This is a genomic window from Ureibacillus sp. 179-F W5.1 NHS (genome assembly GCF_045369345.1).
Taxonomy (GTDB): Bacteria; Bacillota; Bacilli; order Bacillales_A; family Planococcaceae; genus Ureibacillus; species Ureibacillus halotolerans.
Genome location: NZ_JBIQFG010000021.1, coordinates 1 through 54836 on the forward strand (window position 1 = coordinate 1; position 54836 = coordinate 54836).

Here is a 54836-nt window from a genome sequence, read left to right on the forward strand (position 1 = left end):
ATGGCTAGAAAATAGTTCGGTTTAAGTGGATCAGTTTTTAATTAATAAATGGCTCAATTTTTACTTGCGAAATACACGGGGATTCGGAACTCCAGAGTTTGAAAGAGAAATGGAGATTGAAATAGATTCTTACTATAGATTTCTGTTTGGAATAAGTCCAAACCTTTTCAGATGGCCTATATTGACTCGAAATTAATAATGGACAATATGTAACTATCATAGGAAAATTTATACAATAATGGAACTTGTAAATATTTAACGTATTGCAGTAAAAGTTCAAAGGAGGGGATATATTGAAGAAATTTTTTCTCCCGATATTTTTTAAATTATGATATTATCGGCATATAATTCATCAATAGTGAGTATGAGTAAAGTTGAAAATGTACCTAATAATGTGCAGACTATAATTGATCCTAATTTAAAGCTTCAATTAATCAATGATGGAGAAAAAGGATCATATATAATTTTCCATTTAAATGGAGATGTAAAATTTGATTTTATAACTCAAGACAATAGGATAACTATTAATTTTAAAGAGAATCAGAATGTGTTGAAACGCAAAATACTTAGTATTTAACATCAGATTCAGAAAACTATACATTAGAAGTTTTAGTAAATGGGAAAACAAATCCTTTTGATAACGTGACAGGTCTATAAGTGATAAAGTTAAGTAATTCTCAACAATGGAGCGCTTTCCTTGAAAAAGAAAGTGCTTTTTTGTTTATCATTTTCCCCGATGCTTCATTGTTACCGACCAAGTTAGTAAACTATTCAGTGGCTTCAGTAAAATAACATTATAAATAAATAAAGGGGAAATGAAACTTTCTAATCGTTCAGTCGTTTATTATTAATGACTATTGTAGTATTTTGTAGAATTTAATCGAAATTTAGTGGTTTTCAAAGTATAATAACTTGGTCAAATTAGTTTATACAAAGGAGGTTTGAACAATGGAATGGACTTTAACTGGACTATTTATCGTGGCAATACTACTACTCATCTATTCTATGTACAAAAATAAGCAAGCTACAAAGATAGAACAACGCGAAATTGACACGGTGTATATGACGATAATGGAGGAGATTACTAAGCTTCAAAACGAAGTTCAAATTTTGAATTTAGAAAATGAAATTCTTTCACAAAAAGCTGGGCTTAGTAATGAGGAAAGAGAATTACAGCGAAAATTACTAGATTTATATAAGAGAAATTTTAAAGTGGAGGTTATGGCCGCTAAATTAAAGCTTGAACCATCAGAGGTGGAAAAGCTTCTAGCTCCATATGTGTCATTAAAAAAGGAAGGGAGAAAGGTAGCAAATGAAAGCTAATCTGATAAATAGCTTTGCTGCAGGTCTTCTCATCAGTGCAAGTGTTTGTGGAATTGTCTATTTTTCACAGTCTACACCGAAAGGACAAACGAATCAGGTGACAGCGAAGTCCCCAACGGAAGAGGAAATGAAAACGAGTCTCTCGAATGCTGGGTATGTTATTTTAACTAAAACAGAATGGGACGAACAACTAGCTGCAGCAGAAGAAGAGGCAAAAGGTCAACAAACTCAAAAAGAACAAACGGACCAATCGGAAAAGCAAGATAATGAGAAAGTCATTTATCGTACGGTTATCAATGTGGCATCAGGAATGACGAGTATCGAAGTTGGAGATGCATTAGTGCAGGGGGAAATCATTGATAATGCGATGACCTTTTTCAATGAAGTGGAAAAGAGAGGACTGGCAAATGATTTAAAGCCTGGTACCTACAAATTGGATAGTAATATGTCGTTAGATGAAGTCATCAATACGATTTTTCAGTAAGAATTACTCTTAATTAATTCTTTAGAAATATGCTGCGCTAGTACTTCTGAATTCTTCTAGTATTGTCTCCTCCTCCCAATGTTCACCAAAACAAACTCTTTTAAGAGATCAAGGTTATAAAGCATTGTAGTAGCTACCATTTATTCAATAACAACTTTTCATAAATTGGGAATGCTTCAAGTAAAAGACAAATCGGAGGAAACAATATCCTAGCGAAAAAAATTTTAATGAGTACAAGTAGTGCCTCCAATCAGCTTTACGCATTTAAAATTTCGATAAATTCAAATACATTAGAGAACAAAGACAAAGGTCGACAAACATTAATATCCCAGTGTTTGTCGACCTTTTAATTGAATGGTCTCGACTGGGTTCGAACCTGCGACCCCCACCTTGTCGAGGTGGTGCTCTCCCAGCTGAGCTACAAGACCTTGATTATTCTATTTACATATTACCATATGTAATAAAAAAATCTATTAAAATTTATAATGAAAACTAAAAAATGCTTTTCCCTCGTGAATAGATTTTAGTTTTTATGTTAAACGATAAATGACAAATCTTTCGTATGGATTTTTTTCATATAAAATAGGAAGCGTGATTTCCTTTATAAATTGAAAGGATAATTGGGTTTCTAAAAAATATTGATAATCATCTGAAGGGTAATAAAAAATTAAATCCATTTCTCGTTTAGTCTTCTCATAGGACAACATTATATTATCGAATACTTTCATAAAAACTTGTATGGAAAACGGATTAAAGAAATAAAATTTATTTTCATCAGGTTGAATTTCATATTTTTCTGCTAAACAACAGTGAAAAAGAATGGATCCTTTATTTTTTCCCACATTTCTAAAATAACTTTTTTCATTTTTCATTGCTTCATCTAAAAAATGTTGATTCATATCGATTCCTACACAATTGGCATGAAACATATAATGAATGAAGAAATTTAACCTTCCTTTACCACAACCAAAATCGACTATTGTATCCTGGTCATTGACTTCATAATGTTTAAACAACTCTTCTAAAGCTGTATAGGGGGTTGGTTCATAAGGGTGATAATGGATGGAGTTATTAACTTCCATTTGTTTTGAACGTGTATTTATATGGAGCATTTTATCGTATTGATATTCTTTCAACATGTTGCCTCATTTCATTTTTCAGTAACTACATAATCATAGCATTTCTTACACCAATTTTATAAAGTTTTTAATTTGTTTAAGTGACTAATGTTGGCGCCTTTCGTAAAAGATGTTACTACTAATGATTTGTAAGAAGGGTAGGAGCATTTTGATAAAAAGTAAATATAAAAGTTATAAAAGGGACTATCCGTCTTTACCATGGATAATGAAGCAAACATGGATTGATAATTTGTTTATCCATTATCCAGTTAAAAAGGAAGTTCTTCAAAAACTTGTACCGACTTCGTTAAAAGTGGATACATATGATGGATTTGGGTGGGTATCCGTTGTTCCTTATCTCATTACTGACATGCGCGGTAGAGGTCTTCCACCGTTACCAGGTATAAAAGAATATCCAGGATTTAATATCCGTACATATGTAATGGTGAATGATAAACCAGGTGTCTTTTTCTTTTATCTGGCAGCAGCCAACTGGTTTGCGGCTAAATGTGCGAAAACCTTTTTCGGACTGCCTTACTTTTTTGAGCCACTTAAGATGGAGCGGCACGATGAATCTGTATTTTTTGAAGGAAAAATGAGTAAAGGACAATTTAATTGTCAATATCACCCGATTTCTACTCCATATATGACATCAGCAGGTTCTTTAGATGAATGGTTATTGGAACGTTATTGTCTTTATACAATAAATAAGCAAGGTAAACCACTACAATGTAATATTTTACATCCATCTTGGATCGTATTTGATGGGGAGGCCAAGATACAGGAAAATATATTAAGACGGAATTTTAATATAGTTCCTGAAAGCGAAAAACCTATTTTACATGTTGCGAAAAGGGCAGATGTACGGATTTGGCCATTAGTAAAAGGGGAATAAAAATCAAGTCATATCTATTATTTCTTCCGAAAAAAAATAAAAATTTGAACAAATAGTGAAAAACATATGGCTATTTTGTGAACGATTGTTGTATACTATGTATATAGTAATACAACACAAGGGGGAGTGACGATAATGTTCAAATTATTTACAAATGTTTGTGCGCTACTTATCGTTTCTGGAATTATACTATTTGTCGCAAGCTTCTATACAAATATATCCATTTGGTACGGAATTGAAATAGCAAAATGTGGAGGATTTTTATTTATTATTGCCATATTTATGCAACTACTTTTTGAAAAAGAAACCGAAAAGAATCATTCAAAACAGCAGCTAGTTAAATAATGCAATAAAAATAAATGCGCATAATTGGAAAATCCCCAGTAAGTAGATTTAAAACGCTACTTACTGGGGATTTTATTTGTATTAAGATCTTCTATAAGTTGACATACTTTCGTTTGATGTTTAAGAAAGTACTTCTTGAGCAATCAATTTATATGAATTCGCCCGTTCTTCTGGAGAGTGGGTAATTGTTAGTATCATAAATTCGTCTACTTTATACTTAGCTTGTAATTGATGTAAAGCCTCTTGAACTTCTTTCGGGTTACCAATAATCATTTTCTTTTTTAAATGAGAAAGTTGCTCATTTTCTTTTTCACTTAATTTATATTTTTTAGCGACTTCGATGGATGGGATTGTTTGTGTTTTTCCTTTATCAATGAATAATTGCCAGATTAGCGTACTCAAAGCAATTTCTTCTGCTTTTTCTTTTGTTTCCGCACAAATGACAGGAACAGTTACTAATACTTGTGGCGGTTGATTTTGTATTTTCGGTTGAAAAGATTTACGATAAGACTCGATTATAGACGTACCATCTTGTTCACTCATAAATTGACCAAAAGCATAAGCTAATCCATTTTGTGCAGCAAGAATGGCACTTTTCTCACTAGTTCCTAACATCCATGGTTGAGGAGTCGTTTCAGGTATAGGAGAGGCGGATATTTTCGAGAATTGGTGATCCGACGGAAAATCTTGATGAAAAAAATGGAGTAATTCTTCTACTAATTCCGGCATTTGATAAACCTTTTGTAAAAAATTATCGTTCAAAGCATTCGTTGCTTCAGCAGATCCACCAGGAGAACGACCAATCCCGATATCAATTCGATTTGGAAATAATGTTTCGAGCATATTGTAAACCTCAGCTACTTTATATGGCTTATAATGTGGTAGCAAAACAGCTCCAGCACCAATTCGTATTCGATTCGTTTGTGCACCAATATATCCAAGCATTACTTCCGGCGCGGAACATGCAAGTCCAGGTAAATCATGATGTTCGGCAATCCAATAACGCGTATAGCCTAGTACATCTCCTAATTGAGCAAGTTTCATCGATTCAATTAAAGCATGTTGTGCTTTTTGATTGGATGAAATGGGGGATTGATCTAATATACTTAACTTCATCTTTTTCCTCTTTTCTAATTTCTTACTTCCACTAAAGTCAATTTATAAATACCCACTTCGCCTTCTTTGTATAAATTCGTAATGGATGTTGAATATTGTTTAATTGTCCCTCTAAAAGCTAAATTTTGTTCTGGAACTTTTACATCAAATGTTCCTTCATAAAGTAGTACGGCAATATCATGGTATTCTTCGCTCGTCACTTTGAACTCAATAAAAATTTTATGTAAACCTGAATTTGTTTCTTCCTTGTAATTGTCTATATGAATAACTCGTTCATTTAACATAATTTTGTTTACCAAAAAAAATCATCTCCAATCTAAGTTTGTATGCAAATGATAGCACTGACAGGTGGGGGGAGTAAAATAAATTGTTTTAAAGAGGAATTGGATAATTGAATTGAAAAACTCAAAGATAAAAAAGAGCCCGACTATTATAGTCGAGCTCCCATTTTTTACATATCCCATATTAAAATTAATAACGAACCAAATACGGTAATAACTGCAATAATGACACCATAAAGGATGTTCGTATAAATTGACTTACCATCTTCAGATTCACCAGCATGCATAAATACAACGAGTTGTAAAAAGGCTTGAATAAATGCTGTTACTAAAAGAATGGTCATACCTATATGAAATGACATATCTGTAAAGTAAACTAGCAAAGCCACAGCTGTTAGGATCAACGAAAAGACAAAGCCCATCACTTGTTTTACAGGAAATAATTCTTTCATATTACATCATTCCTTTCAAATAGATGAAGCTGAAAATGAAGATCCAAACAACATCTAAGAAATGCCAGTAAAGAGAGAAGATAAATGATTTATTAGCTGTTTCTGGAGTTAATCCACGTTTTTTCACTTGAATCATAATGAATAATCCCCAGAATAAACCTAACGTTACGTGTCCTCCATGGGTACCTAGTGTTGTTAATAACGCGGCTGTAAAGGCACTTGTTTGATAAGTAGCACCAACATGGTAGTAATGCGTAAACTCAAATATTTCTACTCCTAAGAAAACTAAACCAAGTAGTAGGGTAATGCCAAAGAATGTGAGCATCGCATTTTTACGACCGAGTCTCATTGCATGAACACCAAGTCCGATAGTAAAACTACTTGTTAATAAAACAATTGTTTCAATCAATACTGGAGTAATTTCAAAAATCTCACCAGGCGTTGGTCCAGAACCCGTACGACCTTGTAATGTGAAATAAGCTGTAAATAGGGTAGCAAAGAGCATAATTTCTGCTCCAAGGAAAATCCAAAACCCTAAAATGTTTAGCTTATTTTGATCAGTACTATATTCAAGAGGTTGCGAGTGATCAATTTTCATTATTTAGCACCTCCAATTTTAGCTTCAGTCTCTTTAATTTCTTCAACCGAAATATGACGTCCATGATCTTGTTCAAAGGAACGAAGAGCAAGACAAACAAAAATACCAATTAAAGCAATCACTGCTGGAACCCATAATGCAAAGACAAATGAGAATCCGGCGATGAAGAAAATAACACTCATAATGAATGGTACACCACTATTATTTGGCATATGGATTTCTTTCAATTCACCTTTAAATAATTGATGTCCATTTTTCTTTGAATCCCAGAAAGTTTCACTTGAACTAATTTGAGGAATTCTAGCAAAATTGTATTCTGGTACTGGTGTATGTGTAGCCCATTCTAATGAACGTGCATCCCATGGATCACTACCAATATTTCTTGGTGAATTTTTATAACTGTAGTATACATTGTATACGATTGTAATGAATCCAATCGCCATTAAAGCAGCACCGACAAATGACACCATATTTAATGGTCCGAAGCCAGTTGCTTCTGAATAAGTGTACATACGACGCGCTTGACCGTCTAAACCAGTGATATACATTGGGAAGAAGGCAAGAACGAAACCTACTGTTAATAACCAGAAAGTAGATTTACCGATTTTTTCATTTAACATGAAGCCAAAGAATTTTGGCCAGTAATAAGTTAACCCAGCTAGCATCGCGAAAACGACACCAGGAATAATCGTGTTATGGAAGTGGGCAACTAAGAACATTGTATTATGGTATTGGTAGTCTGCTGCAGACATTGCAAGCATAACCCCTGTAACACCACCGATAGTGAATAGTGGAATGAATGCTACTGAATAGAGCATTGGGACAGTAAAACGAATTTTCCCTTTCCACATTGTAAACAGCCAGTTAAAGATTTTAACCCCAGTAGGTACTGCAATTGCCATCGTCGTAATCGAGAAGATACTGTTTGTAAGTGCTCCTTGACCCATTGTAAAGAAGTGGTGAGTCCATACTAAGAATGATAGTAGGGAAATTAATACCATCGACGCTACCATGGATTTATAACCATATAAATTACGGCGAGAGAATGTTGAAATAATTTCACTGTAAATACCAAAGGCAGGTAAAATTAAGATATATACTTCAGGGTGTCCCCAAATCCAGAAGAAGTTCGCCCAAAGCATATCCATACCGCCATTAGTTGTAGCAAAGAAATGCGTACCAAATAATCGGTCAGTTGTTCCCATTAATAATGCAATTGTTAAAACAGGGAATGCGAAAACAATAATGATATTCGCAATGAAAGCAGACCATGTAAACATTGGCATTTTCATTAACGTCATGCCAGGTGCTCTCATTTTTAAAATTGTTGTACACATGTTAATCCCCGTCATTAAGGAACCGATACCTGAAATTTGAAGGGCTAACATATAATAGTTTGTTCCAACTGATTCACTGAAATCATTCCCAGCAAGAGGGAAGTAAGAAGTCCAACCAGCATCTGGTGAACCACCGATTACGAATGAAATATTAAATAACATTGCCCCTACAAAGAATAACCAGAAGCTAAGTGCATTCAAACGTGGGAACGCTACGTCACGCGCACCAATTTGTAAAGGCACAATTAAGTTCATAAACGCGAAGATAAATGGCATTGCCATAAACATGATCATGACAACCCCGTGTGTTGTGAAAATTTCATTATAGTGTTGTGCATCTAATAATTTTGCATCAGGTGTTGCAAGCTGAGCACGCATCATAATAGCGTCAGCGCCACCTCGGAATAACATTAGTAGGGCAGAAATTAAGTACATAATTCCGATTTTTTTATGGTCGACTGTAGTTAGCCATTCGCGCCATAAATAGCCCCATTTTTTGAAATATGTTAAGCCAACAACAATACCAATACTTACTACAGCAATGGCTACCATTGAGGCATAAATAGCTGGACTTGGATGAGGTATGGCAAATCGTTCAAAGAATTCCATCCTTTTTTCTCCTTTCAAGAGTAGAAACTAGTAAAAAACTAGTTTTTATTCATTTCAATATTAGTGACCACTATGGTCTGTGTGCTCCGATTCATCTGTATTCCCATGCATATGATGAGATGAATGATCTTCTGATTCTGTATCTGTATCAGATTCTGAATTTGTTCCATGGTTGTGTTCTGGAGCAGGACTAAATTCTAAATGAGTACCAGTAAAGGTCATTTGTCCTAGATGACCTGGTTCTAATAATTTTTGGAATTCACTTTCAGTTAGTGGCTCAGCAGTATCGTGTACTTCATCAACCCACTCATCAAATTCTTTTTGAGACATAGCTGTTACATTAAATGTATTTTCTGCGAAACCTTTACCACTGAAGTTTGCATTTCGTCCCATAAATTCTCCTGGACTATCTGCAGCTAAATGTAATGTTGTGACCATATCGGACATCGCATATTTTTGACCACCAAGTTGTGGAATCCAGAAACTTGTAATAGGTCCAAATGAATAAAGTTTAAATTCAATTGGACGATCCGTCGGAATATAAAGGTAGTTAACTGTTTCTACCCCTTGTTCAGGATAACTAAAATGCCATTTCCAGTTAGAAGAAGAAGCGTAAATTACTAAAGGTTCTTGTTCTTCGTAACCTTCTGGTGCAGATTCAACTATATAGTTACTTTGTACGGAAACAAATGATAAGTAAGCAACAATCAATACAGGTATACCTACACAAATTGCTTCTACCCATTTATTCCCTTCAAGATGAGGTGGTTCATAATCCTCACTTTGTTTTGAAGCTCGGTACTTAATTAATATATAGCCTAACATCACCATGACAACAATGACGATAACTGCCATAATGCCAATTGACAACATAATGTCACTTGCTTGTCTCTCAGCCTGTGGTCCTTTAGGGTCTAAAACTAAAAGAGGTTCACAACCTGTAAGAATGAGAAGAAGTGCCATTACGGACGTTAGAAATGTCCATTTTTTTATCATTTCAATATTCACCTTCCCTTTATTGTTGTTAGAACAACACTGGTGTTACTTCCATCAACTCTATTACTATTCTAATAAAATTGATTAAAAAAGGAATCACTAAAACCCGTATTTCACGTAACGTTCATATTCCATTCAAAAGTTATTCACGAAAAGTTCACCAGTAGTACACCAGTTAGACACGGAAAGTTCACTATTTATCAAGTTCCCATCAAAAAAGGGGATATATGGTTAATTAGGATAAATAAAGGTTGTAAAACAGGAGAAAAGAGGGGAATAATTAAAAAAGATCTCTTTTATAGAGATCTTTAACGGTAAAAAAACTTTTATTAGTATAATAATTTAGTCGTTTAAAATAACTTTTTAAACGACTAAAAACAAAATGTGCTACATTTTAATATGATTTAGCTGCTATAGTTTAATTTGTTATCATTTAATAAAAATAAGGATATTTTTCTATAATAAAGGTATTAAGAACTAGTCATTCGTTTTATTATTTTGAAATTCGATTTTCTTTAAAGCTCTTTCAAAATTTTGTTCTTGTGAAATTTCCTCGCGACTATTATGTTTCTTCGGTTTTTTTTCTTTTCGGAATGTTGTTTTTTCCTTCTTCGCCATCTATATCACCCCTTGTACTTATTTTGGTTCATTTCGAAATCGGAATACTAAGCAATAAATGGTTCTTATAAATCAAAATCATCTTTTTTAATTTATATGCCCTTGCAAGTCGTTCAGGTACGACATCTACTAGTATGGAAGGAGGGTGATAAAATGGGACCAGAGCGTAAAGCTAATTATGAAGGAAATGAAGAAGAACTATCTAATCGCATCGAAAGTGAAGTTATATTGGATCGGAATTCCCTTATTATAAGTCAAAATTTTTGTGTGGATGCAACTGTAGGAGCGGAAGAAAAGTTAATCATTGAGAAAGTTGTAATTACTGAAGAAGATGGTGAACCGATTGAATTAAACGAGTCCTCTTATTTCGAAGAAGAAGTGAAAGAAGAAATAAAAATTCGACAAGATTATACACTCATTTACGCAGCTCCTGCGACTCCCATGCGTTCACCATTATTAATGACCGTTATTGCTAAAAATTTATCTGACAACGATGTTTTAGTTTGTATGGAAGATGATGCAGACATTTTAGTAGAAGAAATTGTTCCAGCTAAATCTGAATTAGCTTTGACGGCACAAAGTGCGTTATTTTTAAGAGCTTTGGCCCTTAGTCCAAGTCGTGTACAATTTTTTATAAGCGTATTCCACCCAACAACATTGTTTTAGCATGATGAGAAGCTATAGGGAACTAAGCACTTTTTTAGGTGCTTCCTTTATCTTTTTCTTTTTATAAAAATCAATTCAAAATAAATAAAGATTAACTAATTTGCTCATAATTTAGTTTAATACATAAGTTAGTTTTCAATCTTGAATACACACTTTATACCTATTACCTTTTACCCTTTATTCTCAAAGATGGATATCTTTACAAGGGCTATAAAGTAACTTAACAATGGAAAGTTACGATTTAGTTGCAAGAAAACAAATAGGTATAAGGAGTGTATAGAAATGATTAACTATTTATCTACTAAAGCAAAAAGAAAGGTAATGGCTGTTCTAGCAGCATCTGCCATTTTACTTCCCGCTTCTCTATCAACGAATGAGACATCAGTAGAAGCGGCGAAAGTAAACAACAGTACTTATGAAGTGACGGACATTGCCTTTTCTGTTGGAGCAGATGAATCACAACGTACATTCAATTGGTATACAGATTCGACATCAAAACCAGGTGTTATACAATTAGCAAAAGCGAATAACGGGAATGGACAACAGTTTCCAAAAGGGAAAACGATGACGATAGAAGCAACTTTAGAGGAAGCAACGAGTGGTGAATCGAGTCATGAAGTGACGATTACAGGATTAAAAGAAAATACAACTTACAACTATCGATTTGGTGACGGAAAAGGAAATTGGAGTGAAACTTATGCGTTTACTGTCGGAGGAGACAAAGATTTTAACTTCCTATTCTTCGGAGATCCCCAAATCGGATCTAGTGGCAACATTGAAGCAGATGGACAAGCTTGGCAAAAAACTTTAGATATCGCTTTGGACCAATTCCCTGCAACCGATTTTTTAGTATCAGCTGGTGACCAAGTAAATAAATCAAATAGTGAAGAAGAATATGAAGCCTATTTTTCACCAGATGAAATAAAACAATATGCAATTCAAACAACTGTTGGTAATCATGATAACTCAGCAACATATGCTAGTCACTTTAATGTTCCAAATGAATCTACTTTAGGAGCAACGAGTGCAGGTGGAGACTATTCTTATGTATATAATGATGCATTATTTATCGTATTAAATAGCAACAACCGAAATAATGAAGAGCATGCCCAATTTATTGAAGAAACGGTTGCTGAAAATTCTGATGTGAATTGGAAATTTGTTGTAATGCACCATTCGATTTATAGCGAAAATAGTCATAAATATGATCGTGACGTATTAGAACGTCGTGAAGAATTAGTACCTGTTTTTGATGAAAATGACATTGATGTCGTATTAATGGGACATGATCACGGATATGTTCGTACTTATCAAATGGAAGGCAACCAACCATTATTTGAACAAAACTTTGTAGCTGAAAACACAGTAAAAGATCCAACTGGTGTCCTTTATTTAACAAGTAATTCCTCTTCCGGAAGTAAATATTATCACTGGAGAGATGACGCTGCATTTTACACAGCTTTAAGAAGCCAAAATTATAATCCATCCTATTCAAATGTAGAAGTTACGGACAACACATTTACTTTTACAACTTATGATGTTGTAACAGGACAAGTTATTGATGAATATAAAATCATAAAGTAGAAATTAAAAATGAATGACAGTAGGTAAAACCTTTAAAACAGAGGTTTTACCTATTTTTTTATAAACATGACATCAAAACGTTTTGTAAAATTCCAACGAAATTTCTTACCTGACATTTTGAAAACGCTTTAATTTTTTTGCATATGTAAGGTGCTATACACATACCGTTAGATAACTGAGTATTCTAAATAATTGTGAACAATGATTGACAATTTTTAGACCAATTACTCAATTAAACAATAAGGAGTTGTCATGGATGGATTTTACTTTAACAGATGAACAAAAAATGATTCAAAAAACAGTGAGAGATTTTGTAAACAAGGAATTAAAACCGTTAGAACAAGAAGTTTTAAAAAACGAAAGGGAAGGCAAACCAGGAATTTCACGGGAGAAAGTACAAGAATTACGTGAAAAAGCTAAAGAGATTGGTTTCTGGGGCATTAATACACCTGAAGAATATGGTGGGGCGAATTTAGGACCAATTATGTCTGTGTTAATTGCGATGGAACTAGGAAGAACTTTTGTACCATTTAATTTCGGGGGTTCAGCAGACAACATTTTATATTTATGTAATGAAGAACAGAAACAAAAATATTTAATACCAACCATTAATGGTGAGAGACGTTCATGTTTTGCATTAACTGAGCCAGGAGCAGGATCAGATGCGAGAAGTATTCAGATGCAAGCTGTAAAGGACGGCGACCACTGGGTTTTAAATGGTGAAAAAGTATTTATTACAAATGGGAACGAAGCAGACTTTGCAATGGTATTTGCTGTAACAGATAAGGAAAAAGGAGCCAATGGAGGCGTAACTTGTTTCCTTGTGGACAGAGAAATGGGTTGGGAGTCTGAGCCAATTCATACAATGGGTGAATGGGGTCCAGCAACCCTAATATTTGATAATGTTAGAGTTCCAGAAGAAAACATTTTAGGCGAATTAGGTCAAGGATTCAACCTTGGTATGCAATGGATTGGTCAAGGACGTTATATGATTCCTGCAGGAGCAATCGGTGCAGCTGAACGATTACTTCAAATGGCCATTGATTATTCAAAAACGCGTGTTACATTCGGTAAACCAATTGCTGAACGACAAGCAATTCAATGGATGATTGCAGATTCAGCTGTTGAAATTGAAGCGGCGAAATGGATTGTATTTAGAGCTGCTTGGATGGCTGAAAATGGAATGGATGCTCGTCATCAATCTTCCATGGCAAAATTAAATGGAGCGGTTATGGCGAACCAAGTTGTAGATCGAGTATTACAAATTCATGGTGGTATGGGTTATACGAAGGAATTACCTATTGAACGTTGGTACCGTGAGCTAAGACTTCATCGCATCTTCGAAGGTACAGATGAAATTCAACGCCGTACAATTGCACGCAACTTATTAAAAGGTCATGTAAAAGTTGGGGAATTACTATAATTGTAGCGTTTTTCAAATGATTATCAGTAAAACATACTATCCAGTCAGTTTTTTAAAAGCCCCATCATACTAATCAGTCAGTTCTTATTTCACCATAAAATACTGGCCGGTTAGTTAATAGACTTTTAAATTGCTAGAATATTAGGCTCATTACAACCCTATCGAAAGGGGGAAATGTCTTTGAAATCAGAAAGAGTTGCGGCAATCGTTGGGGTTGCTGAATCCGATCTTGGAAAGACGCCAGGTAAAAATGTATTGCAATTACAAGCACAAGCTGCCAAGTTAGCGTTAGAAGATGCTGGATTAACAAAGCATGATGTGGATGCAATTTTTACTGCGGGCAATTGGGCATGGGCTCCTAATTTAATGTTAGCAGAATATTTGGGTATTCAACCAAAGTATACCGATTCAACTAATATAGGTGGTTCTTCTTTTGAAGCCCATGTTGGGCATGCGGCAGCTGGGATTAAAGCAGGTTTATTCGATGTTGCCCTTATCACGTACGGTAGCACCAATCGAACAAAACCAACAAACTCAAGTTTTCAATCTCCATTGACTGCCCAATATGAAATTCCATTTGGTCTTCCTACTCCAGTAGGGGCATATGCATTAGCGGCCACAAGACATATGCATCAATATGGAACAACATCTGAACAGCTTGCAGAAATTGCTGTTGCAACTAGAAAATGGGCCACATTAAATGAAAAGGCTTACATGAGAGAGCCAATTGAAATAGCAGATGTTCTTAATTCCCGTTTTATTGCAGAACCCCTTCATTTATTGGATTGTTGTTTAGTTTCTGACGGTGGAGGTGCCGTCATCGTTGCTTCTAACAAAGTAGCTTCAAAGTTAAAGAAGAAGCCTGTTTGGATATTAGGTCATGGGGAGTCCCACTCCCATAATACCATTACAAACATGCCCGATTTAACGATGACTAGTGCTCGTGAATCTGGTAAAGCGGCTTTTGAAATGGCGGGCATTTCCCACCACGAAATTGATGTTGCTGAAATTTACGATTCGTTCACGATTACAGTTTTATTAACTTTAGAAGCTTTAGGATTTTGTCAACCAGGAGAAGGTGGTGCCTTCGTAAGTGGACAACGGACTGCTCCGGGGGGAGATTTTCCGATGAATACAAATGGTGGCGGTTTGTCCTATTGTCATCCGGGGATGTATGGAATCTTTTTATTAATTGAGGCTGTTAGACAACTCCGAGGAGAATGTGATGTTCGTCAAGTAAGTGATGCAAATCTTGCATTAGTTCATGGAACAGGAGGAGTGCTTTCATCTACTTCTACAGTCATTTTAGGGAGGGATTAAATTGATAAAAGATTTAATAAAATCCGGGATCGACGAAGAATCTAAACCTTATTGGGACGGATTAATAGATCACAAGCTATTGATACAACAATGTGAAGACTGTCAACAGTCTATTTTCTATCCACGTTCCATTTGCCCACATTGTTTTTCAGGTCAGCTATCTTGGTTTCAAGCAAATGGAACTGGAAGCATATACAGTTTTACTATTGTCCATCAAGGATACGGACCGTTCAAAGGCGAACCCCCTTATGTAGTAGGGATTGTTGAACTGGATGAAGGGGTTCGAATGATGACAAGAATCATAGGGGACAAAGACGAAATTTCAATAGGTAAAAGGGTGTCGGTCGTATATAAAGAAGTAGAAGAAGACTTCGTTCTACCTTATTTTCAACTAATTGCATAATGAATCCAGCCAAAACAATATAGGTTTAAATCAAATGTTATGAGAGTTTAAACGGAAGAATCCCTCCTTCCGTTTCCTTTTTATTAATTAGAAAGAAGATGAAAATTATGATGGATAGGAAGGCGTTCTTTTTACTAGGATTCATTATGTTTTTGACGATGACAGGTTATGGAATAGTACTTCCTACATTACCATTTTTAGCAGATGATCTACATCTCTCATCCGTTCAAATGTCATCCTTAATTATTATTTGGGCCATTTCCCAATTGATTACTGCTCCTTTATGGGGGCGTTTAGCGGATAAAATAGGGAGAAAACCTGTATTAATATTCGGTGTATTTGGATTTGGAATTGCTTTTTTACTATTAATCTTTGCTCAAAATTATTGGCAATTAGTATTCGTAAGATTGATTGGAGCCGCATTGTCATCGGGTGCCCAACCTGCAGCCTATTCCATGGTGGCTGATCAAACAGACAAAATGTATCGAAGTAAAGCAATCGCTAAAATGGGGGCCGTAAACGGTCTTGGATTTCTTTGTGGTCCTGCTATTGGAGGCGTATTTTCCCCTTTAGGAGTAATGGTACCATTTATCATTGCAGGCTCATTGGCACTTATTACTCTACCTTTTGCATGGTGGTTTATTAAAGAATCTGGTGTTGTAAACGAAGAAGAGGACAAATTGAAAGAGGAAAGAGAATCGCTGTCCCTGTGGAAATCAATAGGAATGATAACTAAAACAGGTTATTGGAATCATTATACGATTATTCTTGGATTATCCATTGCGGCATCGAGTTTTTTCGGACTGCTGGGCTATTTTATGATTGCGAAGTTTGATGCTACCTCACTATTTGTCAGTTTAGCTTTTAGTGCTCAAGCAGGTATGTCCGTAATCGTACAATTTTTTTTCCTAAATAAAATTTACGAGTACTTGGATGAAGAGAAAATTTGTAAAATTGGCCTCGTCATTGTTGTTGTTGGTTACAGTATTATCAGTTTTTCACCATACGTTTGGACTGTTATATTCGGTTGTACGTTAACCGGTTTAGGGCAGGCGTTAGTTCGCCCAACTACGACAGCTATGTTATCCAAACAAAATGAAATGGGGCAAGGGATCACCATGGGGTTACAGCATTCAATGGATAGTTTAGGAAGAATACTTGGTCCACTTTGGGGTGGATGGATATTTACTTTCTTTATATCGGGTCCTTTTGTTACTTCGGCGATTATTACTGCCTTACTTTTAGGGATAACATACATCAGTGCTCATCAACAATATCTTCAAACAAAAAAAGCATAACAATCAGGGAATTTATGGCCCCATTCATCAATTGTTATGTTGTTTCGTTAAATAAAAATGAAAACGTTTTCTAGTTATGTTTAACTATGAAAAAAGTAAATCATCATTAGGAGGATAACATGCTACTAACTGAATTGTTGAAAGAAAATATTAATAAGTTTGGTGAGTATGATCTTCTATACCATCATGACAAAATTTATACAAATATTGATACAGAAATGATTTCATCAAAAGTTTCTAGTTTAATTCGTTCTCTTGGTATTGAAAAAGGTGATCGTGTTCTCATCTGTATTCCAAATTGCCCAGAAGTCATTTTTTCTTATCAAGGTGTACTAGGAGCAGGTGCAATTATCGTACCAGTCATGTATTTATTACATGAAAATGAAATCAATTTTATTTTAAAAAATTCAGAAGCAAAGGCTGTTATTACTTCATCTACCCTTTTACCGAAAATTATCAATGCATCAACTGATTTAGCTAATAAACCAAAAATTATTTGTATTGATCAGCCAAACACTAGTGAATTAGAACAAGTTGATATTGAAATTATTGAATGGGAAAAAGCGCTGGCAAATATTACAGCAGCCATTGAAAAACACCCTTTAGATATGGAAGAAACGGACATTGCCGTCATTTTATATACTTCAGGTACTACAGGTGTGCCAAAAGGAGTTATGTTAACCCATAAAAATTTATATGCAAATTCAATGTCTGGCGTATCTCTTAGAGATGATGAGACAAGGGGCACGACAATTGGTGTACTTCCGTTAGCCCATATTTATGGATTTGGCATTATGAATAGTATGTTATTACTCGGCAGTTCAGTTGTCATTTTCTCGAAATTCGATGCGGAAGAAGTATTTAAAGTAATTGAAAAATATAAAGTAAAATCCTTTGCAGCAGTTCCAGCAATGGTGCACGCAATGGTATATCATCCAAATGCAGATCAATATGATTTATCAAGTTTGGAGACAGTTGGTTCAGGGTCCGCAGCTCTTGCCGTTAGCTTACGCCATAAATTTAAAGAGAAATTTGGAGCTGAAGTACGAGATGCCTACGGGTTATCAGAAGCTTCACCTGGTGTAGCATCACAACGAAATGATATGCCGATTAAAGAAGGGTCAGTTGGAATTCCGATGCCGGGTGTCAAAATAAAAATTGTCGATGAAGATGGAAAAGAATTACCTGCTGGGGAAGTTGGGGAATTGTTAGTACAGGGGGACAATGTAACACCGGGTTATTTCCGAAATGAAGAAGCTACTAAAAAAGCATTGCAAAATGGTTGGCTTCATACTGGAGATATGGCAAAAGTGGATGAAGAAGGCTATTTGTATATCGTCGACCGTAAAAAAGATTTAATTATTCGTGGAGGCTTCAATATTTACCCACGGGATTTAGAGGAACTACTTGTCAAACATGAAGCCGTTTTAGAAGCAGCCGTTATCGGTATCCCTTCTGAAAGAATGGGTGAAGAAATTCTTGCTTGTATCGTAAAAAAAGAAGGGGTATCGGTTGGAGAATCGGAGTTAATTGATTACTGTCAAAAAAATTTAGCAAAATATAAAACTCCTCGTCATGTAGTTTTTATTGATGAACTCCCACGTAATGGAGTCGGAAAAATATTAAAAACAAAGTTACGAGAACAATTTGCTGATTTTAATATAGAACAATAGTTATTTTTTAATATTAATGAAAGGAGGAAGAATGCCATTGGTCAATAACTCTCCATCTTTATTAAAAGTGGAAGAAATGAAAACGGTCTTTAAAACACGCGCAGGAAATTTGGAAGCCGTAGATGGAGTTTCCTTTAGTATTTCTAAAGGGGAAACCGTTGCTATCGTTGGAGAATCAGGTTCGGGAAAAAGCGTTTCCGCCTTATCCATTTTAAGATTGTTAGATAGTAACGGCGAAGTTACTTCTGGAAAGATATTATTTAACGATTTAAATTTAAAAGATTTAAGCAACGATGAAATCCGAAAGATTAGAGGAAATGAAATCGCCATGATTTTTCAAGATCCAATGACGTGCTTAGATCCGGTATATACGATTGGCGATCAAATAATCGAAACAATAAAAATTCATGAAGACTTAAGTAAAAAAGAATATAAAGATCGCGCCCTCGAACTATTAAAACTAGTTGGACTTCCTGATCCTGAAAGCCGAATTGATGCGTATCCCCATCAATTATCGGGGGGACAAAGACAGCGAGTCATGATTGCCATTGCCCTTGCTTGCCGTCCAAACTTAATCATCGCAGACGAACCGACAACAGCATTGGATGTTACGGTGCAAGCTCAAATCATGCAATTATTAAAAGATTTACAATCCCAATTTGGAACAGCAATTATTCTTGTAACCCATGATTTAGGTGTAGTAGCGGAAATGGCAGACAAAGTTGTCGTCGTTTATGCAGGTCAAGTAGTGGAACAATCGAAAGTGAAGGATTTATTTAATCATCCCGAACACCCTTATACTCAAGCTTTGTTACAAAGTATTCCGAAAATCGATACAGACCGAAACCGCCGATTACAAACGATAAAAGGAAATGTTCCGAGTTTAAGAGATATTCCATCTGGATGTCGATTCCATCCCCGTTGTCCTTTAGCAACGGATAAGTGTAAAAGTGAAGAACCACCTCTTTTTGAAATGAAGGAAGATCGGGTGAGTAAATGTTGGAAGGCAGATCCAACATCAGAAGGTAAGTGGGAGTTTCCAACAGTCGAAGAGAACGAAGCTATTTTTGAAGAAAATGAACATTTGAATAATAAACAAATTTTATTGCAAGTAAACAATTTAAAAAAACATTTTCCTATAACAAAAGGGATTTTATCTAGAACGGTCGGTCACGTGAAAGCGGTCGATGGTGTTTCAATCGAAATCTTCAAAGGAGAAGTTCTTGGACTTGTTGGAGAGTCAGGATGTGGAAAATCTACAGTTGGTCGTTTAATTACAGGGTTAATCGATTCAACAGAAGGTGAAGTAACATTTGATCAGAAAAAGTTAGCAACGGCTCATCGTAAGGAACGGAAAGGATTAAGAAAAAGAATCCAATTTGTCTTTCAAGACCCTTATAGTTCGTTAAATCCGAGGATGACAATATTAGATATTATAGGAGAGCCTTTGGAAGTTCATAACATAGCAAAAGGACATAAAAAACAGGAACGGGTAGCGGAGTTACTAGAAATTGTTGGGCTATCAAGGGAAGATATGCATAAATTTCCCCATCAATTTTCGGGAGGACAACGACAAAGAATTGGAATTGCTCGCGCTTTAGCGACAGAACCAGAGTTATTAATATGTGATGAAGCTGTTTCAGCACTAGATGTATCCGTTCAAGCTCAAATTTTAAATTTATTGAAAGATTTACAGCTGAAACTCGGATTATCCTACTTATTTATCTCCCACGATTTAAATGTGGTGAAATATATATCGGATCGGATAGCTGTTATGTATTTAGGTGAAATCGTTGAAGTAACGGATTCGGGTACACTATTTAAAGAACCATTGCATCCGTATGCAAAAGCACTTATTTCAGCAGTACCAATTCCAAATCCAAACATCGAACCTGAACGAATGATATTAAGTGGTGAAGTACCGAGCCCATCCAATCCACCAACTGGTTGTAAATTCCATACGAGATGTCCCGCTGCAATGGAAATTTGCAAACAGAAGAAGCCAGAATTGAAAACAATAGTAAAAGGACATACCGTTTCATGTCATCTTTACGGAAAGGAGCTAGAAAATGGTTGAGTATATCATTAGGAGGCTCGTTTTCGGAATATTCGTTCTATTTATTATGACGGCGTTCATCTTTATCGTAATGAGAGCTGTTCCAGGTGATGTCGTTACACTTCAGTTAGCGAATTCTGGTGCAACCCCTGAACAAATGGAAGCGATGAAAGCGGAGATGGGGTTAGATAAAAGTATACTAGGGCAGCTTACCGATTGGGTTACAAATGCTGTGCAAGGAGATTTAGGAAATTCCTTATGGTCCGGTCAGGAAGTTTCTCAAATTATAGTAGATCGTTTACCAGTTACGATTCAATTGGCGATTATGTCCATTATCCTTGCCATCTTAATTGGGATTCCAATTGGTGTCATTTCAGCGGTAAAACAAAATACATGGATGGATCATTTTTTAAAAATCTTTTCAGTAAGTGGTTTATCTATTCCAAACTTTTGGTTAGGACTCGTTCTACTTACTGTCCTTTCTTTAGCTTTAAATTGGATACCACCTTTAGGGTTTCAATCATTTGCAGAAAATCCATTAGTTAACTTTCAGCAAATGATTTTGCCGGCTATATGTTTAGCCATTACTTTAAGCGCTAGTATCGTTCGAATGACAAGGTCTGCCGTTTTAGAAGTGCTACATTCTGAGTTCATACGTACAGTTCGAGCAAAAGGTGCTAAAGAAAGAATCGTTATTTTTAAACATGCCCTTAGAAATTCTTTAGTTTCTGTCATTACATTAATTGGTTTACAAGTCGGTTACTTACTTGGAGGGACGGTTGTACTTGAATCAATTTTTGCACTTCCTGGATTAGGTAGTTTGATTTTTGAATCCGTGCTAGCAAGGGATTATCCGATTGTACAGTCAGCCGTATTGGTCTTTGGTGCGATGTTTTTACTAGTCAACTTAATTGTGGATGTTATGTATGGTTGGGTAGATCCACGTATTAGAACGAAATAACAATGGAAATTATTATTGTCTTTAGGAAAAGGAAGTGATTCGCATGTCCCAAGTTCAATTAGACTCTGAGTTGCTTAAAGGCAAGTTAAAAGCGGGTAGAAGTTTGAGTATTAAAAAATTTAAAGAGGACTGCAAACGCTTTATTTTTACACAAAAAATTGGATTTATCTCCCTTTTATTCATACTACTCGTCATCATAATTGCTCTTATTGCTCCAATAATTGCTCCCTTTGATCCAATTGCCCAAGATCGGGCCGCTTTTTTAGCCGCCCCCGATTCAGAGCATGTGATGGGAACAGATGATTTAGGTCGTGATGTTTTAAGTAGACTCGTATATGGCTCACGGATCTCGTTAATCGTTGGATTTTCAACCGTTATTATATCCATTATTTTAGGCACATTAATTGGAATGATATCGGGTTATTTTGGTGGAATTGTCGATATGATTATTCAACGGATAATGGATGCCATTATGTCCATTCCTGCTTTAATTTTAGCTTTGTTTATCGCTGCATTATTAGGACCTGCTATTCAAAATGTCATAATATCCCTTGTCATTATTGAAGTGCCTCGTTTTGCCCGAATTGTTCGAGGAGAGATGATGAGAATTCGTGAATCAAATTATGTGGAAGCATCTCGCTCAGTAGGAGCTAGCTCATTTCGAATTATACTGAAGCACGGATTACCTAATATGATGGCTCCGATAATTGTAATGGCAAGTTTGGCATTCGGTCAGACAATTATCGCTGAAGCTTCCTTAAGCTTTTTAGGAATTGGAACGCCTCCTCCTAATCCATCTTGGGGATTAATGTTAAGTGATGCAAGCAGATATATGGAAAGCGCACCATGGCTTGTTCTTTTCCCAGGTTTAGCTTTAAGTATTTTAGTTTTATCATTTAACTTATTTGGGGATGCTCTCCGTGATTTCCTCGATCCAAAAATGTCTTAACTATTGGAAGAATATATTTTCATAGGAGGAAACGGTTATGGATAAAAAGTGGAAATCAATATGTCACATATTGATTTTAGGAATAGTAGTACTAGTTATTGGTGCGTGTTCTTCGGAAACAAAAAATAATGAGTCGGGACAAAAAAATACAACGGAAGGCTCTTCGGAACCAAAAAGTGGAGGAACTTATACGATCCTTTCACCCGCGGATCCTGACATGCTAGATCCCCATCGTCAGTCATCGATTTATACCCATCAATTGGCTGGATTAGTTTACAACAAATTAGTTTCCTATGAAACAGGTCCTAACGTTGACTATACCGATTATAATGTTGTACCGGATTTAGCCGAGCGATGGGAAGTTTCCGAAGATGGAAAAGTTTATACCTTTTATTTAAGAGAAGCCTATTGGCATGATAAAGAACCGGTCAACGGTAGACAGGTCACAGCTGATGATGTCATCGCCACTATGGAAACAATTATCAACTTACCAGGACATCAAGCTTCCCTTTTATCGGAAGTTGAAAGTATTACGGCAAAAGATCCTCAAACCGTTGTATTTACATTAAAACAACCTTTTGCCCCTTTTCTCAATTTCATGGCTAACCACTTCATGTGGATATTACCGAAAGAAGGGGTGGAGGGCAAATATGACTTAGCAACAGATGCAATTGGTACGGGGCCTTTTGTATTGGAAAAATGGGAAGATAATGTGCAAGCGACTTTCAAAAAAAATCCAACTTATTATGAAGAAGGAAAACCATATTTAGATGAAGTGATTTTTAAAGTAGTACCTGATCAAGGTTCTCGTATTGCTGCATTTAGAACTGGCCAGGCAGATACAATCGGAAGTTTATCACCCGAAGAGCTGGATCAACTGATTAAAACAAATCCAGATATAACGGTCTTTGAAGCCTTATTCGCTACACAGGAACAACTGTATTTAAATATGGAAAAGGAACCATTTAATGATTTAAAAGTCCGTAAAGCAATTAGTATGGCCATTGACCGTCAATCGATGGTAAAGGCAATTTATGGTGGGGGAGAAACGAGCGGACCTGTTAATCCTTCTTTAGGTGATTGGTCTTTACCATTAGAAGAAAGGGAAAAACTACAACCTTACAATCCGGAAGAAGCAAAAAAACTATTAGAAGAAGCAGGTTATCCTGATGGCTTTGATACGACGTTAATGGTAACTAATGGTTACGGTGAACAATTAGTCCGTGTTGCCCAATGGATTTCAGAAGATTTAAGAAATATTGGCATTAATGCAGAAATTGAAGTGGTTGAATATGCTACTTACTTCTCTGAAAGATGGCCGAATGTTGATTATGATATGGGGGTTGGATATCAAACTTACTTCCAAGAACCAGATGAATGGTTAAGAACACAGTTACACACTAATGGAGCGCGAAATTGGTATAACATTAGTGACCCGGAACTAGATAAAATGCTCGATGAACAAAGACTTATTCTTGATGTAGATCAAAGAAGGGAATATGTACACGACATTCAACGATATGTTTTAGAAAATTTAGTGAACCCTATCGCTATTTCGACTTATTACACGAAAACACCGCGACAACCGTATATAAGAGATTCTTATCCACATGCTTCCTATGGATATGGATATTTAAAAGACGTTTGGTTAGATAAATAATTTGATGCTACAAGAAAGGAAAATTATTAGTATATAAATTCTATTAATTTTCCTTTTACGAATAAAGCGTTTCATGAAAGGTATGTGAGAACAGATTCTAATAAAAGGATTGAGTACTTTGCAAAAAATCGAAAAGATAGAACTATCAACGAACTTTCCTATAGGTCCAGTGAATGTTTATGTTCTATTTGGTGAAAAATTGACCCTTATAGATACAGGACTAAATCGTGAACTGGCATGGAAAGAGTTGAATAACGGTTTGCTGAAGCTAGGATTGAATTTAAATGATATTGAGCAAATCGTTTTAACGCATCATCATAATGATCATACAGCTATGATTGATTGGATTCTTGAGGAAAACCCATCGATACAAGTTTTTGCTCATCAAGATACGGAAATGATTTTAAAGGACGAAGACTATTTAGAATGGAGTTCCCAGTTTTTTGAGAAGTTATTTCTTGAGTTCGGATTGACAAAAGAAATGGCTTATAAATGGGCATATCGAAAAGGAGATCGTGATCGATATGATTATTTAAATGTCAATAGGACGTTATCAGATGGAGATTTTGTCCCAGGCTTACCTAATTGGCAAGTAATTGAAACGTTAGGTCATTCCCAAGATCACATTTCCCTTTATAACGAAAAGGAACAATTGTTTATATGTGGAGATAATATCATTCAAGGTATTCATGCAGGCATTTTTTTAGATGCGCCGAAAAGGGGAAAAGAACGGTCGAAGCCATTACTACAATACTTAGATAACTTAGAGAAATGTCGAAAGTTAAACGTTCAATTGACCTTCTCAGGTCATGGTCCTAATATTGAAAATTTAAACGAAGCAATTGATAGTCAATTAGGAAATATAGAAAATCGAGCACAACGGGTAATTCGTACATTAGAGAAAGCAAATGGTGTTGCTAGCGGGTTTGAAATTATTCAAGAGATGTATCGTGGTCGCTATGAGAATGCGGTTATTACCTTTGTGTTTGAAATTGTCGCGGTACTCGATCTATTACAAAAACGAAATGTTGTAGTCGCAGAGAAAGCAAATGGTGTTTATCAATATCGATTAGTTAATTATAAAACTACTTCAAATAAGATTGTTTAAAAAGTGAAAACGAATGACATCTATCATTGAATATTTCTATAAATCAATTAATAGAAATATTATATTAAGTTATTTTTAACTACTAATTTATTTGGAGGGATTTCATTTGACTGGAAGATTCGATAATAGAGTTGCATTTATTACTGGTGGAAGCCGAGGCATTGGAAAAGGAATTGCTGAAACATTTGCGGAGGAAGGGGCAAAAATTGCAATTATTGATATTAATGAAGAAGCATTGAACGAAGTAGAAGCTGAATTCAAAGAAAAGGGCTATACAATTTTAACTATGCAAGCAAATGTCGTCAATGCGGAAGAAGTTGAAGCGGCAATGGAACAAGTCGTTTCTCAATTTGGTTCCTTAGATATTTTAGTGAATAATGCGGGAATAATTCGCGACAATTTGCTATTTAAAATGACGGATAGTGATTGGAATCAAGTTATTGATGTTCATTTAAAAGGAACATTTAATGCATCCCGTGCAGCCCAAAAATATATGGTGAAACAAAACTATGGAAGAATTATAAACATTTCTTCTACTTCAGCCCTTGGAAATCCTGGTCAGGCTAATTACGCAACTGTAAAGGCGGGAATTCAAGGATTTACAAAAACCCTAGCCAAAGAAATTGGTAAATTTGGCATTACAACAAATGCAGTAGCACCTGGTTTTATTGAAACGGATATGACGAAGGCAACAGCAGAAAGGGTTGGTATTCCGTTCGATGAATTCGTCAAAGGTGCAGCTAGTCGTATTCCGGTACGAAGATCTGGTCAACCTTCTGATATTGCCAATGCCGTTGCTTTTTTTGCAGATGAAAAATCTTCTTTCGTAAACGGTCAAGTTTTATATGTTGCAGGTGGACCTACTAACTAATAAAGGAGGGAGATAATAGAGATGATTACAGAATTCATAGGTGTTACGTCGGAAAAAGTGAAAAATGTGGTTGAAAAAGAACTAGTAAGGCGTTTTGCAGATTCAATTGGAGATTTGCATCCAATTTATATAGATGAAGAAACCGGAAAAAATTCTAGATATGGGAAAAATATTGCACCGGTTACGTTTCCTCGTGTTTTTCGATCAGGGGAAGTCGATGGATTAAATTTACCTAATAAAGGATTGATTCACGGTGAACAAATTTACCATTATAATCGACCACTCTTCGTAGGAGAAGAAGTGTATTGCTATTCCAAAATAGAAGATTACTTTGAAAAAGAAGGAAGTACTGGGAAAATGGGCTTCTTAAAAATGAAACGATATGGTGAAGACACTGAAGGCAATATCATTTTTACAGAAGAATCGATCATTATTATTACTGAGACAGTAAGGAGGTCGATGAACGTATGACGCATCTCAAAGAATTAGTTCAAGGGGAAACAATTAAAATGACCCTTGAACCTGTAACTAGAATGGATTTAATTAAATATTCCGGAGCATCTGGTGATTTTAATCCTATTCATACGATAGATGAGGAAGCAAAAAAGGCGGGTCTACCAGGCATTATTGCTCACGGAATGTGGACGATGGGGAATCTATCAAAATTATTTACCCCTTATTATGAAGAAGGCTACATTCAAGATTATTCAATCCGATTTGCAGGTATGGTATTTTTAAACGATGTATTAACATTAAATGCCCAATTAGTCGAACAAACAGATGAAGCATTACATTTTAAAGTGAATGTCACGAATCAACACGATAAAGAGGTTGTCAAGGGAAAAGTAAAATTTGCCCTATATTAAAGTGAAAGGATTTGTCTCGAATTTTAATAAAGAATGAGAGGCAAATCCTTCTTACTTAAAAAGATTGGAAAATGGGAGGGATATCGGAATGCACGTGAAAGAGCTATTTGATATTTCCGGAAAAACGGCCATTGTAACCGGAGGAGGACGAGGGCTGGGAGAGCAAATTGCCCAAGGGTTTGCCGAAGCTGGAGCCAATGTTGTCATTTGTTCGAGAAAGTTGAACAATTGTGAGGAAGTAGCTGAAAGATTAAAGGAATATGGAGTAAAAACTCTTGCCTTAAAATGTGATTTAACGAACAAAGACGAAATTGAAAATTTAGTTGAACGAACGTTAGAAGAATTTCCTTCGATTGATATTCTTGTTAATAATAGTGGTGCAACTTGGGGAGCTCCAATGGAAGAGATGCCTCTAGAAGCATTTTATAAAGTGATGAATGTAAATGTTACCGGAACTTTTTTAATGTCTCAAGCTGTTGGAAAAGTAATGTTGAAACAAGGTTATGGAAAAATTATTAATATTTCATCTGTTGCAGGTCTTAAAGGTTCCAACCCTGAAATAATGGATGCTATAGGGTATAACACGAGTAAAGGGGCAGTCATTACTTTTACAAAGGATTTAGCTGTGAAATGGGGACCGAGGGGAATTTATGTGAACGCTATTGCACCTGGTTTCTTCCCAACGAAAATGACGAAAGCATTGTTGGATCGTGGCGGTGATTCGGTGCAAAGCAAAAATCCATTACGCAAATTTGGTTCGGATACGGATTTAAAGGGAGTTGCTTTATTTTTAGCATCGAAAGCTTCAGATTTTATAACAGGCGAAACGATTGTAGTTGATGGTGGTACAAATGCAATGTAAAAAATCACGCATGGGGGCATGTTTAAATGAAAAGAGATGCAGTTATTGTATCTGCAGTTAGAACAGCAATTGGTAAACAAGGTGGAGCATTAGCAAGTATTCCAGCCCATCTTTATGGCGCTGAAGTAATAAAAGAAGCGATAAACCGAGTAAATATTTCAGCTGAACTGATCGATGATGTAATTATCGGTAATGTTTTAAGTGGTGGGGGAAATATAGCCAGATTATCTGCATTACAAACAGGGCTTTCAATACAAATACCTGGGTTAACCGTCGATCGCCAATGTGGTTCTGGCATAAACGCCGTTGCATTAGCAGCACAAGCAATTCAGTCAGGTGCCGGTGATATATATGTGGCTGGCGGTATCGAAAGTATGAGTCGGGCACCTTATCAATATGAACGACCTGAAAAAGCGTATAGTTCCATCCCACCGAAATATCGCACTACTTTACTTGCACCTGAAGAAATCGGCAATCCACCTATGGGGATTACTGCTGAGAATTTAGCAAAAAAATATAATATCTCGAGGGAAGAACAAGATGAGTTTTCCTATAAAAGTCAACAAAAGATGGCCATTGCAATGGAAGAAGGACGATTCGATGAGCAAATTGTTCCGATAAAAATTCCTGTTCGAAAAGGAGAACCAATTGTTTTTGATAAAGACGAACATCCACGTCCTAGTACAACTCTTTCAGCACTGGCTAAATTATATCCTGCCTTCGTAAAAGATGGTACTGTAACCGCTGGAAGTAGTTCAGGTTTAAATGATGCAGCATCAGCACTAGTCGTTATGTCTAGAGAAAAGGCTGAAGAATTAGGCCTCCAACCGTTAGCAACGATAAAAGGTTCCGTAGTGGCTGGAGTTGATCCTAATATTATGGGAATTGGCCCTGTACCTGCAACGAAAAAGTTAATGGAGAAATTAGGACTTTCTTTAAACGATATGGATCTTGTTGAATTAAACGAAGCGTTTGCTGCCCAAGTAATTGCGTGTAACAGAGAATTAGACATCGATCCAGAAAAATTAAATGTTAATGGTGGTGCCATTGCCCACGGACATCCACTAGGAGCTACAGGAGCCATTTTAATTACAAAAGCAGTATATGAATTAAAAAGAACAAACAAAAACAAAGCCCTTATTACAGCATGTATCGGTGGTGGTCAAGGCATTTCCATGGTCATTGAAAGAGAAGTATATTAATTGTTATGATGTTTTGAAACTATCACTGATTGAAGGGAAATAACTTTGAGAAGAACAATCATAAAAGAAAGTATCGATTTGTTTGATAAAAAAGGATATAGTAAAACTTCAATTCAGGATATCGTCAATAGCATAGGTGCTACTAAGGGAACATTTTATTACTATTTTAATAGCAAACAAGAGCTGTTAAGGGATATTCATTTAAGCTATATCCAAGAACTTTTACAAGAACAAGAAGTCATTTTACACGATCAAAATTTAACTTCAAAAGATAAAATTAGAAAATTAATTTTATTAATTATTCGTAAGATTCGAACCCATGGTAAAAGTGCAAGAGTATTTACGAGGGAGATACGTCATCTTGAAGAGGAACATATCCAAAATGTCAATTCCATTAAGCGTGAATTTCGGTTAAACTTTCAAAAGGTTTTGGAAGATGGAATCGATAAAGGGGAATTTCGAAAAGATTTAAGGAGTGATATTGTCATTTTTGGAATTCTTGGCATGGTGAATCGCTCGTATAATTGGTATAACCCTGATGGAGAGGTTTCAGAGGAAGAGCTTGTTGATATATATATGGATATTATTATTAACGGTTTGAAAAATAAATCAGAAATATAAAAGATAGATGATAAAAAGAATGTTGGCGTGCATATTTTTATGTATACGCTTACAAGAAGAAAATGATAAATCTAACGATATAAAATAGTACTTGTAGGTAAGACATTTACATATAGAGTGTTTTTCCTACAGGTATTTCTAGAATATCCCTAGACATAGGAAATCGATATTGACAACAAATTAAATTATTGTATAATTCCGAATAGGAGAAATATGGAAGGTGGAATTAGATTTGCCAACATACATGTAATGGTTAAGTAATTAAATAGTTCACTTCTTTTTGAACATGATTGTTCAACGACGGGAGGAGTGTGCCTATTTTTAGCCATTACAGGGAACGCAGGATAAACTGTTGAGCTCATTCCAAGCGGGATACCTATAAGGTATTCCGCTTTTTTGATGGGAAATCATTCTCCATTCAGCTATTATTTGGTGTTCCTCTGGATAAATTGGAGGAGAAGGTAATGAGTTTTAATAATATAATTACTTTTAAGGTTATTGCTCAGGAAAAACCTAACGTAATACGAAATTGTAGACACTGTAAAAGGAGTACCGAATACTTTTGTAGTGATAAATTTAGAGTAAATGCAAATCAGAAGATGATTGATATTTGGCTTATTTATAAATGTTTACATTGTGAAAGTACATGGAATTATCCTATATTATCGAGAGTACATGTGAATCGAATTGATCCAATACTCCATCAAAAATTTATGAATAATGATCAAGAGACAATATGGTATTATGCTTTTCAAATTAACAAATTAAGAAAACTATGTGATGCTGTGAAAAAAGACATTCAATATGAGTTAATAAAGGAGAAGTCAAATCTAATATCTAGTGAAATGACAGTAAGAATTTGCTGTAAATATGATTTTGGTCTCAGAATCGATAAACTACTAGCTGAAATATTGAATATTTCAAGGTCCAAAGTAAATACAATGGCAAAGGAAAAAATGTTTTTACTAAACCCAAATGTTCCGATAAGCGACAAAGTTATAGATAATTTACAAGTAACAGTGAAAGGGAATTGGCATGAGTATGTTTCCCCATCTTTATTTTAAGGGCATAATGGAAATACCTATTTGTAAAAAGAAGGTGGAATGATTTTAAAAAACTAATTTCCAATTGAATTGAATGCTTATATTAAAGTAAATATCAAAATGCTTACCCCCGTCCTAAATTTAGAACGGGGGTATTTTCAATAAATGGTGACAAGCTTATTAGATTTATTTTATTTCTACTTTCATCCAATTTCGAACACTATTAATGAACCAGATTTGCGAACATGCATTAAGATGATCCAGTGTGAGAACTTTTTCATGAATTTTTCCTTCATTTAATAATTTTTCCCGGAAAGTACCAGCTAATAAACCGCATTCAATAGGGGGAGTCCAAAGTACCCCGTCTATTTCTAGAACAACATTCCCATTTGTGAATTCGGTTAGTTCTTTCTTTTCATTCCAAAGAAGGACATCAAAAACATCTTGGTGTTGCTGTTGAAAATATTCATAATGGTCTCGATTGGTCGTTTTATAATAATAGAAAACATTCTTCTTATCGATTGGTGTTTTTGCTAATGAAACAACTTGTAGAGGTTTTACAGGTTGTAATGTTTGAGTGTTAATCGAAACTTTTCCATTTTGTTCAAGTAAGAGACGTAATTTGTATTGTCCCGTTTTGTTTTCCTTTGCAACTTTGAATACACTGTCTTTTACTTCTTCCATATTGAAAGAATAGCCAAAATATCCCGCTGCACGTTGAAGTCGAGTTAAGTGCTCATCAAGCAAAACAAGTTCTCCATTTTGTAACAAGATACTTTCCAATAGTTCAAATTTAGGTCTTTGAACTTCTAAAAAGCTTGCTTTTGCTAAAATTTCTTCATACTCTTCATCTGTTTTAGAGTCCCACGTAATACCACCACCAACTCCATAAGTGGCTTGCCCCGTTTTATTGTTAATAACGACTGTCCTTATTGGAACATTGAAGATAGCTTCTTTGTCCGGTGTAATGTAACCAATTGCCCCACAATACACGTCCCTCGGCGTTGATTCTAATGAAGCAATTATGTCCATCGTACTTATTTTCGGCGCTCCGGTTATGGAACCGCAAGGGAAGAGAGCTTTAAACAATTCAAAAAAGGTTGTATTCGGCTTTATCGTTGCTGTTACAGTAGAAGTCATTTGATGAACCGTTGGATATTGTTCAATTTGAAAAAGTTTTGGAACTTGTACTGTCATCGGTTCGGCTATCATACTTAAATCGTTCCGAAGTAAATCCACAATCATTACATTTTCTGCTCGATTTTTTTCTGAGTTATACAACCACTGCCGATTAGCGGCATCCTCTTCCACTGTTTTACCACGGGCGACCGTACCTTTCATCGGCCTTGTCGTAATTTGATTATCCTTTAAATGAAAAAATAGTTCTGGTGAGGCAGATAAAATACTGAAATCACCTGTATAAATATAACTACAATAATTGGACGATTGGGCGTTTTTAAGACGATTAAAATAGGCAATATCATCTCCTTGAAACTGGGATTGAAGACGAATTGTATAGTTTGTTTGATACGTATCACCATTTTTAATGGCATTTTGAATAGATGCAATAGACGACTGGTATTGATTCATCGTCTCTTTTGGCATCCATTTTGTATGTACATAAGTCCCATCGCTATCTAAAGATTCATGAAGAGGTTCTTTAAAAATACCAAACCATAGTAAAGGCATTGTCGGATTGTTATGGACTTTCATCGCTTGATCAAAAGCTGGTGCACTTTCATAAGATACGTAGCCAGCTGCATATAATCCTTTTTCAATGGCTTCTTGAATTAATTGAAAGCATGGTAAAACTTCCTCAATTGTATAAGCTACAATTACTTTTAATGGATTTTTAAACGTTAATGGAGTTACATCTCCATTGGAAGATGCAAAATCAAAAGTTAAAATTGGTTGTCTTTTGTGATTAGTTTCCATGATGATAAAGTCCTTTTCATTTTATAAAGAAGTTCTGAACCATTTTTAAGCCCATGTTCGTTAAAATGGCTTCAGGATGAAATTGAACACCTTCTACTTTGTAAGTTTTATGACGTATGGCCATTATTTCTCCTTCGGTTGTTTTGGCAGTAATGTCAAAACAGTCCGGCAATGTAGCGTCATCAACAATAAGAGAATGATAGCGTGCTACTTCCGTTGGACAAGGGAGATTGTAAAAAATAGATTGTCCGTCATGTTCAATCTTAGAAGTTTTTCCGTGCATAGGTACTTTCGCTTTTTTTACAGTTCCACCTAATGCTTGCGCAATAATTTGATGACCAAGGCATACTCCTAAAATGGGAATATCCCGATAAAACTTTTTAACAAGTTCTAAGCAAATACCCGCTGTATTAGGATTCCCGGGACCAGGTGATAGAACGATATAGTCAGGAGCGAACTGTTTTATTTGTTCTATTGAAAATTGATCGTTTCGCCGGACGACTATTTCGTGTCCAACCGTTTGAATATATTGCACTAAATTATATGTAAAAGAATCGTAGTTATCGATAACTAATATCAAATTAAACTTCTCCATTTCTCGTTAGTGATCTGACATTTATTATAGAAGAAGTGGAACATCAATGGGAAGAATTTTATAAATGAAGTTTAAGGAGTATGTATAGTATCTTTTTAAATGAAAATACCTCGAAGGCTCTTTCGAGGTATTGTTCGAATTATTGTTTGTTGTTATCGAATAATTGCTCAACTTTTTTCATAATCGGGTTATTTTTAATTTTTTTCAGTAATGGATTTTTTTCTGCTCCGAATTCTTCCCGTTGTTTATTTGCGCTATTTGCACTAGGTTGAGAACTTTTCGCAGTTGCACTACTTTCATTTAATAAACCACGATCATCATAGTTTGAATAATCATCAAATTCTTTTTTATTAGTCATTATCTCAACTCCTTTCAGTTTTATTATGGGAATTTTCTTTTCGTTTATGTAATGAAAGCAGTAATGGTTGCTCATTTTCAGAAAATAATAGATAATAATAAAATTATGAAAGGCTAGGAGTGTAAGCAATGCAAGGAGTGCAGGGGAACAGAAATGAAATAAGTCAAAATCTAGAGAATAAAGCGCGGTTATTAGTAAAGTGTCCAGATAAACCTGGAATCGTATCAGTGTTGTCTACTTTTTTATTTAAGTACGAAGCAAATATTATTGAATCAAGCCAATATTCAAGTGATCCAGAAGAAGGAACGTTTTTTATCCGCATTGAATTTCACTGTGAAAATTTACAACAAAAATCACCTATGATGGAACAGGAATTTACCCAAATCGCCAATGAGTACGAGATGAACTATCAGTTTTATTATTTAAATCGCCGACAACGTTCTGCCATTTTTGTTTCAAAGGAATTACATTGTTTATTGGAATTACTTTGGGAATGGCAAAATGGCGATTTGGAAACAGATATTGTTGCAGTTATTAGTAATCATGAAGATGCCCGGTCTATAGTCGAGTCTTATGGCATCCCATTCCATTACTTACCTGCAAACAAAGATATCCGTCAAGAAGTGGAAGCAAAACAAATCACATTAATGGAACAATATCATGTGGATTTATTAATTTTGGCCCGTTATATGCAAATATTAACACCTGATTTTGTCGATTATTTTGAAAACCGTATTATTAATATTCATCATTCATTTTTACCAGCATTTATCGGGGCAAATCCATATGACCGTGCTTATAAAAGAGGAGTTAAATTAATTGGAGCAACTTCCCATTATGTAACAAATGATTTAGATGAAGGACCGATTATTGAACAAGATGTAGAACGAGTAGATCATCGGGATGATGGTGCCACATTAAAAAAAATCGGACGAAAAATTGAACGTCGGGTTTTAACAAAAGCAGTGAAATGGCATTTGCAAAATCGAATTATTGTTGAGAATAACAAAACCATTGTATTCCACTAAATAGCTAAGAGATTAAATAAAGGATGTCCTATTTTGAAAAATGGGACATCCTTTTTAACTGATGGATATTATTCCATTGAACTACTTTCGATCTGATCAAGTTCATATAATCGTTCATTTATTCTTCTTTTTCGATAGAGCATCATGCCCGTCTCCGAAACATCCTCTATCATCCCTTTATTGACAAAAGCACCAAAAATCATTCCTGCAACGGGGACCATTTGTAGCAGCTTTTTCCATCCGAACTGATCGCGATAGGTGAAAAATACTTCTTGCCAACCTTTTAATTGGCTAATCATACTCTCTGGCCCTTGATTTTTAGAATGATGCATATTTGCCAATTCCTTTAAAATCGCTTCTTTTCCAACAATGTCCGCTGAGGCAAATTGTAAGCATTTTACGATAAAGACCCGCTCTTGTTTCTCATTCGGATCATACCCATGAATAATCGCGATTTCTTGTAGCGTTTTTAATGCCATTCCTAAAATTAATGGAATATCGATTACTAAAGTGAAAATTCCGCCAAATCCAGTAGATGCACCTTGTACAGTCGCTAATTTGCTTCGTTCACTTTGTAATTGGTGACTAATTTGAGTCATGTCCTGAATTGGCATTTTGGCTATATCATCAATTGTTTCAATTGGATGAGTAGTAGATTTTTTTATCTTTTTAATCATTCCATTTTCACTAATTAAATATTTACCACCTGTTTGAATATAACTTCCTAGTTCATTTACTAAAATGCCGATTTTCTCTTGTAAAAATTTAGGTGTTAGCTTATCAATTAATTTAAAAGGTAAACGACCAAGTTTTTCCCAAAAGAATAATCCTTTTTGATCTTCTTCCCATTTTTCAATTTCTGTTAAATAGGTTTGCAATTGTTCCTTCGATTCCAATGTGATTTCCCCAATCTATTGTCTTTTATTGTTTTACGTAATTTTAACTAAAATGTTTCATTCAAAGTATGTACAATAAATGAATATTCATTTTTTATAAAAATCTGACAATTAAGTGGTGAATTTTGGTAAACTAAGGCTAGAGAGAAGTAAGGGGGAAGTGGATGGCTGAACAAACAGTAAGTGGTGTGTATCTTCAGGAACATTTTCGAGATTCTTTAATCATTGATCGCTATGATCCACAATTGGAACTTTTACGAAAAAGAAAACAGGAACAATTAAGAAGTCAACATATTGAAGATGCAGTAGTATGGAATGTATTTCGGACGTTTAATCAAATCGATCGAGCCCTTTGGATAAAACCATTATTTCAAACTTCTTTTCATTTGAACTTCCCTTATTCAATGGACTCGATAAAAATCCAACTATGGAAAAGAATTAGACCACCAAAAAGTTACCCATTACCAGAAGGGCTGTCGGAAATTGATATTATTATTGAATCCGATGAATTCGTTTGGTTTTTAGAAGCAAAATATAAATCTGACATTAGTTTCAGTACTACGCATCATTCAAAAAGAGACCAAATACTACGAAATATTGATGTCGGAACAAATTATGCAAGGAAGAAAGATTTTTATTTTTCTTTAATCATAATGGATAAATATTATAGTCCATATGGTTATCGTATGACAACAGAGTACCGTGATTCTATAGAAGGAATAGTAGGTTTACTACCACATAGAAAAACCCTCTCTAATTTAAAAGGAATTGAAGTTTTCACTTGGAAAGATGTTCAATCCCTCTTTAAAACGGTTTACTTATATAGTAAAAATAAATACGAAAAATATATAGCTGATCAAGCCAACTATTGGTTGTTGAAAAAATTGAATGACGAAAACTAATTACTTTTAGGATATTGTTTTTGAAAAAGGAAGAAATAAATGTCCATTAATTATTCGACTACTATAGTAAAAGAAGTAATAAGTTGACCATAATAATAGGTAACTGGAATAAAATTAGGAGGACTTCGATGAAAATTACAATCGAATGGACATATAAAACAAATAATGGAGTAGAAACCGTTTTTCGATCCGATGAATTGCCGGTAGCCCATGCTTTAACTATAGGTGAGGATTTAGAGAAAACAGGTAGAGCGAAATCCATCACGTATATCGACCAACATGATAGTACATGGATGGTTAAAGAATTAAAAAAATATATACAAGAAATGGATACAGAACCACACAACGTTCGTGTTTACTTTGATGGTGGATATGATATTCAAACAAGTCAAGCTGGTTTAGGTATCGTTATTTATTATGAACAAAATGGAAAGAACTATCGATTACGTCGTAATGCTCCAGCTGTGGGATTAAATTCGAATAATGAAGCTGAATATGCAGCATTGCACTTAGCAATTGTTGAACTTGATTTATTAGATGTTCATCATCAAACAGTACAATTTATTGGGGATTCACAAGTAGTCATTAATCAAATGAGTGGGGAATGGCCAGCCTATGAGAAAGAATTAGTTAGCTGGGCAGATCGAATTGACATTAAATTAAATGAGTTAGGTATTACGCCAGAATTTGAACTCGTTCCTCGAAAATTAAATACCGAAGCCGACCGACTTGCCACACAAGCTTTACAAGGTACAGATATTACCGGCCAGATTGAATTGCAATAAAGTGTAAAAAGACTTGTTAAATAAAACAAGTCTTTTTTAATACATAATATTATTATGTAAACTAATGATATTATTCTTTTTCTAGTATTTTTCTACAATTTTGTTCTATTTTATTTGTTCTTAGCATAAATAAAATAGGTGAGAAGTTCTATTATTTTTATACCAAATAGATTAGGAGGAAAGATATTTGGAACAAGTAGTTGAAAAACGAATTGGTATTAGTAGTTTATTAAACAAAGTAATTTCAGCAGAAGAGGCAGCATCGTTTATCCAAGATGGCAATATAGTCGGGATGAGTGGTTTTACCCGGGCGGGAGATGCAAAAGTAGTGCCTTTAGCTTTAGCTGAACGGGCAAAAAATGAAAACTTGAAACTAGATGTTTATACAGGGGCATCCCTTGGTCCAGAAGTAGATAAAATTTTAGCTGAAGCAGGTGGAATACGTAAACGTGGACCATATCAAGGCGACGCAGCTATTCGAAATTTAATTAATACAGGGGAAGTGTTATATGTAGATGCACATCTTTCCCATAATGCTGAACTCGTTCGTCAAGGAATTATTGGACCAATTGACTATGCCATCATCGAAGCAACCGCTATAACAAAGGACGGCTATCTCGTTCCAACAACATCCGTAGGGAACTCTCCAATTTTCGCCCAATATGCAAATAATATTATTGTTGAGTTAAACTTAGCCCATTCCAAATCATTAATTGGTGTTCATGATATTTATATTCCAGAAGTACAAGGTAAACGACAACCCATTCCACTTTTAAGTGCTACAGATCGTATAGGTGAAATTGGCATTAAAATTAATCCGGAAAAAATAAAAGCTATTGTCATTTCCAACGAACAAGACGCTCCATCTTTAATTGTTGATCCAGATGATGAAACACAGGAAATGGCTAATCATTTAATAAACTTCCTTCGCAGTGAAATTGAAGCAGGGCGTTTAACAAATAAATTAGCTCCTTTGCAATCGGGGGTTGGTTCTGTTGCCAATGCGGTTTTAGAAGGATTTAAAGTTTCGGAGTTCGAAGATTTGATTATTTTCTCCGAAGTGTTACAAGATGCCGTATTTAATTTAATCGATGCTGGAAAAGTTTCCTTCGCATCTTGCACTTCTATTACGATATCCGAAGAATTACAGAAAAAGGTTTATGGAAATATTGAGAAGTATGCTGACAAAATTATCATTCGACCACAGGAAATATCAAATCACCCTGAAGTCATTCGTCGCTTAGGATTAATCGCCATTAATGCAGCCCTTGAAGTCGATATTTATGGTAACGTTAACTCAACTCATGTTGGCGGCACGAAAATGATGAATGGAATAGGCGGTTCAGGTGATTTTACTCGCAATTCTCGTTTAAGTATTTTTGTAACAAAGTCTTATGCGAAAGGTGGTAAACTTTCTTCAATCGTTCCAATGGTAGCCCATCATGATCATACAGAACATGATGTTCATGTCATTGTAACGGAACAGGGTGTTGCAGACTTAAGAGGATTAGCACCAAAAGAAAGGGTACCATTAATTATTGAAAACTGTGTACATCCTGACTTTAAACAACAGTTGTGGGATTATTATAACGAAGCTGTTGAATTAACTGGAAATGCCCAAACACCACATAATTTGGAAAAAGCGCTTTCTTGGCATGTGAATGCTGCAAAAACTGGTTCAATGAAACTTTCATAATAAATAAGTGCGTGTTCCCACTTTGAACACGCATTTTTTCATTCAGACGACTTTTCTAATTGCCATTTTATCATGTGATTCTGCAAACCAACTTTTCCCATATTTAACTTTTCTAATACTCGAATGGAAGAATCATTATCCTCTATACACTCTGCGATAATCTTTGTCACATTTGAATTGGAAAATGCCCAATTTAGTAGTTCTCTCACTGCTTCTGTTGCATAACCTTTATTTTGAAATGAAGGCAATATTCCATAACCTACTTCGACCGTATTTTCTAAATTTGGTTTACCTTTAAACCCAATATCCCCAACTATTTGATTTGTTTCTTTCTCTATTACAAACCAAACACCCCATCCTAATAGTGAGGGGTCCTTATTCAGTTCGTCCAGATAGTTTTTTATATGTTGACCTAATGGATAATTTGTTGAAACAGACGAAAAAAATTGTTTTGTACAAGGTAGGATTTTTAAATTTTTTGTATGTAATTCCAATATAATTCCTCCTTTTTATTTCAATTAAACAGCGTATTTTAATTATACTACTATTTATTGGAAATAAATGAGAATAAAATTGAAGTTCTTCGTAAATTTATCCAACTTTCCCCTTAAAACAGAGGAATTTAATAAAAGGCTGACAATTTGCTACAATAAAATTAATGAAACAACGAGAAATGAGGATTTTTATGTATAAAACAATTGGAGTACTGGCCCATGTAGATGCTGGAAAGACAACCTTTTCAGAGCAGCTCCTTTACCATACGTTAAGTATTAAAGAAAGAGGTAGAGTGGATCATCAAGATGCTTTTTTAGATAATCATTCCATTGAACGTAAAAGAGGCATCACCATCTTTGCTGAACAAGGACGGATTCATTATAACAATGATACCTATACATTAATTGATACACCCGGACATGTCGATTTTTCCCCTGAAATGGAGAGAGCCATCCGGGTAATGGATTATGCCATCCTTATTATAAGTGCGGTGGATGGCATTGAAGGTCATACAGAAACCGTTTGGCAATTATTAAAAAAATATGAAATCCCAACCTTTCTTTTTATTAATAAAATGGATAGGGAAGGGGCAGATTTACAGGCGATCATGGCTTCGATTCAAAAAGAATTGACTGACGATGTCTTATTGATAACAGAAAAAGTAACATCAGATTACATTTCTCAAGATGTAATAGAATGGCTCGCAGAAAGAGACGAAACTCTTTTGGAACAATATATGGAAGGAGTAATAGAATTTGAAAATTGCTTCCGCATTTTTTGTTCTATGATTCAGCATAGACAAGCCTTTGTTTGTATGGCTGGTTCAGCCCTGAAAGATATTGGAATTAAAGAATTTTTTGAGCAATTTGCATTATTAACAAAAACTTCATATCATACGGATGATCCTTTTAAAGGATTAGTATATAAAATTCGTCACGATGAAAAAAATCAACGGTTAACATTCTTGAAAGCATTACAAGGAACTTTACAGGTTCGCGATGAATTTTCCTTTGACGATGTTACTGAAAAAATAACAGAAATCCGTCTCTACAACGGACATCGCTTTGAAACAGTTCAAAGGGTAGAAGCTGGTGAAATCTTTGCAATTAAAGGCATTTCAAGAGCTCAAATAGGACAAGTAATTGGCAATAGTGTAGTGAATCAGGACGAATATGAACTTATACCAACCCTTCAGGCCAAAGTTGTGTATGAAGGTAGTGAGCATATAAAAGAAATATTAAGTTACTTCCGAATTCTTGAAGCTGAAGAACCAACGTTGAAAGTTGTTTGGAATGAAAAATTTCAAGATATAAACGTCCATGTGATGGGTGTTATCCAACTGGAAGTATTATTAGAAGTAATAGAATCCCGATTTGGTATTCAAGTTCAATTTGAAGAACCAAAAATTTTATATATGGAAACGATTCAACAACCAGTCATTGGCTATGGACATTTTGAACCATTGAAACATTATGCAGAAGTCCACTTAAAAATGGAACCCGCTCCACGAGGTTCAGGTATTCAATTTAAAAATGAGTGTCACGCAGACGATTTGTCCGTTGGTCATCAACGATTAATCGAAAAACATTTATTTGAACGGGAACATCACGGTTTACTAACGGGATATCCCATTACAGATATTTGTTTTACACTTTTAACGGGAAAAGCTCATCAAAAACATACAGATGGTGGAGATTTTCGAGAAGCAACTTTCCGTGCCCTTCGCCAAGGATTGGAGAAAGCTGACAACCTTTTATTAGAGCCTTACTACCGTTTTAAAATGAAAGCCTCCATTGATTTAATGGGGCGAATGATGACAGATATTCAACAAGGAAGTGGTACATTCGATCCCCCAATAATTAATGAAGATCAAGTTACCATTATTGGAAAAGTACCTGTATCCACTTTCATGAATTACAGTACAACTTTTGCGACCTATACAAATGGGAAAGGTTCACTATCCTTGCAATTTGCTGGTTATGATCTTTGGCATAATACAGATGAGGTTATCGAGCAAATAGGTTACGATAAAAACGCGGATCCAGAGTATTCCTCATCCAGTATTTTTTGTGCTAAAGGAAAAGGTTATTCGGTCCCTTGGTATGAAGCGGAAAAAGCGATGCATTGCTTAAAAAAAGGATAACATCACCATTTGATTATTCGTTTCATCGATTTAATTTGAGTATAAATGAATGAAAGAATACCAAACTAAATTGAAAATGAAATAACAAATGGAGGTTTTTTGGATGAAACAAAATCCACAACAAGTTCCTGGTAGACCGAAAAAATTTGTAAGTAAAGAGGAAATGATTCGTAATACGGAAGAAAATATACGCGAAGCTGAAATTAGTATGGAATTTGCTGGTGAAGAAGAGCTTGAACACCTTCAAGAAAAAAATGAACGTCGTAAACACGCAATAGAACGAATGAAAGATGAACCATTAAGTTAAAATAAGGGCAATTGCATTATATGCAATTGCTCTTTGTTACTTTTTTCACGTCCGGACCATATCTACGATAGTTGTTGCAATAAAATATGTAATGATAGAAATTAATGCCCCTTTCCAACCAAACAATATAAGAGCAAAAAGAAAGATAAAAAAATTGATAATAAGAATAGATTCACCAACAGAATAGGATGTTTTACTGGAAATAAGTAAAGCAAGTACGTCTGTCCCATCTAATGCTCCGCCATTACGTAAAACAATCCCAATACCTAATCCAAGTAAAATACCTCCAATAAAAATTAATAAAATGGGATTACCATTAAGGAAAGGTGGAAATATTTCCAGTAAACCCGTAGAAACGGTTAATGAAATGATGCCTAATGAAGTAGAAAAGGCAAAGCGTTTCCCTAAATAGTTATAGCCTAATAAAACAAAGGGGATATTTAATAAAAACAGTAAAAAGCTTAATGAAAATCCCATCATTTCAGATAGCATCATGGATATACCGGTAATACCTCCATCAATTAATCCATTAGGAATAAGAATTACCTCCAGGCTAATGGCTGCCATGAGTGCCCCTATAATAATCCAAGGTATTTTAAAGAGGAGATCTAATACATAAAATTTAAACGAATTTGTAGATTTCAAGTAAGTTCTCCTTATGTATTAAGAATAATATTAATAAAAATTAGTGAGCAAATGTAAGTGATACCCCTATCAAACTATGAATTTTTATATAAGATGATACACAGTTTTAATTTTTTATTTTTATATTTACAAATCTCAAATGGAGGAGTAGAATAATCCCGTATTTCAAAGTTTCATATTATCGGCCTAATCTCATATAGAGAACGGAGGACCCATTATTTTGGGGTTAATTCTGCCATTGCAGAAGGGATGAGATCACTCTTTCGCCATCCTACCCGTCAGCTAACTTCGTCGGCTAAAGCGAAGGAGGTCATAGGAACAGACCGCCTTATTCAAGTATTTTTTGTTTTTATACAAAGGAGCTTGTTTAAATCGGTCTTTTTTTGATGTCAAAAACGAGAACATTTAGATTAAAAGGATTATTTCCCTCAGGCAAAAGAGATAATTATTTAAGGTAAGAAACATTCAAAGTGAGGAAACGAAAATGAAAAACTTTAAAGACAATCTAAACCCTTCAAAGGTTCTAGTACTAGGTTTCGTTATTTTAATTTTATTCGGTGCTTTATTATTAAATCTTCCAATCGCAACGGAAACAGGAGAGAGTTTACCTTTTTTAGATGCCCTTTTTACCGCTACGTCTGCTGCCTGTGTGACGGGACTTGTTGTAGTAGATACGGGAGATACATTTTCCGTTTTTGGTGAACTTGTCATTCTATTTCTTATACAAATTGGCGGTTTAGGATTTATGACTTTTGCCACATTTTTATTTACTTTACTTGGGAAAAAAATTTCTTTAAAAGAAAGATTGTTATTAAAAGAAGCATTTAATGCTACATCAACAGCAGGAATGGTGAAATTAGTCAAAAGAATATTGATTTTTACGTTGGTAACAGAATTTATTGGAGCAGTTATATTGGCCATTCGCTTCTCCCTTGATATGCCAATTTCAAAAGCGATTTATTTCGGCTTCTTTCATTCTATTTCCATTTTTAACAATGCAGGTTTCGATTTAATGGGGCAATTTAAAAGTTTAACTGACTATGTAGATGATCCCTTTGTCGTCATTACAATCTGTAGCCTTATCATAATAGGTGGACTAGGGTTTATTGTTATTAATGAATTATATGAATATCGCGAAACGAAAACATTATCTGTTCATACAAAGGTTGTTTTAACGACAACATTTACTTTAATCGTAGGGGCAGCGATTTTAATTTTCCTTTTCGAATTTAGTAATGAAAAAACATTAGGTCCTTTATCAACAACTGGAAAAACGTTAGGTGCTTTGTTCCATAGTGTGACTCCAAGAACGGCTGGTGCGAATACATTGTCTATGGGAGATTTAACTCATGCTACTTTGTTTTTAACGATTATTCTTATGTTCATCGGAGGAGGTTCTGGTTCTACGGCTGGAGGAATTAAAGTTTCAACTTTTACCGTTTTAATTGCAACTGCCATTTCACAATTAAAGGGTAAAGAAGATGTTACTTTATTTAAACGTCGCATTGTGATTGAAAACATATTAAAAGCTTTTACAGTTGCCATGTGTGGCATGATCATTGTTGTGCTCGTCACTTTTTTATTAAGCATTACAGACAAAGGTCATGTGTTTATTATGTATTTATTTGAAGCAACTTCCGCCTTTGGAACAGTAGGCCTTTCTATGGGGTTAACGCCGGAACTTTCATCAGTTGGCCGTATTTTAATTATTTTAACAATGTTTGCAGGAAGATTAGGACCATTAACGATCGGTTTTGCTTTAACAAAAAAACGTAAACAAGAGGCTTATCATCATCCAAAAGGAAATATTATGATTGGGTAACAAAGGAGAGTAAAAAAATGAGTAGAAAACAATATGCCGTAATTGGATTAGGCCGTTTTGGTACGAGTATTGCTAGAAAATTGCATGAAGCAGGTCAAGAAGTACTAGGTATTGATTTAGATGAAGTAAGAGTAGAAGATGCAGAACCTTATATTACCCACGGATTAATCGCCGATTCTACAGATGAAAAAGCACTAACATCTATTGGAATTACAAACTTTGACTGTGTTATTGTCGCAATTGGGGACGATATTCAAGCAAGCATTCTAACCGTCATGCTTTTGAAGAACCTTGGTATGAAAAAGATTATTGCAAAAGCGGTAGGTAAACGTCACGGTCAAGTTTTAGAGGCAATTGGTACGAGTTGGATTATTTATCCTGAAAGGGATATGGGAGAAAGAGTGGCAAATCAACTTCTTTCACCAAACATGTTAAACTATATTGAACTTTCTAAGGATTATAATATAGAAGAAATTATGATTCCTTCTAGAATGGCTGGGAAAAATTTAAGAGAATTGGATATTCGGGCAAAATATAATGTGAGTGTTATTGCTATTTTAAGAGACGGTGAGATTATTGTTTCACCTTCTCCTGATGAATTACTTCAAATAGAAGATATTTTAGTAACGATCGGAAATCGAAAGGATTTAGCGAAATTCTCCAACTTAGAATAAAAAAATTCCTAATTTTCTCCCCATACAAGTTAGAAAAAAATCTAAATTGTATGGGCTTTTTTATGTTATTTTTAAATATAATTTACATTAAAAGCCAAATTGTTAGAAGGAAAAGAATCTATTATTTGGATAAAAAAATGAAGTATATTTTGAAAAGAAAAGTTTGATACTAAATATAGTAATTCACTAAAACAAAAAACTTGATTAATAGATTATTTATATTATAATTGACTAGTCAATGATTGATTAATCAATTGATAAGGAGGAATGAAATGGATCAATCTTGCGAAGATGTAAAAAATATGATGTTTATGTTCAAAAATATTGATAGACAAGTTACACAAAACTTTGAAAAGTGTACAGGGATTAGTCTAACTCGATATGAAATATTGTATACCTTATTGAATAGTGGACAACTTTCACAAATCGAATTACAGAAGAAGTTGAAGATAGATCAAGCTGCAATTACAAGACATTTAAAAATTCTTGAAGAGAAAAATTTGGTCTATCGAAATCGAAACAAACAAAATAATCGAGAAGTGATAGTAGAAATAACAAATAATGGCATGGCTATTTTGGAAAACTGTGATTCAAATAAAACACAATTTTTCGATGAATTATTTCACGACTTTACAACGAAGGAAAAACAACAGCTACAAATGATGTTAAAAAAACTAATGGTTAATTCCGGAAAACAAACTGGTTAGATTTTTAATAGTCATGATAAATGATACAGCTAATCCCATTGAACAAACAATTCCTATTAAAAATGATATTGACATATTGAAAGGGGTATAAAAATGCCAAACACAATTCAACAAATCATGCATGAAAGAAAATCCGTTCGTAAATATAAAGAGGATGTCGTGATCCCACGCGAAAAATTACAAGCTTTATTAGAAAATGCCATTTCAGCTCCATCTTCAAGTAATATGCAACCATGGCGTTTCATTGTAATTGATGATCAACAAGTGAAAAAAGAGTTGCGCCCAATTGCAAATGACCAAGAACAAGTTGAAACATCTTCAGCGATTATTGCCGTTCTTGGTGATTTGGAAATGTACAAAAACTCAGAACAAATTTATAATACCAATTATGAAAAAGGTTATATGCCAAGAGAATTAGCGGATTTAATGATAAAAAATTCCCTTTCGATGTATGGTAGTTTACCAGAAGATATTATTAAAAATATTGTTCATTTCGATGCTGGTTTAGTTTCAATGCAAATTATGCTGTTAGCTAAAGAAATGGGGTATGATACGGTACCGATGGGTGGTTTTGATAAAGCGAAATTTGCGGAAAAATTCAACTTACCAAAAAATGAAGTACCTATTATCCTAATTGCTATTGGTGAAGCAGCTGCTCCTGCTTATGGTTCATCCCGTCTGCCACTTGAACAAATTACAAAATTTATTTAATAAAATATTGGATAGACTTAGTTTATAAAATACAACTAAAAGTTTGTTTAGCGTTGATCGAAAAGGTCAACGCTATTTTTATGTTGAAATAAGGAAATGAAAGAATTTGAAAAGCAAACATAATAAATATTAATTTGTAAAGGATCGAAGAGTAGTGAATGTATTTGATTGTGTAGTTGTAGGGGCAGGTCCAGCGGGATTAAGTGCGAGCTTGACTTTAGGTAGGGCTAGAAGAAAAATTGCTCTTTTTGATGATGGAACAAATCGGAATCGAGTAGCAAATCAATCCAACGGTTTTCTTACCCGTGATGGCATCAAACCAGCGGAATTTAAAGAAATCGGAATGAGGGAGATAACCCGCTATCCATCCGTTCATTATTTCAAAACGACTGTTCAAGAACTTTCGAAGAATCAAAATGGTCAATTTATTGCCAAAACAAAAGATGGGCAGGAGTTTATTTCCGACAAACTTTTACTTGCAACCGGAATCCAAGAACATTTTTCTATACCGAGTATTAGGGATTATTATGGTAAAAGTTTATTTAATTGTCCCTATTGTGATGGTTGGGAATTAAGGGATAAGCAGCTCATTATTATTGCAGAAATGGAAGAACATGCCCTCCATATGGCGAAATTACTCTATAATTGGTCCAAGGATTTCGTTGTATTATCCAACGGTGGAGAATTTTCAAAAAGAGGAATTCGTGAACTAGAAAAAAGAAACATACTAGTAAAAATGGAACCTATTAGAAATTTAATCGGAGATCGTGGCTATATTGAACAAGTCGAATTAGCATCTGGAGAAAAAGTCAACTGTTCAGGTGGTTTTGTTGTACCAACCTTTTATCGTCCGAATCCTTTTCTAGTACAATTCAATTGTGACATAAACGAACACGGCGAGGTTATAACGGATGGACTTGGTCGTACGTCTTGTCAAAATGTTTATATTGCAGGTGAATTAAAGAGAATAAGCCCATCTTCACTAATTAATTCTGCTGCAGACGGTTATAAAGTGGCACTGTCTATTAATCAAGATTTGTCCGAAGAAAGATTTTAATGAATGGGATTCAATTCTTAATATCATTTTAAACAAGGAAAATATTCCCTTTTTGTCGAATGTAGAAGATAGGGGTGATACCAATGAATAATATTCGTTTTAAGAAATTTGAAAACGAACTAGATGATTTAGTTTCTTTTATGACAAAAAATACATGGGAATTCCATTCAATTCCCAATCCATCAAAAGAACAAATCATTGAAAATTATCATAATGGCTGTTATTTTCATAATCGAGAAACATTTTGGATTTTAAAGGGAGATAAAAAAATTGGTCTCATTGTAATCGATGATATAAATGATACGATACCATTGTTTGATATTCGGTTAGATAAAACGGTAAGGGGAAAAGGGTATGGGACACAAGCTGTCGATTGGATTGTTCAATATCTTTTTTCTTTACCGGATAAAAAAATTCGAATTGAGGCTCATACACGATGGGATAATTTGGCGATGAGAAAAACTCTCTATAATTGTCGGTTTGTGAAAGAAGGTTATTTCAGAAATGCATGGGAAAATGATAATGGTACGATTTACGACTCGTTATGCTATGCTTTCATCCGTGAAGATTGGGAAAAGGATCAAATAACTCCTATAAAACTTAACGAAATACCTTTTTAATCTAAAATTTTTTATAGGACTTAGTTCATTATTTAATTCTTGTTCCTAATTTAACTTGTAGAAAACTAGTTTTATGTTAATATGAAATCAATCAAATACTCTTGCAGGGGGACGCAATTTGCGTTGAGAAGGTTAAAACCTGACCCTTTGAACCTGACAGTTAAGACTGACGTAGGGAGCAAAGATTTTTTCGAGAATACATAATGATATCTTGGAATTTAAACGCTCTTTTGTCTTTGAACAAAAGGGCGTTTTTATTTATAAAAATTAGCTATACAAAGGAATCGAAAAAAATACCGAGGTGAAAGTAATATGACGTTGTCGAGTATTCGAAAAAAAAATCCATTAGTTCATTGTATTACAAACTATGTTGTAGCTAATTTTACAGCAAACGGATTATTAGCTACAGGCGCATCACCAGTAATGGCAGATGAAATGGAAGAAGTAGAAGAAATGGTTTCTATAGCAAATGGCTTATTAATTAATTTAGGAACCGTAAATGTTCGAACGTTAGAATCTATGATGATTGCTGGAAAAAAAGCAAATGAGTTAAACATCCCAGTTGTACTAGATCCCGTCGGTGTTGGAGCTACAAAATATCGACAACGAGCGATTAAAGATATTCTAGAAAAAGTAAACGTTCAACTAATACGCTGTAATATGGGCGAATTAGCAACCATCGCAGAGGTAGAATGGCAAGGTAGAGGGGTGGATAGTGGTAACGGGGACATGGATCTACCAACTGTAGCAAAACAAGTTGCAATAAAATATAACTGTCTTGTTGCTGTTACAGGATCAAAGGATTTTCTAACAGATGGCTATCTAGAATATTGGACAGTTGGTGGACATGAATTAATGACCCAAGTTACTGGTACTGGATGTCTACTAAGTGCGTTAAGCGCTGCAGCTTTAACCCTTGAAGGGAACCCATTATCCAATTTATGTGAGTTATTCATGGATTATAAACGTGTAGCGGAGTTGGCGAGTGACCACCTTCTACTCGGTACATTTCAAGAAGAAATCATAAACAGTATTCATTTATTATCTAGAGGTGGTAAACAATGGACGTTGTCATGACAATTGCAGGTGCAGATAGTGGTGGTGGAGCAGGTATACAAGCAGATTTAAAAACCTTTCAAGAACTAAAAGTATTTGGTACAACCGTTATTACGGCCCTTACTGCTCAAAATACATTAGGTGTACAAGGGATTTTTCCTACTTCACCTGATTTCGTACTTCAACAATTAACTTCCGTTTTTTCTGACTTTCATGTAAAAGCGGTCAAAACAGGGATGCTTTTTTCAGCTGAAATTATTGAAGTCATCGCCAATTACTTACAACAGAAAGACGTTCAACTTGTAATTGATCCTGTGATGATTGCCAAAGGTGGAGAAAGTCTACTACAAAAAGAAGCGGTAGATGCATTAAAGAATACTTTGTTGCCCATCGCTACTGTGTTAACACCCAATATTCCTGAAGCAGAAGTAATAAGCGGCATTAAAATAGAAAACGAGGATCATATGACAAAGGCAGCCCATACAATGCTGCAATATGGAGTGCAGTGTGTTGTAATGAAAGGCGGTCATTCGAAGGAGCTAAATACAGCAACAGATAAAGTTTATTTAGCCGACGGAACATCTTTTTCCATGATAAGTAAAAGAATTCATACAAAACATACCCATGGAACAGGATGTACTTTTTCGGCAGCCATTACTTCCTTTTTAGGGAGAGGATTATCCCTTAAGGAAGCAATGATTGAAGCGAAAAAATTTGTTCAATTAGCGATTGAAAATCCGTTAAATATCGGACACGGGCATGGACCTACCAACCATTTTGCTTATCAACAAAGGAAAGGCCAATATGAGGTGATTGTAGATGAATCGTAGTGATTTAGCAGTTTATTTTATAATGGGAACGGAAAACTGTAAAGAGGAGCCTTTAAACGTATTAGAAGATGCTTTGCAGGCAGGAATTACAATGTTTCAATTTAGGGAAAAAGGTCCTCGTGCATTAAAAGGGGAGGAATATGTAGAGTTTGCTAGAGCATGTCAACGTTTATGCAACCATTATCATGTGCCATTTATAGTGAACGATGATGTGGAGCTAGCCTTGAAATTACAGGCAGACGGTATCCATGTGGGACAAAAAGATATGGCGTTAGTAAACATTCGTGAACAATTTAAAGGAAAAATAATTGGTGTTTCCGTCCATAATGAAGAGGAAATGTCAAAAGCCGTATTAAATGGAGCGGATTATGTTGGAATTGGACCTATTTTCAAGACAACTTCAAAACCAGATGCAGAACCTCCTACTGGTGTAAGTTTTATAAAGGAAATACGTAACAAGTATCCGAATTATCCAATAGTCGCGATAGGTGGCATCACAACGGAAAATTCTAACGAAGTTCTTCAAGCTGGTGCAGACGGAGTAGCAGTTATCTCCGCTATTTGTCAAAGTTCAAACCGAAGAGAGACTGTTAATAGATTTAAAACTAAAAATTACTAAAATCAATAGAAATCCTCCGTTGATTAGTAATGGAGGAGAAAGGATGTTGAGAAAATATAGCATATTAAGAGGTATAGACATATAAAGTCTATCAAATACCAATGACTACGATTTTCCGAGTATGGAAAAAATCTAGTAATGTTCTAGTATAATTAAAGAACATTTCACAAAATAGTAGTAGAATACAATATAATAGCATAAATAAAAAGTGTACCATCATTTTCCTATGATGCGTGCACTTCTTTTATTAGTAATAATGATAGATTTACTATAGGGGTGATACTTATTGATAGCATATCAATCAAACAATGTAACTGTTTTTCAAAGTTTAATTTACAAAACGACATCCCTTGTTATCCGAACCAATGATTGTATCATTATTGTGGATCCAAATTTGCTCCCTATCGAAGTAAATGAAATAAAAGAATATGTAGAAGAGATTAGAGGAAATCGCCCTATCTATTTAATTTTTACCCATTCCGATTGGGATCATATTGTTGGTTACGGTGCTTTTCAAGACGGAATTGTTATTGCAAGTGAGCGTTTCGAAAATCGACAGGATAAAGAAGCGATACTTCATCAAATTAGACAGTTTGATGATCAATATTATTTAGATCGAGATTATCCTATTCTTTATCCTCCTGTTAATATCCCAGTAACCTTTGATGGACAAGTATTAGAAGTAGGTGAAACGAAATTTACCTTTTATATGGCAGAAGGTCATACAAATGATGGGATTTTTATTGTAGTAGAACCTTTAGGTGTATGGATTGCTGGGGACTATTTGTCAAATGTTGAATTTCCCTTCATTTATTTTAATAGTGAAAAGTATGAAGAAACATTACGAAAAACCAATAAAATTTTAGACAATCATTCTTTTCACCTTCTAGTACCGGGACATGGTGATCCAACAAATATTAAAGAGGAAGTCATTTTCCGAAAAATAACTTCTTATCGTTATATCCAGGAATTACGAAATGCCATTAAAGAAAACAGAGATCATCGTTTTTTAATACAAGGTTATAAATATAAAGAAGAACAAATTAAAAGCCATGAAGAAAACTATCAATTAATTAAAAAAGAATTGCAAGTTGAAGCAACCTAGCATAGTAATGAAGTGAACAATCCATCATTGAACCCTCTAGACAATTGCCGCATAAACTAGGTGAGGCGAGCAAAAGGGGGTGTCCTCAAATGGGATTGTATATTAATAATAAAGAACACCCAAGAGTGTTTAGTCAGTCGAATCATTTAGTAGAGCCGAATCAAGTGGAATTTAAGCGAGATTACTTATCCGAGTTAATTGAACAACAAGTGAATGCAACTCGAAACTTACAATTTTCCTTAAATCAAATACACTATTCTCAAAATGATTGGAATGAGCATCAAACAAATCAATTGAGAAAATTAAATGGACGATTAGATGAACTAAGGGAATTCCAGCATCATCAAAAAACATTGGATCAACAAGTCGACATTCGATTGGAAAATATTGAAAATCAACATCGTACATTAAACGAATCAATCCTTCAGGAACAACATATCCATCAGGATCTATTTGATCAAGTAAATGCGATCAATTATTCTCAAAAAGAAATTGTAAGTCGAATTGATGTTTTAAATGATGAATATAAAGAGATTGTTACGATTTTAAAAGATTACTCAGCTATAAACGAAGCGTTAATTACCCGTTTAGAAACAGTTGCCATGACAAAAGAAAAGTTGGAAGAACAAATTCAAGCCCATAGTGAACATAATCAACAGTTAGTTCATCAAATGACCTTTATCGAAGAAGCTCAAAAAGATGTTTTAGATCGGGTTGATAATAATGAAGGATTAATCGAAAAAGTTATGCGACAAATTGATCATCTGCGGTCTATTTTATTTGAACGTACAAACGATTTAGAAGAAAAAATTGAGAAAGTATTACAAAATTCAGTAACATTTTTCAAAAAATAACTTTTCTCTTTTTTCATTATTCATTTTTTTAGAAAATATTACACTTAGATTGAATTAATTTCTTTTATTTGATACAGTATAAGAAATATGGAATCAATGAAGTGACCAAGTAAATAAGAATTGTGAAACAGAAAATATAGCATTTGCTGAGAGCTATATCACCGCTTCTTATTGAAACCTATCACGGAGATGCGAGTTAAAGCTTGCCGAGTCGTTATCGTTACAAACGCGTAGAGGGTAGAAGGGAGAATTTTTTCTTTTTACCGAACTAAGGTGGTACCACGTCTATTCAGCACAAAGACGTCCTTTTGATTAGGACTCTTTGTGCTTTTTATTGTTCAAAAAATACGAACGAGTCGGAACCATAAATTGTAGCGCTAGATAGGGAAAATGAAAATTGTAAAAAGTTTTAGGAGGAAATAACAATGTCACAACAAACGAATGATTTTTCTAAATGGTATATTGACACAATTCAAAAAGCAGATTTAATGGACTATACACCCGTTCGTGGCTGTATTGCATTTAAACCAGACGGTTATGAACTATGGGAACATATTCAATCGGAAATGGACCGTCGTTTTAAAGAAACAGGTCACCGTAATGCCTATTTCCCAATGTTAATTCCAGAATCTTTCTTCCAAAAAGAGAAGGATCACATTGAAGGATTTTCGCCAGAACTTCCATGGGTAACAGAAGCAGCAGGAGAAAAATTAGAAGAACGATTAGCTCTTCGTCCGACTTCTGAAACAATGATTGGCCACCTTTATTCTGATTGGATTAAAAGTTACCGTGATTTACCAGTTTTAATTAACCAATGGGCGAACGTCTTCCGTTGGGAAAAGAAAACTCTTCCTTTCATCCGTACTTCTGAGTTTTTATGGCAAGAAGGGCACACAGCTCACGTGGATGAAGAAGACGCTCGTAAAGAAACGATGCAAATGTTAAACATTTATAAAGAAGTTGTTGAAAACTTTTTAGCGATTCCTGTATATGATGGACAAAAAACGCCATCTGAACGTTTCGCGGGGGCTGTTGATACGTATTCGATCGAAGCAATGATGAAAGATGGTAAAGCAGTACAAGCTGGTACTTCACACTATTTAGGGACAAAATTTGCTGAAGCCTTTGATATTAAATATTTAAATAAAGAAAATAAACATGTTCATGTGCATACGACATCATGGGGTACGTCTACTCGTTTAATTGGTTCAGTCATTATGGTACACGGTGACGAGCAAGGTTTAGTCCTACCGCCAACAATTGCTCCAACACAAGTTGTATTAATTCCAGTAGGTCCATGGAAGAAGAACCCAGCTATTATCGAGAAATTAGATGAAATCTTCGCAGCACTTAAAGCAAAGGGTATTCGTGTCCGTCTTGATGATTCTGATCAATCACCAGGATATAAATTTAATGAATGGGAATTAAAAGGGGTACCAGCACGTATTGAACTAGGTCCTCGTGATTTAGAAAATAATCAAGTATTATTAAAAATGCGTGATGAATCCGATAAACAAACTGTAGATTTAAACTCTGTTGTCGAAGCAATTGAAAAAGAGTTGAAAGTGATGCAAACAAGACTTTATGACAAAGCAAAAGCATTCCGCGATGCGAATTCTCATACTCACATTGATTCTTTAGAGCAATTACAGCAACATTTATCTGATTCTGAGAAAAACGGAACGATTCCAGGTTGGATTTTAGCAGGATGGTGTGGTGACGATGCTTGTGAATCTAATGTAAAAGAACAAACGAAATTTACAACTCGTAACATACCGTTTAATCCACCAACTGAAAAACATACATGTATTAACTGTGGTAAAGAAGCGAAACATACAGTTTGGTTTGGCCGAGCTTATTAATTAAATGACAATCCACCTAAAAATCCTCCATGAAGAGAATTTTTAGGTGGATTTTATTATTTAGATGATTCGAACACTATTTCATACGATTTAGCACAGACTATAAAGTAGAGAAAGTAAGAAAGATTCTAACTTAGTATGTGACATTAAATCAGCTCCCTTGTTAGGAAAAAATGAAAAATAGTATCAATGATTAATTGTTCGAATCATTATTCAGTTTGGTTCTTTTAATAAATATCATACTTGTTTGCTAGTTTTTGCACTCAGTAGTTTTAAAATAAAAAAGACCCAATTATTAAAATTGGGCCACGCACTGACTTAAAAAAATGAGACAAATAAAAACACCTTTCGTTGAAAAACGGGTATTAAACCTATAAATCCAACGTGGAGGTGTTT

The 54836-nt window shown here is 34.8% G+C and carries 55 protein-coding genes, 1 tRNA gene, 2 riboswitches and 1 other annotated feature; of the genes, 41 read left to right on the forward strand and 15 right to left on the reverse strand.

The window, feature by feature from the left end:
• Positions 1-948 precede the first annotated feature (948 nt).
• Together ACH0B5_RS10555 and ACH0B5_RS10560 are read left to right on the forward strand one after the other, a co-directional pair.
• Positions 949-1323, forward strand: a complete 375-nt coding sequence (locus ACH0B5_RS10555; protein WP_341362159.1) for a hypothetical protein — start codon at positions 949-951, stop codon at positions 1321-1323.
• A complete protein-coding gene (locus tag ACH0B5_RS10560) occupies positions 1313-1807 on the forward strand; it encodes a hypothetical protein (protein WP_122970561.1) in 495 nt (164 codons plus the stop codon). The genes ACH0B5_RS10555 and ACH0B5_RS10560 overlap by 11 nt, the downstream gene beginning before the upstream one ends.
• A gap of 355 nt (positions 1808-2162) precedes the next feature.
• Here the strand turns inward: ACH0B5_RS10560 and ACH0B5_RS10565 are convergent.
• A tRNA-Val gene (locus ACH0B5_RS10565) sits at positions 2163-2235 on the reverse strand.
• 102 nt (positions 2236-2337) lie between these two features.
• Positions 2338-2943 (reverse strand): class I SAM-dependent methyltransferase, encoded by a 606-nt coding sequence (locus ACH0B5_RS10570; protein WP_406927800.1) that lies wholly within the window; start codon positions 2941-2943, stop codon positions 2338-2340.
• A gap of 151 nt (positions 2944-3094) precedes the next feature.
• On the opposite strand from ACH0B5_RS10570, the gene ACH0B5_RS10575 reads away from it, so the two are divergent.
• Positions 3095-3820, forward strand: coding sequence for a YqjF family protein (locus ACH0B5_RS10575; RefSeq protein ID WP_158599656.1), 726 nt, complete (start codon positions 3095-3097; stop codon positions 3818-3820).
• A gap of 135 nt (positions 3821-3955) precedes the next feature.
• A complete protein-coding gene (locus ACH0B5_RS10580; protein ID WP_122970564.1) occupies positions 3956-4165 on the forward strand; it encodes a hypothetical protein in 210 nt (69 codons plus the stop codon).
• A 120-nt stretch (positions 4166-4285) separates the two neighbouring features.
• Here ACH0B5_RS10580 and ACH0B5_RS10585 read toward each other — a convergent pair whose 3' ends face one another.
• The 7 genes from ACH0B5_RS10585 to ACH0B5_RS10615 form a co-directional block, all read right to left on the reverse strand.
• Entirely contained in the window at positions 4286-5281 is a 996-nt protein-coding gene (locus ACH0B5_RS10585) for an LLM class flavin-dependent oxidoreductase (RefSeq protein WP_122970565.1), read from the reverse strand.
• Positions 5282-5295: 14 nt separating this feature from the next.
• Entirely contained in the window at positions 5296-5580 is a 285-nt protein-coding gene (locus ACH0B5_RS10590) for a DUF3219 family protein (protein ID WP_122970566.1), read from the reverse strand.
• Positions 5581-5732: 152 nt separating this feature from the next.
• Positions 5733-6014: a cytochrome aa3 quinol oxidase subunit IV gene (gene qoxD / locus ACH0B5_RS10595; protein WP_122970567.1), complete on the reverse strand. Its 282-nt coding sequence runs from the start codon at positions 6012-6014 to the stop codon at positions 5733-5735.
• 1 nt (position 6015) lies between these two features.
• Complete coding sequence (qoxC, locus tag ACH0B5_RS10600; protein WP_122970568.1) at positions 6016-6612, reverse strand: cytochrome aa3 quinol oxidase subunit III; 597 nt, start codon at positions 6610-6612, stop codon at positions 6016-6018.
• Positions 6612-8558, reverse strand: coding sequence for a cytochrome aa3 quinol oxidase subunit I (gene qoxB, locus ACH0B5_RS10605; RefSeq protein WP_122970569.1), 1947 nt, complete (start codon positions 8556-8558; stop codon positions 6612-6614). The genes qoxC and qoxB overlap by 1 nt, the downstream gene beginning before the upstream one ends.
• A 60-nt stretch (positions 8559-8618) precedes the next feature.
• Positions 8619-9554, reverse strand: coding sequence for a cytochrome aa3 quinol oxidase subunit II (qoxA, locus tag ACH0B5_RS10610; RefSeq protein WP_406927801.1), 936 nt, complete (start codon positions 9552-9554; stop codon positions 8619-8621).
• 477 nt (positions 9555-10031) lie between these two features.
• Complete coding sequence (locus tag ACH0B5_RS10615) at positions 10032-10172, reverse strand: hypothetical protein (RefSeq protein WP_158599657.1); 141 nt, start codon at positions 10170-10172, stop codon at positions 10032-10034.
• 153 nt (positions 10173-10325) lie between these two features.
• On the opposite strand from ACH0B5_RS10615, the gene ACH0B5_RS10620 reads away from it, so the two are divergent.
• From ACH0B5_RS10620 to ACH0B5_RS10710, 19 genes are all read left to right on the forward strand, one after another.
• The gene (locus ACH0B5_RS10620; RefSeq protein ID WP_122970571.1) at positions 10326-10838 is read left to right on the forward strand and encodes a hypothetical protein; all 513 of its coding nucleotides are present in this window, start codon (positions 10326-10328) and stop codon (positions 10836-10838) included.
• 282 nt (positions 10839-11120) lie between these two features.
• Complete coding sequence (locus ACH0B5_RS10625) at positions 11121-12422, forward strand: purple acid phosphatase family protein (protein ID WP_122970572.1); 1302 nt, start codon at positions 11121-11123, stop codon at positions 12420-12422.
• Between the two features lie 256 nt (positions 12423-12678).
• Positions 12679-13845, forward strand: coding sequence for an acyl-CoA dehydrogenase family protein (locus tag ACH0B5_RS10630; protein ID WP_122970573.1), 1167 nt, complete (start codon positions 12679-12681; stop codon positions 13843-13845).
• A 174-nt stretch (positions 13846-14019) separates the two neighbouring features.
• Complete coding sequence (locus ACH0B5_RS10635) at positions 14020-15165, forward strand: acetyl-CoA acetyltransferase (RefSeq protein WP_341362152.1); 1146 nt, start codon at positions 14020-14022, stop codon at positions 15163-15165.
• A 1-nt stretch (position 15166) separates the two neighbouring features.
• On the forward strand, positions 15167-15568 hold the full coding sequence (locus ACH0B5_RS10640; RefSeq protein WP_206613370.1) for a Zn-ribbon domain-containing OB-fold protein: 402 nt from the start codon (positions 15167-15169) through the stop codon (positions 15566-15568).
• A 107-nt stretch (positions 15569-15675) separates the two neighbouring features.
• Positions 15676-16866 carry an MFS transporter gene (locus ACH0B5_RS10645; RefSeq protein ID WP_241559249.1) on the forward strand — a complete coding sequence of 397 codons (1191 nt, stop codon included), beginning with the start codon at positions 15676-15678 and terminating at the stop codon, positions 16864-16866.
• Between the two features lie 119 nt (positions 16867-16985).
• Positions 16986-18539, forward strand: a complete 1554-nt coding sequence (locus tag ACH0B5_RS10650; RefSeq protein ID WP_406927802.1) for a class I adenylate-forming enzyme family protein — start codon at positions 16986-16988, stop codon at positions 18537-18539.
• 37 nt (positions 18540-18576) lie between these two features.
• Positions 18577-20616: an ABC transporter ATP-binding protein gene (locus ACH0B5_RS10655; RefSeq protein WP_341362150.1), complete on the forward strand. Its 2040-nt coding sequence runs from the start codon at positions 18577-18579 to the stop codon at positions 20614-20616.
• Positions 20609-21556: a nickel ABC transporter permease gene (nikB, locus tag ACH0B5_RS10660; protein WP_122970578.1), complete on the forward strand. Its 948-nt coding sequence runs from the start codon at positions 20609-20611 to the stop codon at positions 21554-21556. The genes ACH0B5_RS10655 and nikB overlap by 8 nt, the downstream gene beginning before the upstream one ends.
• A gap of 43 nt (positions 21557-21599) precedes the next feature.
• On the forward strand, positions 21600-22505 hold the full coding sequence (locus ACH0B5_RS10665) for an ABC transporter permease (RefSeq protein WP_341362149.1): 906 nt from the start codon (positions 21600-21602) through the stop codon (positions 22503-22505).
• 37 nt (positions 22506-22542) lie between these two features.
• Positions 22543-24165 (forward strand): ABC transporter substrate-binding protein, encoded by a 1623-nt coding sequence (locus tag ACH0B5_RS10670; RefSeq protein WP_406927803.1) that lies wholly within the window; start codon positions 22543-22545, stop codon positions 24163-24165.
• A 118-nt stretch (positions 24166-24283) separates the two neighbouring features.
• Complete coding sequence (locus tag ACH0B5_RS10675) at positions 24284-25273, forward strand: MBL fold metallo-hydrolase (protein ID WP_341362147.1); 990 nt, start codon at positions 24284-24286, stop codon at positions 25271-25273.
• 106 nt (positions 25274-25379) lie between these two features.
• Positions 25380-26144: a 3-oxoacyl-ACP reductase FabG gene (gene fabG, locus ACH0B5_RS10680; protein WP_122970582.1), complete on the forward strand. Its 765-nt coding sequence runs from the start codon at positions 25380-25382 to the stop codon at positions 26142-26144.
• A gap of 21 nt (positions 26145-26165) precedes the next feature.
• Entirely contained in the window at positions 26166-26615 is a 450-nt protein-coding gene (locus ACH0B5_RS10685) for a MaoC family dehydratase N-terminal domain-containing protein (protein WP_122970583.1), read from the forward strand.
• A complete protein-coding gene (locus ACH0B5_RS10690) occupies positions 26612-27010 on the forward strand; it encodes a MaoC/PaaZ C-terminal domain-containing protein (protein WP_341362146.1) in 399 nt (132 codons plus the stop codon). The genes ACH0B5_RS10685 and ACH0B5_RS10690 overlap by 4 nt, the downstream gene beginning before the upstream one ends.
• Before the next feature lie 88 nt (positions 27011-27098).
• Positions 27099-27872, forward strand: a complete 774-nt coding sequence (locus ACH0B5_RS10695) for an SDR family oxidoreductase (protein ID WP_406927804.1) — start codon at positions 27099-27101, stop codon at positions 27870-27872.
• A 26-nt stretch (positions 27873-27898) separates the two neighbouring features.
• Positions 27899-29074: a thiolase family protein gene (locus ACH0B5_RS10700; RefSeq protein ID WP_122970586.1), complete on the forward strand. Its 1176-nt coding sequence runs from the start codon at positions 27899-27901 to the stop codon at positions 29072-29074.
• 45 nt (positions 29075-29119) lie between these two features.
• The gene (locus tag ACH0B5_RS10705; RefSeq protein ID WP_122970587.1) at positions 29120-29695 is read left to right on the forward strand and encodes a TetR/AcrR family transcriptional regulator; all 576 of its coding nucleotides are present in this window, start codon (positions 29120-29122) and stop codon (positions 29693-29695) included.
• Between the two features lie 464 nt (positions 29696-30159).
• Positions 30160-30759 carry a DUF1062 domain-containing protein gene (locus tag ACH0B5_RS10710; RefSeq protein ID WP_122970588.1) on the forward strand — a complete coding sequence of 200 codons (600 nt, stop codon included), beginning with the start codon at positions 30160-30162 and terminating at the stop codon, positions 30757-30759.
• A gap of 165 nt (positions 30760-30924) precedes the next feature.
• Here the strand turns inward: ACH0B5_RS10710 and pabB are convergent, their stop codons facing one another.
• The 3 genes from pabB to ACH0B5_RS10725 all read right to left on the reverse strand — a co-directional run bounded on the left by pabB (position 30925) and on the right by ACH0B5_RS10725 (position 33626).
• Positions 30925-32673, reverse strand: coding sequence for an aminodeoxychorismate synthase component I (gene pabB, locus ACH0B5_RS10715; protein ID WP_122970589.1), 1749 nt, complete (start codon positions 32671-32673; stop codon positions 30925-30927).
• A 16-nt stretch (positions 32674-32689) separates the two neighbouring features.
• Positions 32690-33253 carry an anthranilate synthase component II gene (locus ACH0B5_RS10720; RefSeq protein WP_341362141.1) on the reverse strand — a complete coding sequence of 188 codons (564 nt, stop codon included), beginning with the start codon at positions 33251-33253 and terminating at the stop codon, positions 32690-32692.
• Between the two features lie 154 nt (positions 33254-33407).
• On the reverse strand, positions 33408-33626 hold the full coding sequence (locus tag ACH0B5_RS10725) for a hypothetical protein (RefSeq protein WP_122970591.1): 219 nt from the start codon (positions 33624-33626) through the stop codon (positions 33408-33410).
• A gap of 128 nt (positions 33627-33754) precedes the next feature.
• Here ACH0B5_RS10725 and purU point away from each other — a divergent pair, with 128 nt between their 5' ends.
• On the forward strand, positions 33755-34654 hold the full coding sequence (gene purU, locus ACH0B5_RS10730) for a formyltetrahydrofolate deformylase (RefSeq protein ID WP_406927805.1): 900 nt from the start codon (positions 33755-33757) through the stop codon (positions 34652-34654).
• 68 nt (positions 34655-34722) lie between these two features.
• On the opposite strand, the gene ACH0B5_RS10735 is transcribed toward purU, so the two are convergent.
• The gene (locus tag ACH0B5_RS10735; protein WP_122970593.1) at positions 34723-35550 is read right to left on the reverse strand and encodes an EcsC family protein; all 828 of its coding nucleotides are present in this window, start codon (positions 35548-35550) and stop codon (positions 34723-34725) included.
• A gap of 164 nt (positions 35551-35714) precedes the next feature.
• Between ACH0B5_RS10735 and ACH0B5_RS10740 the strand changes: the two genes are divergently transcribed.
• From ACH0B5_RS10740 to scpC, 3 genes are all read left to right on the forward strand, one after another.
• Complete coding sequence (locus ACH0B5_RS10740; RefSeq protein ID WP_122970594.1) at positions 35715-36452, forward strand: hypothetical protein; 738 nt, start codon at positions 35715-35717, stop codon at positions 36450-36452.
• A gap of 128 nt (positions 36453-36580) precedes the next feature.
• On the forward strand, positions 36581-37237 hold the full coding sequence (locus ACH0B5_RS10745) for a ribonuclease H family protein (RefSeq protein WP_122970595.1): 657 nt from the start codon (positions 36581-36583) through the stop codon (positions 37235-37237).
• Positions 37238-37424: 187 nt separating this feature from the next.
• The gene (gene scpC, locus ACH0B5_RS10750) at positions 37425-38933 is read left to right on the forward strand and encodes a succinyl-CoA:acetate CoA-transferase ScpC (protein WP_406927806.1); all 1509 of its coding nucleotides are present in this window, start codon (positions 37425-37427) and stop codon (positions 38931-38933) included.
• Positions 38934-38971: 38 nt separating this feature from the next.
• Here scpC and ACH0B5_RS10755 read toward each other — a convergent pair whose 3' ends face one another.
• A complete protein-coding gene (locus ACH0B5_RS10755) occupies positions 38972-39427 on the reverse strand; it encodes a GNAT family N-acetyltransferase (protein ID WP_406927807.1) in 456 nt (151 codons plus the stop codon).
• 191 nt (positions 39428-39618) lie between these two features.
• Between ACH0B5_RS10755 and ACH0B5_RS10760 the strand changes: the two genes are divergently transcribed.
• Entirely contained in the window at positions 39619-41571 is a 1953-nt protein-coding gene (locus ACH0B5_RS10760) for a GTP-binding protein (protein ID WP_406927808.1), read from the forward strand.
• A 103-nt stretch (positions 41572-41674) separates the two neighbouring features.
• The gene (locus ACH0B5_RS10765; RefSeq protein ID WP_341362138.1) at positions 41675-41878 is read left to right on the forward strand and encodes a hypothetical protein; all 204 of its coding nucleotides are present in this window, start codon (positions 41675-41677) and stop codon (positions 41876-41878) included.
• Between the two features lie 45 nt (positions 41879-41923).
• Here ACH0B5_RS10765 and ACH0B5_RS10770 read toward each other — a convergent pair whose 3' ends face one another.
• A complete protein-coding gene (locus ACH0B5_RS10770; RefSeq protein ID WP_341362137.1) occupies positions 41924-42523 on the reverse strand; it encodes a YitT family protein in 600 nt (199 codons plus the stop codon).
• Positions 42524-42696: 173 nt separating this feature from the next.
• Positions 42697-42835: riboswitch (cyclic di-AMP (ydaO/yuaA leader) on the forward strand.
• A gap of 172 nt (positions 42836-43007) precedes the next feature.
• Here ACH0B5_RS10770 and ACH0B5_RS10775 point away from each other — a divergent pair.
• The 12 genes from ACH0B5_RS10775 (at position 43008) to proS (ending at position 54440) form a co-directional block, all read left to right on the forward strand.
• Positions 43008-44345 (forward strand): TrkH family potassium uptake protein, encoded by a 1338-nt coding sequence (locus ACH0B5_RS10775; protein WP_122970601.1) that lies wholly within the window; start codon positions 43008-43010, stop codon positions 44343-44345.
• A 17-nt stretch (positions 44346-44362) separates the two neighbouring features.
• Positions 44363-45019, forward strand: coding sequence for a potassium channel family protein (locus tag ACH0B5_RS10780; RefSeq protein ID WP_122970602.1), 657 nt, complete (start codon positions 44363-44365; stop codon positions 45017-45019).
• Between the two features lie 272 nt (positions 45020-45291).
• A complete protein-coding gene (locus ACH0B5_RS10785; protein WP_122970603.1) occupies positions 45292-45726 on the forward strand; it encodes a MarR family transcriptional regulator in 435 nt (144 codons plus the stop codon).
• 93 nt (positions 45727-45819) lie between these two features.
• Positions 45820-46437, forward strand: a complete 618-nt coding sequence (locus ACH0B5_RS10790) for a nitroreductase family protein (protein ID WP_122970604.1) — start codon at positions 45820-45822, stop codon at positions 46435-46437.
• A 154-nt stretch (positions 46438-46591) separates the two neighbouring features.
• Positions 46592-47494: an NAD(P)/FAD-dependent oxidoreductase gene (locus ACH0B5_RS10795; RefSeq protein WP_341362136.1), complete on the forward strand. Its 903-nt coding sequence runs from the start codon at positions 46592-46594 to the stop codon at positions 47492-47494.
• A gap of 83 nt (positions 47495-47577) precedes the next feature.
• Positions 47578-48114 (forward strand): GNAT family N-acetyltransferase, encoded by a 537-nt coding sequence (locus ACH0B5_RS10800; RefSeq protein WP_122970606.1) that lies wholly within the window; start codon positions 47578-47580, stop codon positions 48112-48114.
• Positions 48115-48209: 95 nt separating this feature from the next.
• Positions 48210-48309, forward strand: a riboswitch (TPP riboswitch).
• 117 nt (positions 48310-48426) lie between these two features.
• Positions 48427-49191: a hydroxyethylthiazole kinase gene (gene thiM, locus ACH0B5_RS10805; protein WP_122970607.1), complete on the forward strand. Its 765-nt coding sequence runs from the start codon at positions 48427-48429 to the stop codon at positions 49189-49191.
• On the forward strand, positions 49176-50000 hold the full coding sequence (thiD, locus tag ACH0B5_RS10810; RefSeq protein WP_341362135.1) for a bifunctional hydroxymethylpyrimidine kinase/phosphomethylpyrimidine kinase: 825 nt from the start codon (positions 49176-49178) through the stop codon (positions 49998-50000). Before thiM ends, thiD begins: the two co-directional genes overlap by 16 nt.
• Positions 49990-50619 carry a thiamine phosphate synthase gene (gene thiE / locus ACH0B5_RS10815; RefSeq protein ID WP_122970609.1) on the forward strand — a complete coding sequence of 210 codons (630 nt, stop codon included), beginning with the start codon at positions 49990-49992 and terminating at the stop codon, positions 50617-50619. The genes thiD and thiE overlap by 11 nt, the downstream gene beginning before the upstream one ends.
• A gap of 286 nt (positions 50620-50905) precedes the next feature.
• Positions 50906-51724, forward strand: coding sequence for an MBL fold metallo-hydrolase (locus ACH0B5_RS10820; protein ID WP_122970610.1), 819 nt, complete (start codon positions 50906-50908; stop codon positions 51722-51724).
• An 89-nt stretch (positions 51725-51813) separates the two neighbouring features.
• Positions 51814-52578, forward strand: a complete 765-nt coding sequence (locus ACH0B5_RS10825; RefSeq protein ID WP_406927809.1) for a hypothetical protein — start codon at positions 51814-51816, stop codon at positions 52576-52578.
• Between the two features lie 87 nt (positions 52579-52665).
• Positions 52666-52889 (forward strand) — a binding site (T-box leader).
• A 114-nt stretch (positions 52890-53003) separates the two neighbouring features.
• Entirely contained in the window at positions 53004-54440 is a 1437-nt protein-coding gene (gene proS, locus ACH0B5_RS10830; RefSeq protein ID WP_122970612.1) for a proline--tRNA ligase, read from the forward strand.
• The last annotated feature ends 396 nt before the right edge of the window (positions 54441-54836 follow it).

Coding starts and splice junctions, on each gene's coding strand:
- ACH0B5_RS10825 (WP_406927809.1), top strand. CDS start 51,814: ATGGGATTGTATATTAATAATAAAGAACACCCAAGAGTGTTTAGTCAG.
- ACH0B5_RS10625 (WP_122970572.1), top strand. CDS start 11,121: ATGATTAACTATTTATCTACTAAAGCAAAAAGAAAGGTAATGGCTGTT.
- ACH0B5_RS10670 (WP_406927803.1), top strand. CDS start 22,543: ATGGATAAAAAGTGGAAATCAATATGTCACATATTGATTTTAGGAATA.
- qoxD (WP_122970567.1), bottom strand. CDS start 6,014: ATGAAAGAATTATTTCCTGTAAAACAAGTGATGGGCTTTGTCTTTTCG.
- thiE (WP_122970609.1), top strand. CDS start 49,990: ATGAATCGTAGTGATTTAGCAGTTTATTTTATAATGGGAACGGAAAAC.
- pabB (WP_122970589.1), bottom strand. CDS start 32,673: ATGGAAACTAATCACAAAAGACAACCAATTTTAACTTTTGATTTTGCA.
- ACH0B5_RS10635 (WP_341362152.1), top strand. CDS start 14,020: ATGTCTTTGAAATCAGAAAGAGTTGCGGCAATCGTTGGGGTTGCTGAA.
- ACH0B5_RS10615 (WP_158599657.1), bottom strand. CDS start 10,172: ATGGCGAAGAAGGAAAAAACAACATTCCGAAAAGAAAAAAAACCGAAG.
- ACH0B5_RS10760 (WP_406927808.1), top strand. CDS start 39,619: ATGTATAAAACAATTGGAGTACTGGCCCATGTAGATGCTGGAAAGACA.
- ACH0B5_RS10775 (WP_122970601.1), top strand. CDS start 43,008: ATGAAAAACTTTAAAGACAATCTAAACCCTTCAAAGGTTCTAGTACTA.
- nikB (WP_122970578.1), top strand. CDS start 20,609: ATGGTTGAGTATATCATTAGGAGGCTCGTTTTCGGAATATTCGTTCTA.
- thiM (WP_122970607.1), top strand. CDS start 48,427: ATGACGTTGTCGAGTATTCGAAAAAAAAATCCATTAGTTCATTGTATT.
- ACH0B5_RS10725 (WP_122970591.1), bottom strand. CDS start 33,626: ATGACTAATAAAAAAGAATTTGATGATTATTCAAACTATGATGATCGT.
- purU (WP_406927805.1), top strand. CDS start 33,755: ATGCAAGGAGTGCAGGGGAACAGAAATGAAATAAGTCAAAATCTAGAG.
- ACH0B5_RS10785 (WP_122970603.1), top strand. CDS start 45,292: ATGGATCAATCTTGCGAAGATGTAAAAAATATGATGTTTATGTTCAAA.
- ACH0B5_RS10580 (WP_122970564.1), top strand. CDS start 3,956: ATGTTCAAATTATTTACAAATGTTTGTGCGCTACTTATCGTTTCTGGA.
- ACH0B5_RS10745 (WP_122970595.1), top strand. CDS start 36,581: ATGAAAATTACAATCGAATGGACATATAAAACAAATAATGGAGTAGAA.
- ACH0B5_RS10630 (WP_122970573.1), top strand. CDS start 12,679: ATGGATTTTACTTTAACAGATGAACAAAAAATGATTCAAAAAACAGTG.
- thiD (WP_341362135.1), top strand. CDS start 49,176: ATGGACGTTGTCATGACAATTGCAGGTGCAGATAGTGGTGGTGGAGCA.
- ACH0B5_RS10710 (WP_122970588.1), top strand. CDS start 30,160: ATGAGTTTTAATAATATAATTACTTTTAAGGTTATTGCTCAGGAAAAA.
- ACH0B5_RS10790 (WP_122970604.1), top strand. CDS start 45,820: ATGCCAAACACAATTCAACAAATCATGCATGAAAGAAAATCCGTTCGT.
- ACH0B5_RS10620 (WP_122970571.1), top strand. CDS start 10,326: ATGGGACCAGAGCGTAAAGCTAATTATGAAGGAAATGAAGAAGAACTA.
- ACH0B5_RS10585 (WP_122970565.1), bottom strand. CDS start 5,281: ATGAAGTTAAGTATATTAGATCAATCCCCCATTTCATCCAATCAAAAA.
- ACH0B5_RS10740 (WP_122970594.1), top strand. CDS start 35,715: ATGGCTGAACAAACAGTAAGTGGTGTGTATCTTCAGGAACATTTTCGA.
- ACH0B5_RS10690 (WP_341362146.1), top strand. CDS start 26,612: ATGACGCATCTCAAAGAATTAGTTCAAGGGGAAACAATTAAAATGACC.
- ACH0B5_RS10765 (WP_341362138.1), top strand. CDS start 41,675: ATGAAACAAAATCCACAACAAGTTCCTGGTAGACCGAAAAAATTTGTA.
- ACH0B5_RS10700 (WP_122970586.1), top strand. CDS start 27,899: ATGAAAAGAGATGCAGTTATTGTATCTGCAGTTAGAACAGCAATTGGT.
- ACH0B5_RS10780 (WP_122970602.1), top strand. CDS start 44,363: ATGAGTAGAAAACAATATGCCGTAATTGGATTAGGCCGTTTTGGTACG.
- ACH0B5_RS10695 (WP_406927804.1), top strand. CDS start 27,099: ATGCACGTGAAAGAGCTATTTGATATTTCCGGAAAAACGGCCATTGTA.
- qoxC (WP_122970568.1), bottom strand. CDS start 6,612: ATGAAAATTGATCACTCGCAACCTCTTGAATATAGTACTGATCAAAAT.
- proS (WP_122970612.1), top strand. CDS start 53,004: ATGTCACAACAAACGAATGATTTTTCTAAATGGTATATTGACACAATT.
- ACH0B5_RS10650 (WP_406927802.1), top strand. CDS start 16,986: ATGCTACTAACTGAATTGTTGAAAGAAAATATTAATAAGTTTGGTGAG.
- ACH0B5_RS10560 (WP_122970561.1), top strand. CDS start 1,313: ATGAAAGCTAATCTGATAAATAGCTTTGCTGCAGGTCTTCTCATCAGT.
- ACH0B5_RS10665 (WP_341362149.1), top strand. CDS start 21,600: ATGTCCCAAGTTCAATTAGACTCTGAGTTGCTTAAAGGCAAGTTAAAA.
- ACH0B5_RS10645 (WP_241559249.1), top strand. CDS start 15,676: ATGATGGATAGGAAGGCGTTCTTTTTACTAGGATTCATTATGTTTTTG.
- qoxB (WP_122970569.1), bottom strand. CDS start 8,558: ATGGAATTCTTTGAACGATTTGCCATACCTCATCCAAGTCCAGCTATT.
- ACH0B5_RS10555 (WP_341362159.1), top strand. CDS start 949: ATGGAATGGACTTTAACTGGACTATTTATCGTGGCAATACTACTACTC.
- ACH0B5_RS10800 (WP_122970606.1), top strand. CDS start 47,578: ATGAATAATATTCGTTTTAAGAAATTTGAAAACGAACTAGATGATTTA.
- qoxA (WP_406927801.1), bottom strand. CDS start 9,554: ATGATAAAAAAATGGACATTTCTAACGTCCGTAATGGCACTTCTTCTC.
- ACH0B5_RS10685 (WP_122970583.1), top strand. CDS start 26,166: ATGATTACAGAATTCATAGGTGTTACGTCGGAAAAAGTGAAAAATGTG.